This is a genomic window from Rhizobium cerradonense (assembly GCF_030182455.1).
Classification (GTDB): Bacteria; Pseudomonadota; Alphaproteobacteria; order Rhizobiales; family Rhizobiaceae; genus Rhizobium.
Genome location: NZ_JAQJCK010000008.1, coordinates 1 through 56,540, shown reverse-complemented (window position 1 = coordinate 56,540; position 56,540 = coordinate 1). Strand labels below are relative to the sequence as shown.

The 56,540-nt window shown below is 59.4% G+C and carries 54 protein-coding genes and 1 pseudogene (1 of these 55 running past the window's edge); 30 read left to right on the top strand and 25 right to left on the bottom strand.

All coding sequences use genetic code 11. The annotated features are described in order from the left end of the window. On the top strand, positions 1-1,588 hold the 3' portion of the coding sequence (locus PH547_RS19625) for an FGGY-family carbohydrate kinase (protein WP_285169135.1). It extends 47 nt beyond the left edge of the window; 1,588 of the gene's 1,635 nt are visible here — the last part of the coding sequence; the start codon falls outside the window, past its left edge; it ends in the stop codon at positions 1,586-1,588. Positions 1,589-1,630: 42 nt separating this feature from the next. Here PH547_RS19625 and PH547_RS19620 read toward each other — a convergent pair whose 3' ends face one another. From PH547_RS19620 to PH547_RS19585, 8 genes are read right to left on the bottom strand one after another with little or no spacing between them, the layout of a single operon-like run. Continuing rightward, entirely contained in the window at positions 1,631-2,563 is a 933-nt protein-coding gene (locus PH547_RS19620; RefSeq protein ID WP_260304954.1) for a dihydrodipicolinate synthase family protein, read from the bottom strand. 10 nt (positions 2,564-2,573) lie between these two features. Further along, positions 2,574-3,527 carry an ABC transporter ATP-binding protein gene (locus PH547_RS19615; protein ID WP_285169133.1) on the bottom strand — a complete coding sequence of 318 codons (954 nt, stop codon included), beginning with the start codon at positions 3,525-3,527 and terminating at the stop codon, positions 2,574-2,576. Beyond that, a complete protein-coding gene (locus PH547_RS19610; protein ID WP_285169132.1) occupies positions 3,528-4,544 on the bottom strand; it encodes an ABC transporter ATP-binding protein in 1,017 nt (338 codons plus the stop codon). A gap of 8 nt (positions 4,545-4,552) precedes the next feature. Beyond that, on the bottom strand, positions 4,553-5,470 hold the full coding sequence (locus PH547_RS19605; RefSeq protein WP_285169131.1) for a dihydrodipicolinate synthase family protein: 918 nt from the start codon (positions 5,468-5,470) through the stop codon (positions 4,553-4,555). A 19-nt stretch (positions 5,471-5,489) separates the two neighbouring features. After that, complete coding sequence (locus PH547_RS19600; protein WP_285169130.1) at positions 5,490-6,368, bottom strand: ABC transporter permease; 879 nt, start codon at positions 6,366-6,368, stop codon at positions 5,490-5,492. A 2-nt stretch (positions 6,369-6,370) separates the two neighbouring features. Then, complete coding sequence (locus tag PH547_RS19595) at positions 6,371-7,330, bottom strand: ABC transporter permease (protein ID WP_285169129.1); 960 nt, start codon at positions 7,328-7,330, stop codon at positions 6,371-6,373. A gap of 59 nt (positions 7,331-7,389) precedes the next feature. Next, positions 7,390-8,973, bottom strand: coding sequence for an ABC transporter substrate-binding protein (locus PH547_RS19590; RefSeq protein WP_285169128.1), 1,584 nt, complete (start codon positions 8,971-8,973; stop codon positions 7,390-7,392). Next, positions 8,957-9,700 (bottom strand): FadR/GntR family transcriptional regulator, encoded by a 744-nt coding sequence (locus tag PH547_RS19585; RefSeq protein WP_285169127.1) that lies wholly within the window; start codon positions 9,698-9,700, stop codon positions 8,957-8,959. Before PH547_RS19585 ends, PH547_RS19590 begins: the two co-directional genes overlap by 17 nt. A gap of 172 nt (positions 9,701-9,872) precedes the next feature. Here PH547_RS19585 and cobF point away from each other — a divergent pair, with 172 nt between their 5' ends. The 5 genes from cobF (at position 9,873) to PH547_RS19560 (ending at position 14,263) form a co-directional block, all read left to right on the top strand. Further along, positions 9,873-10,649 (top strand): precorrin-6A synthase (deacetylating), encoded by a 777-nt coding sequence (gene cobF, locus PH547_RS19580; protein ID WP_285169126.1) that lies wholly within the window; start codon positions 9,873-9,875, stop codon positions 10,647-10,649. 77 nt (positions 10,650-10,726) lie between these two features. Then, entirely contained in the window at positions 10,727-12,133 is a 1,407-nt protein-coding gene (cobG, locus tag PH547_RS19575; protein ID WP_285169125.1) for a precorrin-3B synthase, read from the top strand. Between the two features lie 2 nt (positions 12,134-12,135). Beyond that, a complete protein-coding gene (locus PH547_RS19570; protein ID WP_285169124.1) occupies positions 12,136-12,768 on the top strand; it encodes a precorrin-8X methylmutase in 633 nt (210 codons plus the stop codon). Further along, positions 12,765-13,502, top strand: coding sequence for a precorrin-2 C(20)-methyltransferase (locus PH547_RS19565; protein ID WP_285169123.1), 738 nt, complete (start codon positions 12,765-12,767; stop codon positions 13,500-13,502). The genes PH547_RS19570 and PH547_RS19565 overlap by 4 nt, the downstream gene beginning before the upstream one ends. Continuing rightward, positions 13,499-14,263 (top strand): precorrin-3B C(17)-methyltransferase, encoded by a 765-nt coding sequence (locus PH547_RS19560; protein ID WP_260304967.1) that lies wholly within the window; start codon positions 13,499-13,501, stop codon positions 14,261-14,263. Before PH547_RS19565 ends, PH547_RS19560 begins: the two co-directional genes overlap by 4 nt. Here the strand turns inward: PH547_RS19560 and PH547_RS19555 are convergent. Then, on the bottom strand, positions 14,227-14,997 hold the full coding sequence (locus PH547_RS19555; RefSeq protein WP_260304968.1) for a cobalt-precorrin-6A reductase: 771 nt from the start codon (positions 14,995-14,997) through the stop codon (positions 14,227-14,229). The two genes, PH547_RS19560 and PH547_RS19555, sit on opposite strands and share 37 nt — an antisense overlap. Here PH547_RS19555 and cbiE point away from each other — a divergent pair. Next, the gene (gene cbiE / locus PH547_RS19550; protein WP_285169122.1) at positions 14,996-16,222 is read left to right on the top strand and encodes a precorrin-6y C5,15-methyltransferase (decarboxylating) subunit CbiE; all 1,227 of its coding nucleotides are present in this window, start codon (positions 14,996-14,998) and stop codon (positions 16,220-16,222) included. The genes PH547_RS19555 and cbiE overlap by 2 nt on opposite strands. A gap of 22 nt (positions 16,223-16,244) precedes the next feature. Next, positions 16,245-17,003: a precorrin-4 C(11)-methyltransferase gene (gene cobM, locus PH547_RS19545; protein WP_283054213.1), complete on the top strand. Its 759-nt coding sequence runs from the start codon at positions 16,245-16,247 to the stop codon at positions 17,001-17,003. A 119-nt stretch (positions 17,004-17,122) separates the two neighbouring features. Here the strand turns inward: cobM and PH547_RS19540 are convergent, their stop codons facing one another. Further along, on the bottom strand, positions 17,123-17,935 hold the full coding sequence (locus PH547_RS19540) for a TIM barrel protein (RefSeq protein WP_283054212.1): 813 nt from the start codon (positions 17,933-17,935) through the stop codon (positions 17,123-17,125). Positions 17,936-18,103: 168 nt separating this feature from the next. Next, positions 18,104-19,132 (bottom strand): LacI family DNA-binding transcriptional regulator, encoded by a 1,029-nt coding sequence (locus PH547_RS19535; RefSeq protein WP_260304972.1) that lies wholly within the window; start codon positions 19,130-19,132, stop codon positions 18,104-18,106. A gap of 148 nt (positions 19,133-19,280) precedes the next feature. On the opposite strand from PH547_RS19535, the gene PH547_RS19530 reads away from it, so the two are divergent. From PH547_RS19530 to folD, 6 genes are read left to right on the top strand one after another with little or no spacing between them, the layout of a single operon-like run. Next, positions 19,281-20,366 (top strand): fatty acid desaturase family protein, encoded by a 1,086-nt coding sequence (locus PH547_RS19530; protein ID WP_285169120.1) that lies wholly within the window; start codon positions 19,281-19,283, stop codon positions 20,364-20,366. A 30-nt stretch (positions 20,367-20,396) separates the two neighbouring features. After that, a complete protein-coding gene (locus tag PH547_RS19525) occupies positions 20,397-20,711 on the top strand; it encodes a MocE family 2Fe-2S type ferredoxin (protein WP_260304974.1) in 315 nt (104 codons plus the stop codon). A gap of 10 nt (positions 20,712-20,721) precedes the next feature. Beyond that, a complete protein-coding gene (locus tag PH547_RS19520; RefSeq protein ID WP_285169119.1) occupies positions 20,722-21,948 on the top strand; it encodes an NAD(P)/FAD-dependent oxidoreductase in 1,227 nt (408 codons plus the stop codon). Between the two features lie 25 nt (positions 21,949-21,973). Then, complete coding sequence (locus tag PH547_RS19515; protein WP_285169118.1) at positions 21,974-22,780, top strand: 3-methyl-2-oxobutanoate hydroxymethyltransferase; 807 nt, start codon at positions 21,974-21,976, stop codon at positions 22,778-22,780. 46 nt (positions 22,781-22,826) lie between these two features. Next, entirely contained in the window at positions 22,827-23,711 is an 885-nt protein-coding gene (gene purU, locus PH547_RS19510) for a formyltetrahydrofolate deformylase (protein ID WP_285169117.1), read from the top strand. A 3-nt stretch (positions 23,712-23,714) separates the two neighbouring features. Beyond that, a complete protein-coding gene (gene folD / locus PH547_RS19505) occupies positions 23,715-24,614 on the top strand; it encodes a bifunctional methylenetetrahydrofolate dehydrogenase/methenyltetrahydrofolate cyclohydrolase FolD (RefSeq protein ID WP_285169116.1) in 900 nt (299 codons plus the stop codon). A gap of 21 nt (positions 24,615-24,635) precedes the next feature. Here folD and PH547_RS19500 read toward each other — a convergent pair. After that, positions 24,636-24,749: pseudogene (locus PH547_RS19500) on the bottom strand (transcriptional regulator); the annotation flags it as partial. A gap of 481 nt (positions 24,750-25,230) precedes the next feature. On the opposite strand from PH547_RS19500, the gene PH547_RS19495 reads away from it, so the two are divergent. After that, positions 25,231-26,322, top strand: a complete 1,092-nt coding sequence (locus tag PH547_RS19495; protein WP_104826553.1) for a porin — start codon at positions 25,231-25,233, stop codon at positions 26,320-26,322. A gap of 156 nt (positions 26,323-26,478) precedes the next feature. Here PH547_RS19495 and PH547_RS19490 read toward each other — a convergent pair whose 3' ends face one another. Further along, positions 26,479-27,090, bottom strand: a complete 612-nt coding sequence (locus PH547_RS19490; RefSeq protein ID WP_260304978.1) for a TetR family transcriptional regulator — start codon at positions 27,088-27,090, stop codon at positions 26,479-26,481. A 201-nt stretch (positions 27,091-27,291) separates the two neighbouring features. Then, positions 27,292-28,506 (bottom strand): ROK family protein, encoded by a 1,215-nt coding sequence (locus PH547_RS19485; protein ID WP_285169115.1) that lies wholly within the window; start codon positions 28,504-28,506, stop codon positions 27,292-27,294. Positions 28,507-28,699: 193 nt separating this feature from the next. On the opposite strand from PH547_RS19485, the gene PH547_RS19480 reads away from it, so the two are divergent. The 5 genes from PH547_RS19480 (at position 28,700) to PH547_RS19460 (ending at position 35,145) form a co-directional block, all read left to right on the top strand. After that, positions 28,700-29,974: an ABC transporter substrate-binding protein gene (locus tag PH547_RS19480; RefSeq protein WP_283054206.1), complete on the top strand. Its 1,275-nt coding sequence runs from the start codon at positions 28,700-28,702 to the stop codon at positions 29,972-29,974. 69 nt (positions 29,975-30,043) lie between these two features. Next, positions 30,044-30,928, top strand: a complete 885-nt coding sequence (locus PH547_RS19475; RefSeq protein WP_285169114.1) for a carbohydrate ABC transporter permease — start codon at positions 30,044-30,046, stop codon at positions 30,926-30,928. Further along, entirely contained in the window at positions 30,928-31,779 is an 852-nt protein-coding gene (locus PH547_RS19470) for a carbohydrate ABC transporter permease (protein ID WP_285169113.1), read from the top strand. The genes PH547_RS19475 and PH547_RS19470 overlap by 1 nt, the downstream gene beginning before the upstream one ends. 58 nt (positions 31,780-31,837) lie before the next feature. Continuing rightward, positions 31,838-32,983 carry an ABC transporter ATP-binding protein gene (locus tag PH547_RS19465; RefSeq protein WP_260304983.1) on the top strand — a complete coding sequence of 382 codons (1,146 nt, stop codon included), beginning with the start codon at positions 31,838-31,840 and terminating at the stop codon, positions 32,981-32,983. Between the two features lie 17 nt (positions 32,984-33,000). After that, complete coding sequence (locus tag PH547_RS19460; RefSeq protein ID WP_285169112.1) at positions 33,001-35,145, top strand: beta-galactosidase; 2,145 nt, start codon at positions 33,001-33,003, stop codon at positions 35,143-35,145. A 109-nt stretch (positions 35,146-35,254) separates the two neighbouring features. Here the strand turns inward: PH547_RS19460 and PH547_RS19455 are convergent, their stop codons facing one another. From PH547_RS19455 to PH547_RS19445, 3 genes are all read right to left on the bottom strand, one after another. Beyond that, the gene (locus tag PH547_RS19455; protein WP_260304985.1) at positions 35,255-36,271 is read right to left on the bottom strand and encodes a PAS domain S-box protein; all 1,017 of its coding nucleotides are present in this window, start codon (positions 36,269-36,271) and stop codon (positions 35,255-35,257) included. A gap of 437 nt (positions 36,272-36,708) precedes the next feature. Then, on the bottom strand, positions 36,709-37,119 hold the full coding sequence (locus PH547_RS19450) for a DUF4174 domain-containing protein (RefSeq protein WP_285169111.1): 411 nt from the start codon (positions 37,117-37,119) through the stop codon (positions 36,709-36,711). Positions 37,120-37,258: 139 nt separating this feature from the next. Beyond that, a complete protein-coding gene (locus PH547_RS19445) occupies positions 37,259-37,492 on the bottom strand; it encodes a hypothetical protein (protein ID WP_260304987.1) in 234 nt (77 codons plus the stop codon). 188 nt (positions 37,493-37,680) lie between these two features. Between PH547_RS19445 and PH547_RS19440 the strand changes: the two genes are divergently transcribed. From PH547_RS19440 to PH547_RS19420, 5 genes are all read left to right on the top strand, one after another. Further along, positions 37,681-37,944 carry a hypothetical protein gene (locus tag PH547_RS19440; protein WP_260304988.1) on the top strand — a complete coding sequence of 88 codons (264 nt, stop codon included), beginning with the start codon at positions 37,681-37,683 and terminating at the stop codon, positions 37,942-37,944. Between the two features lie 363 nt (positions 37,945-38,307). Beyond that, complete coding sequence (locus PH547_RS19435) at positions 38,308-38,772, top strand: YbhB/YbcL family Raf kinase inhibitor-like protein (RefSeq protein WP_260304989.1); 465 nt, start codon at positions 38,308-38,310, stop codon at positions 38,770-38,772. Between the two features lie 16 nt (positions 38,773-38,788). After that, entirely contained in the window at positions 38,789-39,121 is a 333-nt protein-coding gene (locus PH547_RS19430) for a four-helix bundle copper-binding protein (protein WP_260304990.1), read from the top strand. A 35-nt stretch (positions 39,122-39,156) separates the two neighbouring features. Beyond that, positions 39,157-39,324 (top strand): hypothetical protein, encoded by a 168-nt coding sequence (locus PH547_RS19425; RefSeq protein ID WP_260304991.1) that lies wholly within the window; start codon positions 39,157-39,159, stop codon positions 39,322-39,324. 229 nt (positions 39,325-39,553) lie between these two features. After that, positions 39,554-39,742: a DUF3008 family protein gene (locus PH547_RS19420; protein ID WP_260304992.1), complete on the top strand. Its 189-nt coding sequence runs from the start codon at positions 39,554-39,556 to the stop codon at positions 39,740-39,742. Between the two features lie 160 nt (positions 39,743-39,902). Here PH547_RS19420 and PH547_RS19415 read toward each other — a convergent pair whose 3' ends face one another. From PH547_RS19415 to treZ, 4 genes are all read right to left on the bottom strand, one after another. Then, positions 39,903-40,922 carry a DNA topoisomerase IB gene (locus PH547_RS19415; protein WP_260304993.1) on the bottom strand — a complete coding sequence of 340 codons (1,020 nt, stop codon included), beginning with the start codon at positions 40,920-40,922 and terminating at the stop codon, positions 39,903-39,905. A 142-nt stretch (positions 40,923-41,064) separates the two neighbouring features. Next, positions 41,065-41,268: a hypothetical protein gene (locus PH547_RS19410; RefSeq protein ID WP_260304994.1), complete on the bottom strand. Its 204-nt coding sequence runs from the start codon at positions 41,266-41,268 to the stop codon at positions 41,065-41,067. 174 nt (positions 41,269-41,442) lie between these two features. Further along, complete coding sequence (locus PH547_RS19405; protein ID WP_260304995.1) at positions 41,443-41,847, bottom strand: VOC family protein; 405 nt, start codon at positions 41,845-41,847, stop codon at positions 41,443-41,445. A gap of 150 nt (positions 41,848-41,997) precedes the next feature. Beyond that, positions 41,998-43,761, bottom strand: a complete 1,764-nt coding sequence (gene treZ / locus PH547_RS19400) for a malto-oligosyltrehalose trehalohydrolase (RefSeq protein WP_260304996.1) — start codon at positions 43,759-43,761, stop codon at positions 41,998-42,000. 131 nt (positions 43,762-43,892) lie between these two features. Here treZ and treY point away from each other — a divergent pair, with 131 nt between their 5' ends. Both treY and glgX read left to right on the top strand, forming a co-directional pair. Next, on the top strand, positions 43,893-46,379 hold the full coding sequence (gene treY / locus PH547_RS19395; RefSeq protein WP_260304997.1) for a malto-oligosyltrehalose synthase: 2,487 nt from the start codon (positions 43,893-43,895) through the stop codon (positions 46,377-46,379). 89 nt (positions 46,380-46,468) lie between these two features. Then, the gene (gene glgX, locus PH547_RS19390; protein WP_260304998.1) at positions 46,469-48,544 is read left to right on the top strand and encodes a glycogen debranching protein GlgX; all 2,076 of its coding nucleotides are present in this window, start codon (positions 46,469-46,471) and stop codon (positions 48,542-48,544) included. 80 nt (positions 48,545-48,624) lie between these two features. Here the strand turns inward: glgX and PH547_RS19385 are convergent, their stop codons facing one another. The 4 genes from PH547_RS19385 to PH547_RS19370 all read right to left on the bottom strand — a co-directional run bounded on the left by PH547_RS19385 (position 48,625) and on the right by PH547_RS19370 (position 52,793). Continuing rightward, a complete protein-coding gene (locus PH547_RS19385; RefSeq protein ID WP_104826581.1) occupies positions 48,625-49,047 on the bottom strand; it encodes a type II toxin-antitoxin system VapC family toxin in 423 nt (140 codons plus the stop codon). Further along, entirely contained in the window at positions 49,044-49,307 is a 264-nt protein-coding gene (locus PH547_RS19380) for a type II toxin-antitoxin system prevent-host-death family antitoxin (RefSeq protein ID WP_104826582.1), read from the bottom strand. The genes PH547_RS19385 and PH547_RS19380 overlap by 4 nt, the downstream gene beginning before the upstream one ends. A 112-nt stretch (positions 49,308-49,419) precedes the next feature. Further along, the gene (locus tag PH547_RS19375) at positions 49,420-50,520 is read right to left on the bottom strand and encodes a YihY/virulence factor BrkB family protein (RefSeq protein ID WP_483315555.1); all 1,101 of its coding nucleotides are present in this window, start codon (positions 50,518-50,520) and stop codon (positions 49,420-49,422) included. 110 nt (positions 50,521-50,630) lie between these two features. Further along, complete coding sequence (locus PH547_RS19370) at positions 50,631-52,793, bottom strand: cation:proton antiporter domain-containing protein (protein ID WP_350223740.1); 2,163 nt, start codon at positions 52,791-52,793, stop codon at positions 50,631-50,633. A gap of 710 nt (positions 52,794-53,503) precedes the next feature. Here PH547_RS19370 and PH547_RS19365 point away from each other — a divergent pair. The 3 genes from PH547_RS19365 to PH547_RS19355 form a co-directional block, all read left to right on the top strand. Then, the gene (locus tag PH547_RS19365; RefSeq protein WP_104826585.1) at positions 53,504-54,220 is read left to right on the top strand and encodes a GntR family transcriptional regulator; all 717 of its coding nucleotides are present in this window, start codon (positions 53,504-53,506) and stop codon (positions 54,218-54,220) included. Next, positions 54,217-55,128 carry a dihydrodipicolinate synthase family protein gene (locus PH547_RS19360; RefSeq protein ID WP_285169109.1) on the top strand — a complete coding sequence of 304 codons (912 nt, stop codon included), beginning with the start codon at positions 54,217-54,219 and terminating at the stop codon, positions 55,126-55,128. The genes PH547_RS19365 and PH547_RS19360 overlap by 4 nt, the downstream gene beginning before the upstream one ends. Next, the coding region (locus PH547_RS19355; RefSeq protein WP_285169108.1) for an aldehyde dehydrogenase at positions 55,121-56,540 on the top strand (1,420 nt) is incomplete at its 3' end. The genes PH547_RS19360 and PH547_RS19355, both read left to right, overlap by 8 nt.

Genomic DNA, 56,540 nt, shown 5'->3' with positions numbered 1-56,540 from the left:
GGCGGGTGTCTTCACGGAGAACGGTAGTCTGCTGGCTTCGGCAAAACGCCCGATCAGGATCTGGCATGAGGCCGGCAGCATTGTCGAGCAATCCAGCGAACAGATATGGCGAGCGGTTTGCGACAGCGTCAAGGAAGCCGTCGCCTCGGCCGGAATCCAGGCCACGGCCGTCGCCGGGCTGGGTTTCGACGCGACCTGCTCTCTCGTCGTCGTCAAGGTTGACGGCGCGCCGGTTGCCGTCGGGCCGTCCGGCGATCCGAATCGCAACATCATCGTCTGGATGGACCATCGCGCCGCCGGCGAAGCGGCCGAAATCAACAGCGGCAATCACGGGGTTCTGCGTTACGTTGGAGGCACTATCTCTCCGGAGATGGAAACCCCGAAGCTTCTCTGGCTGAAGCGCAATCTGCCGCAATCCTTTGCCGCTGCCGATCACTTCTTCGACCTCGCGGACTATCTGACCTGGCGTGCGACGGGCTCGCTCAGCCGATCGGTCTGCACCGTTACCTGTAAGTGGACCTATCTTGCCCATGAGAAGCGTTGGGATGCGGACTATTTCAAGGCTATCGGCCTGGCAGAGCTGGCAGCCGAAGGCTTTTCGAGACTCGGTACGGATATCGTCGAGCCTGGCGCGGCGCTGGCAAGCGGGCTGACAGAGATCGCAGGCTTGGATCTAGGATTGCCGATCGGAACCTCCGTCGGAGCGGCGCTGATCGATGCCCATGCGGGCGGCGTCGGCACGCTCGGAGGGGACGGCGCAGATGGCCAATCGAAAGTGCAAAACAGACTTGCCTATGTCTTCGGCACATCGGCCTGCTCGATGGCTTCGAGCGACAATCCCGTCTTTGTCGGGGGCGTATGGGGACCATATTACTCGGCAATGATACCGGGGCTCTGGCTGACCGAAGGCGGCCAGTCGGCAGCGGGAGCGGCGATCGACCATCTGGTTACGATGCATCCCGCATCTGCCGAGGCGCGCGCCAAGGCGGAAATGGAAAGCCTTTCGCTGGTTGCGTGGCTTGACCGTCAAGCGACCGAATTGTGCCCTGACCTGACGCGTGCCGTCGAGCTTGCAAAGTCTGTCCATGTGGTTCCGGAATTCCTCGGAAACCGGTCACCCCATGCCGATCCCGATGCCCGCGCGGTGATCGCGGGCGTTGGACTTGAGGTCGAAATCGCCGACCTGATTTCGCTCTATGTCGCCGGTCTCTGCGGTATCGGCTATGGCCTCAGGCAGCTTTTGGAGACGCTGTCAAAAGACGGCATCGACATTGGTACGATCGTTGCGAGCGGCGGCGCCGCGCAAAGCAATCTCGTGCGGCAGCTTCTGGCCGATACGACGAACACCCCGGTGGCGATCGCCAATACCGAGGAGCCGGTATTGCTTGGCGCGGCGATGCTGGGAGCCGTTTCCGCCGGACGCTATGTTTCGCTGCTGGAGGCGATGAAAGCAATGTCGAGCCTCTCGACAGTCTTCTCGCCTGCAGGCGGCACGATCGAGACGCTACACAGGAACCGTTATCGGGCTTTCGAGCTGTTGCAGTCGGCAGACCGGCAAATTCGTGGATTCGCCGCAGCGGGCGGATGAGCAGTGTCACTTGCATACTGCGGATATTCGCGGTGATTTTAATTACGCAAAAAGTTCGCTCAGCTCCGTCCGCGCGACATCGCGGAGCCTTTCTGCCTCGCTCATGTCGATCGAGCGGTACGGCCAGCGCAGGCGCGTGCCGACGGGTCCCCAGTTGCCGATGGCGCAGAGAAGCTTGTCGAGCGCTGCGTTCGAATAGCCTAATCGCTGGCGATAGGGGACGATGTGGGTTTCCATGAACTTGCAAATTCGGCGCTCCAAAGCGAGTGCGGCATGGATGTCGTCCTGCATGGATGCGGTCCACATCTGCGCGCCTCGGGGGCTTAGACAGGCGACATTGGAAAAGGATCCCGCCGCAATACCCTCCATAATACCGGTTGCAAGATGATGGCCGGGGACAAAGAGTGAGAGTTCCGAAAGGTGCTGGCGCGCGTCCGCGTACCATTGCTTGTCGCCATCAGCCACCTTGGCGCCGATGACGCCTGGTACCGCAGCGCAGATCCTGCCCAGTTCTTCCGGCGTCAGGACACGCTTGGCATGTGGTGGGTTATAGAGGATCAGCGGAATGCCGCTTCCGACATCGACAGCCCGGTTCAAAAAATCGATCGCTTCCCGATCCGTTACAGGCCACCAGTCGGGCAGGATAACTTGAATCGCCAGCGGTTTCAGGAGCGCCGAACGCCGAACCCGTTCCAGCATGATGCGAGCATCCGGTTGGCAAGCGCCGATGACGAAGTTCATGCCGGCCGCAGCGCATCGTTCGGCCAACATCGATTGAATGCGGTCGAATTCGTCTTCGGTCTGGCTGTGGAATTCCCCCGCCGTACCATTCGAATAGATGCCGTCGACACCGGCCGCGATCAGGATATCGATTTCCTCGCCGAGCTTTGCGAATTCGATGTCATCATCCACCCCGATCGGCAGAAGAAGGGTCGCCCAATTGCCGGCGATGGTATGCCGCCTTTTTGCCGTCATTGATTGCCCCTCAATTCAAATCGTCGCGAATGCAGGCCTTGAAATGACCCGGCGCGACCTCTCTCAGCTCCGGTATCGTCTTCCCGCAGGCGTCCAATGCGTGCGGACAGCGGGTGCGGAAGACACAGCCGGAGGGTGGATTGGCCGGGCTCGGTATGTCACCTCTGAGGATCTGGCGGTCGCGGCGGAGATTGGGATTGGTCGAGGGAATCGCGGAGAGCAGCGCGCTCGTATAGGGATGCTGTGGGCTGGCGTAGAGATCGGCACTCGGCGCAATTTCCATGATGCGGCCGAGATAGAGCACGATCACCCGGTCGCAAATATATTCGACGACGGCCAGATCATGCGAAATGAAGAGCATGGTCAGGCCGAGGCGCGTCTGCAATTCGCGCAGCAGATTGATGATCTGCGCCTGGATCGAGACGTCAAGTGCGGAGACCGGCTCGTCGGCGACGATGAATTCCGGCGACAGGGTCAAGGCGCGGGCGATGCCGATGCGCTGGCGCTGGCCGCCTGAAAATTCATGTGCATAGCGATTGATCGCATCGCCAGGCAGGTCGACCTGGGCGAGGGCGGAATGCGCCCGCTCGAGCCGTTCCTTGCCGGTTCCGATGCGCTGGATATTCAGCCCTTCCGTCAGGATTTCGCCGATCGTCATGCGCGGCGAGAGGCTGGCGAAGGGGTCCTGAAAAATATATTGCATGCGCGGCCGCGTGCGTCTTAGAGCGGAGGCGGAAAGCGTGGTCAGTTCCACGCCATCGAAGCGGACGCTGCCTGCCGAGGGTTCTACGAGGCGCAGCACCGAACGTCCGATCGTGGTTTTTCCGCTGCCGGATTCGCCAACAAGCCCGACGACCTCGCCTTTGGCGATATCGAAGGAGATATTCTGAAGAACATTCAGCTTCGTGCCTCGGGACGTATAGTGTTTCCCGAGATCGCGAACCGAGAGCAAAGGCTCGCTCATCTAGATCTCCTGCCATCTTATGCAGCGGCTGCGGTGCCCCGGACCGACCTCTTCGAGCGCCGGCACGGCGGCGCGGCAGGCATCGATCGCGTATTTGCAGCGCGGGGAAAATGCGCAGCCGGCCGGCATGTTCATCAGGCTGGGGACCACACCCGGAATGGCGGCGAGCTTCTCACCGGCCTGTTTCATCCGCGCCGCATCGCCAAGACGCGGCATGGAGGCGAGAAGGCCCATTGTATAGGGGTGGCGCGGATTGCCAAAGACCTTGCCGACCGGCCCCTCTTCGACGATCCGGCCCGCATACATGACCGCAACGCGATGGGCGATCTCCGCAACAACGCCGAGATTGTGCGTGATAAACAGCATGGCCATGCCGCGTTCGCGCTGCAGCCTCAGGAGCAGATCGAGAATTTGCGCCTGGATCGTCACATCCAGTGCTGTTGTCGGTTCATCGGCAATCAGCAATGTCGGATCACACGCCAGCGCCATGGCGATCGTCGCCCTCTGCCGCATGCCGCCGGAGAGTTCATGCGGATATTGTCCGGCACGCCGCTTCGCATCGGGAATACCGACGCTGTCGAGGAGTTGCACCGCCGCATTCATCGCGGCTTTCCGACCCGAGCCGCGATGAATGCGGATCGGTTCCGATATCTGGTCGCCGATCGTGAAGACGGGATTGAGGCTCGACATCGGCTCCTGAAACACCATGCCAATATCATCGCCCCTGATCCTGCGCATATCCTCATCGTCAAGAGAGACCAGATTGCGGACCGCGCCATTCTTGCGCTTCAGGTGGATAGTGCCCGCGGCGATCCGGCCGATATTGCGGGTGAGCAAACGCATGACGGAAAGGCTGGTCACCGATTTGCCGGACCCGGATTCGCCGACGAGCGCCAGGGTCTCACCGGCTGCAACGGTCAGATCGATATCGTTGACAGCCGTGATCTCGCTGCCGCGGATACGGAAGATCGTTCGCAGCCCCCTGATATCGAGAACGGGATCGGCGGCCGGCTCCATTACGCGCCTCAGTTCAGCAGACCGGTTGCGCGCAGGATTTCATCGATCCGTGCGGTTTCAGCCTCGTTCAGCGAAGCGCGGGGCCGCGGCATGATGGCGCTATCGATGATCCCGAGGCTGCGCATGGCGGCTTTGAAAGCGCCTATACCGGATGCACCGCCGCTAACGCGGCCCTGGGCGACCCAAACGATTTCGAAGAGACGGCAAAGGCGCTCCTGCTCTTTTCGAGCGGCGGCCCAATCGCCGCGCTGTGCGGCCTCCCACAGGCGCACATAGCCATGCGGGTCGACGTTGGCGATGCCCGGAACGACACCGTGAGCGCCCATCAGCAAGGCATTGTCGACGACGATCTCGGAGCCGGTCATCAGGAAGACATCCTCGTGGTCGGCGAGATCGAGCAGCGCATAGCGGAAATTGCCGTCGTCGCCGCTTGAATCCTTGAGGCCGATGATGGTGCCTTCCTTGGCGAGTGTCACGACGGTCTGCCGCTGCAGCTTCACATGGACGCAGACGGGAATGTCGTAGGCGACCAGCGGAACGTCCACCGCATCCCTGATATAGCGGAAATGATCGAGGATCTCGGATTGGCTGGTGACCGTATAGAAGGGTGCCGTGACCACTACCGCGTCGGCGCCTGCGGCCTTCGCGACCTTCGAGTGCGCGATGACGCGATCGGTCGTCGGATCGATGGCGCCGACGATGAGCGGCACGCGGCCGTTCACCACCTTTGCCGAATGCTCGATGATCTCACGCCGCGTCTTTTCGTCGTGAAAGACGACTTCGCTTGTCGAGCCGAGCACGAAGACGCCGTGGCAGCCGGCATCGATCAGATGTTCAAGAACCCGCGTATAGGACGGATAGTCGACAGTGAAATCCGGATTGAGCGGCGTTACGACAGGGGGGACGACACCCTTGAATTTGGTCATGTTTGCTTTCTTTCGGTTGTCAGTTCAGTTCGGCACGTGGATCGAAGGCATCTCTGAGGCCATCGCCGATGAAGTTGATTGCAAGCACGGCAAGGATCAGCGCTCCGCCGGGGAAGAGCCATTGCCAGGGATATTGTTCGAGCACGGCGGTCGACCGGGCGGCATTCAGCATGTTGCCCCAGCTTGCGGCAGGCGGGGCAATGCCGAGACCGAGGAAGGACAGACCGGCCTCCAGCAGGATGGCATTGGCGATCTGCAGCGTTGCGTAGACGACGAGGATGTCGATCGCGTTCGGCAGGCCATGGCGAAAAAGCAGGTGTCCAATGCCGGCGCCCATACCGCGCGAGGCCATGACGAAATCGCGCTCGCGCAGTTCCAGAAGCCGCGAGCGGACCATGCGCGCAAGAAGCGGCCAGGAGAGCAGCGAGATGACCAGCACCGTCGGCCAGATGCCAGTGCCGGCGATCGAGGCGAGCACCAGCAGGAAGATGACAGGCGGCAGGGTCATCACCAGATCGACGAAGCGCATGGAGACGGCATCAGCCCACCGGCCGGCGAGTGCCGAGACGGCGCCGAAGAGGAAGCCGATGATCGCGGAAAGGGCGGTCGATGCGGCGGCAACGAGCAGCGAAATCCGCCCGCCTTCCAGAACACGCGCAAACACGTCGCGGCCGACTCCATCGGTTCCGAACCAGTGCGTTGCCGTCGGGCCGCCGTTCATGGCCAGCAGATCGATATCGTTCGGCTGAAACTTCCACCACAGCGGATAGGAGAGGATCAGAAGCAACATTGGAATGGCGACGCAAATGCCGGCGACGGCGGCGTGGTTCAATAGAAAGCGTTCGAATGCGCGAGCGAGCGGCCCGGGGCTGCGGCGGGACGTGGAGCGAGCAAACATCGTCAGCCCACCTTGATGCGCGGATCGACAACCGCGTAGGTGATATCGGTCAGAAGATTAACGATGATGACGCAGATGCCGATGATGAGCGTCGCGCCCATGATGACGGGGTAGTCTCGCGTCTCCACTGCATTGACGAGAAGCAGGCCCATGCCCGGCCAGTTAAAGACGCTCTCGATGAAGATGGCGCCGCCGATCGCAAGCCCGATGGTCGAGCCGATGAGGGTTACGATGGGAAGGAGGGCATTGCGCAGCGCATGCTTGGTGATGACCCAGAACTCCTTCACTCCCTTGGCGCGAGCCGTGCGCACGTAATCCTGATTGAGGACTTCGAGCAGCGAAGCGCGCATATAGCGCGTGATCAATGCGGCCTGCGCGATGGACAGCAGCGCGGCGGGCAGGATCAGGTGATGAATAAGATCACTGATCGAAAATTCCTCGCCAGGCGTCAGCATGCCGCCGGAGGGCATCCAATGCAGGCGAACGGAGAAGACATAGAGGCCAATGAGGGCGCTGAGGAACGCAGGGCTGGAAATACCGGCAAGCGCGAACACCGAGAAGGACAGGTCGGCGAGCGAATTGCGGCGGACGGCGCTGAAAACGCCCACGGCAATGCCGGCAATAACGGCGATCACAAGCGCCGAACCCATGAGAAGCACCGTCGGTCCGATCCGTGACAGCACAAGACCGAGAACCGGCTGGTCGAGACGTTTGATCGAATAGCCGAGATTGCCCGTCAGCGCGTTCTGCAGCCATCCAAGGTATTGCAGCGGCAAGGGCTGGTCGAGCCCCAAACTCCTGCGCAGGTTCGCAAGGTCGGTCGGCGACATCGGGACATTCGGATCGATATAAGCATCGATCGGATCGCCGGGCGTCAGACGCAAGAGGAGGAAGATCAGCATGCTCAGGGCGATGAGCATGCCAGCCCCTATGGCCAGGCGTCGAAGGCTGTATCGAAGCATTGTAAATCCGTCCTGTCAGGGTGGCCGAGGCCGCCCTCAAGGCTTTGGAAGGAAACACCTTATTCGGCGATCGACCATTTCTGCGGATTGGCCTGATAAGGCCCGCCGCCAGGCGCCGGCGTCCAGACGAAATCCTTCACCTTGGACGAGACGATGCCATAGCGCTTTGCCACCCAGAGCGTTGCCCAGGGCAAGTTCGTATTCATGACCTTGCAGACGTCCTGATAGCGGCCGTCGCGTTTGGAACCGTCGGTCTCGGTCAGTGCGGCGTTGAGCGCGGCGCTCAGATCCGGCATGCGCGCTCGAACGACATTCGCTCCGGCTGGCGGAATCTGGCTTTCGTTCAGCCCGACATTGATGCTTCCGGCATCCGGTCCGTTCTGAAGTCCGGCGTAGACCATTTGGAACTGCGCGACATCCGGTTTCGCGTTGAGCACGATGCTGTTGTAAGTCGGCGCATCGACGGCGCGTGGGACGACATTGATGCCGACTTGGGCGAGCATCGCTTGGACGGCAGCCAGCACATTGGTCGCGAGCGGCGTCGTGTAATAGGTCAGCAGCGTGATCGGCTTGCTGCCGTTGATCTGATCCCATCCCGCTTCGGTCAGCAACTGCTTGGCTTTTGCCGGGTCGTAGGCATAGTCGTCGACGCCTTTTGGTATCAGTTGCTCGGCAACATAGGCGCAATTGGCAGGCTTGGCCGCGCCGCCATAGAGGCTCTTGATGATGGCATCGCGATTGATCGCGTACATCACCGCCTTGCGGACACGCGCATCCTTCCAGATCGGGGAATCCTGGTTGAAGCCGAGATAGTTGACGACGAAGGAATCTCCTTCGATGACCTTGAAATTCTTATCGTCCTTGAAAGTCGGCACGTCGTTGGAATCGACGTAGGTGAACTGGATTTCACCGGATCTCAGAGCCGCGATCGCCGCAGCCGGATTGGCGAAATAGCGGTTGATGATGCGTTCGAGTGCAGGCTTGCCGCCGCGATATTCGGTGTTGGCGGCGAGCTCGACATATTGATCGGATACGTATTTCGTGAACTTGAAAGGTCCGGTGCCGATCGGCGTGGTGGACCACCATGTACTCTTGGCCAACTGATCGGCCGGTATCGCGGACAGGGCATGTTCCGGCAGCATCATGACCTTGGTCATGGTGTCGAGAAAGCTGCCAGTCGGCGTGCTCAGCTTGACCACAACCGTGTGCTCGTCCGGCGTTTCGACGGATGAAATGCCCTGCAGCCGGGCGGCGAGTACCGAACCGGTCTTGGCGTTCATGGCGAGGCCGATGGTGAACTTGGCGTCCTTGGCCGTGAACGCTTGGCCGTCATGCCATTTGGCGTCCGTCAGCTTGAACGTGTAGGTCTTCTGATCCGGGCTCACCTCGTAGGAGCTAGCGAGTTCGCCGACGACTTTCTGCAGCTTCTCGTCATAGGCGACGAGCGGTTCGTAATAGATGCTGAGCCAGGTGAATCCCGCCGTTGCGGCAAGAGGATTGAAGTTGCCTTGGAAGCCGCCCGGACCGACATCGAAGCCGCCGGAAAGGGTCGCGGGCCGCGCCTGGCCGACAAGGGCCGGAATTGCGGTCGTCGACAGCATGGCTGCAAGGGCGATGACGGATAGTCTATATGCTCTCCTCATGTGTTCCTCCCACATATGAACTTGTCTTGTTGTTGGCAATCACCCGGGCAATGCCTTCGTAGTGCCGATCCAGGCGTCTGCGCGCCTCCTTCAGATCCTTTGCTTCCACTGCATCCACGATCGCGGCATGATCGCGCCAGGTCGCCATCGGATCGACGTTCTCCAGGTTCACGAAATCCGAAGCCTTGTAGAAAGCGAGCCAGAAGACATCGATCAGCCGCACGAGCGTTTCATTGTGCTGGCAGCGAAAGAGCAGCCGATGAAAGAGCTGATCGTCTTCGGCAAAGGTCTCTCCGCGCTCGGCATGGACGCGCATCCTGTTGACCGTGCTGCGCAGTTCGGCGATGTCTTCCTCGCCGATCATCTCGATCGTCTTGCTAATCAATCCCACTTCCAGCGTGCGGCGGATTTCGAGGACCTCCTCGATTTGCCGCAGCGCGCCACCGAGGCCATAGGCGAGATTGTCGAGCAACGGTTCGAAGGAAAAAGCCTTCACGAAGATGCCGACACCGCGCCGCGTCTCCAGCACACCGAGCGATTCCAGCGCCTTAATCCCCTCCCGCAGCGAATTCCGGCTGACGCCGAGCTGCGTCGCGAGCTCTCCTTCGGCCGGCAGAAGCGTGCCGGGCGCTAACCCGTTTTCATCGATATAGGCGCGCAAACTCTCCTGCACGGAAACATGCAGCAGGGGTGCGCGGGTCAGGGGCTTCATCGTCTTCAAGGCCATCTTCGGTTTCTTCCGCGCATAACGTAATAGAGATGAAGCTTACATATCCACTTGTAGGATATCTGTCAAATGGCGGCCTACCGATTGGCGCCGAGTGGCCAACTTGATCGCCCGCCACACTTGAAATGCCCCTCCGCTTCCGGCAAACAGCCGGAAGAACGAGGACGAGGAAATGAGGCACATCTATTTAGTCGGTATTGGAACGGGCAATCCCGAGCACCTGACCGTTCAGGCGATCAATGCGCTGAATAAGGTGGATGTCATTTTCATCCCCAGCAAAGGGGCGGCCAAGGCCGAGCTTGCCGATGTGCGGAAAGACATCTGCCAGCGTTATGTGACGAACAAGGCCATCCGCTTCGTCGACTATGCCGTGCCGGTACGCCAGACGGCGGACCGCAGCTACGTGCAAAGCGTCGATGACTGGCATGCCCAGATTTCGTCGACCTACGAGGGGTTGTTCCAGGATCATATGGCGGAACACGGGAGCGCTGCCTTCCTGGTCTGGGGCGATCCCAGTCTCTACGACAGCACGATCCGCATCATCGAGCGGGTCAAGGCGAGGGACCGCGTCGCCCTCGGCTATAGCGTCATACCGGGGATCACCAGCATCCAGGCTTTGACGGCAAGCCATCGCATTCCGCTCAATCTTGTCGGAAAGCCGGTGCAGATCACGACTGGGCGCCGACTGGCCGAGAGCTTTCCGGGTATGGTCGAGACAGCCGTCGTCATGCTCGACGGCGAGCTGGCTTTCAGCAAGATCGATGATCCCGATGCCTATATTTATTGGGGCGCCTACCTTGGCACCGAGGATGAAATCACCATTGCAGGCCGCCTTGCCGATGTGTCTGACTGTATCGTGGCGACCCGGTCGGAAGCGCGTGCGAAGCATGGGTGGATCATGGATATCTATCTGCTGCGAAAAGGCTCAGATTTCGACGATCAGGCATGAGGCACTGTGCCGCCGCCAAATTGTTTGCCCGCCGATGAGGATTATGTAAGGACATGCTCTTCGGGAAGGATGGTCCTATGGCGAAGGCCGACTTGATGGAAGAGCGCGATATTTCCTTGCGGAAGGATATCGATGCCATTGCCTGTGTTCCGGGCGCGTCATCGATGGCCCGCGGCGCCTGCCCGTCGCTCAGTGCCCCGATGATCACTGGTGACGGTCTACTCGTGCGGCTGCGTCCGACAACGCCGGGCCTGACGATCGGGCAATTCCGGGCGCTCGCCGAGGCGGCGGAGAGACGTGGCAACGGATTGATAGAGATCACCGCGCGCGGCAATCTTCAACTGCGCGGCATGACTACCGAAAGCATGAGCGGACTTGCCGCGGATATCGAACGAGCCGACATCGTCCCGGAAACCGGCGTCACGATTGAGATCCCGCCGTTCAGCGGACTGGACCCACTGGAGATCGCCGATGCCAGGGAGCTAGCCAGCCGGCTTCGTCAACAGATCGCCGCCCTCGATCCTAAGCCGATACTGGCACCCAAGCTGGCCATTATCATCGATGCCGGCGGGCGGCTGAGCCTCGATACGATCACCGCGGATATTCGGTTGAAGGCGGTGAGAACCGCCAATGGTTCGACGGCATGGGTTCTCGCAATCGGCGGTACGGCAAAAACGGCGAAGGTTCTTGCATCTTTGTCCACCGAACAATCCATATCGGCTGTCATCAGGCTGCTGAAAACGCTGGCGTTTCTCGGACCGCGCGCACGCGGCCGCGATCTGGATGTAAACAGCCTGCGCATAGAGTATCAGTCGCCGGCAGCCAGCGTACTCGGCACAGCCGACCCGCATGTTTCACCAATCGGCATCCATTCTCTCGGCGGCGATCGTCTCGCGCTCGGCCTGCGCCCATCCTTCGGGCAGATCCATGCGAGAGACATTCTCCGCTTTCTTGCCATCGCCGAGGCCGCTGGAGCAAGCGAAATCCGCACTGCGCCGGAGCACGCCATGGTGGTGCTGGGGCTGGGGCTCGAGGCGGCAAAGGCCGTTCAGTCGGCCGCAGCCGATTGCGGTTTTCGGACGCGTGCCGATGATCCGTCAAATCACCTGGAAGTCTGCGCCGGAGCAGGGGCTTGCGCTTCCGCTTTCTACGCGACGAAATCCGCGGCGGCGGATCTTCTGGACCTAGCCCCCGAACTGCTCGACGGCTCGCTCTCGGTGCATCTGTCCGGCTGCCGCAAAGGCTGTGCCCATCCGGGCAATAGTGCAGTCACCATTGTCGGTGCGCCAATGGGCTATGGGGTTGTCGTAAATGGGTCCGCATCGAGCGAGCCTGTGGCCTACATCGGGAAAGAAGAGTTAAAATCCGCTCTGGCAGAGATGAACAGGCTGGTGCGGAATAACAAAGTTGCTGGCGAATCGGCGGAGGAGTGTCTTACACGGCTCGGCACCGACGCGATCGTTACAGCACTACGACAGGGGTAGGAATGCCGGACTATGATTATATCCGCGATGGGAACGCGATCTACGAGCGCTCCTTCGCGATCATCCGCAGCGAGGCCGATCTGTCGCGCTTTTCGGAAGCTGAGGCCGACGTTGCGGTACGCATGATCCATGCCTGCGGCCTCGTCGAAGCCTCGGGACACTTCGTCTTCTCTCCCGATTTCGTTGCGACTGCCCGCGCGGCGCTTGCCAACGGCGCGCCGATCTTCTGCGATGCCGAAATGGTCGCCCATGGTGTCACGCGCGCACGCCTGCCGGCGGCCAATGAGGTGATTTGCACACTGCATGATCCCCGCACGTCGGAACTGGCGAAGACGACCGGCAACACCCGCTCGGCAGCCGCGATGCATCTCTGGGGCGATCGTCTGGCAGGCGCTGTCGTCGCCATCGGCAATGCGCCGACGGCGTTGTTCCATCTCCTCGAAATGCTGCGCGACGGAGCGCCGAAGCCGGCCGCTATCATCGGCATGCCCGTCGGATTCGTTGGCGCTGCTGAATCCAAGGACGCGTTGGCGGAAAATTCCTATGGCGTTCCCTATGCCATCGTTCGTGGCCGTCTTGGCGGCAGCGCCATCACCGCCGCCGCGATCAACGCATTGGCGAGGTCTGGCCTATGAGCGCGCAGTCTACTGGCCGGCTGATCGGCGTTGGCACCGGGCCTGGCGATCCGGAATTGCTGACGGTCAAGGCAGTCAAAGCCCTGGAGAAAGCCGAGATCGTCGCTTATTTCGCCAAGCAGGGTAAAAATGGCAATGGTCGCGGCGTCGTTGGGGATGTGCTCAGAACCGACGTGACGCTGCTGCCGCTCTACTATCCCGTGACGACGGAAATCGACAAGAACGAGGCGGAGTACAAGAGACAGATCACCGATTTCTACGATGCCTCCGCCGAGATGGTCGCTGCCTACCTAAAGGATGGCAAGACGGTAGCCGTGCTCAGCGAAGGCGATCCGCTGTTCTACGGTTCCTATATGCATCTGCATGTGCGGCTTGCCGACCGCTATCCGACAGAAGTCATTCCTGGCGTAACGGCGATGTCCGGCTGCTGGTCGCTGGCCGGCATGCCGATGGTGCAGGGGGATGATGTTCTTTCCGTGCTTCCGGGCACCATGGCGGAAGCCGAACTTGCCCGGCGCCTCGCCGACACCCAGGCGGCGGTGATCATGAAGGTCGGCCGCAACTTGCCGAAAATCCGCCGTGCCCTTGAAGCTGCAGGACGCCTTGACGAGGCAATCTATGTCGAGCGCGGAACGATGGCGAATGGCGCGGTCACACCCCTCACGAAGAGGGGGGATGCGGAAGCTCCCTATTTCTCGCTGATCCTTATTCCCGGTTGGAAAGACAAGCCATGAGCGGCCGTCTCTATGTCATCGGCACCGGTCCCGGCAATCCGGCGCAGATGACGCCGGAAGCGCTGGCGGCTGTGGCCGACTCGGCGGAATTTTTCGGTTATGGCCCGTATCTCGATCGCCTGTCGCTACGACCTGATCAGCTTCGCCACGCCTCCGACAACCGCGAGGAGCTGGATCGCGCCAAGACGGCGCTGGAGCGTGCGGTCGCCGGCGCCAATGTCTGCGTCGTTTCGGGTGGCGATCCCGGCGTTTTTGCCATGGCGGCAGCAGTCTGCGAGGCGATCGACAATGGACCGAGCGAATGGCGGGATGTCGATCTCGTCGTCGTGCCGGGTATCACCGCCATGCTCGCCGTCGCGGCTCGCATTGGGGCACCCTTGGGGCACGATTTCTGCGCCATCTCGCTATCAGACAATCTAAAGCCCTGGAATATAATAGAAAATAGACTGCGCCTGGTTGCGGAAGCAGGGCTTGTGATCGCCCTCTACAATCCCATCAGCAAAGCACGCCCCTGGCAGCTCGGCAAAGCCTTCGACATCTTGCGTGAGGTTCTGCCTGCCGACGTTCCTGTCATTTTCGGCCGCGCTGCGGGCCGGCCGGATGAACGCATGACAGTTGCAAGGTTGGCGGATGCGCAAGCGTCGAGCGCTGATATGGCGACCTGCGTCATCATCGGTTCGGCCGAGACTCGTGTCATTGCCCGAGAGACAAAACCCGATCTGGTTTATACGCCACGCTTCATCAAGGACGGGGCAAGATGATCGATATGGTGCAGCGCCGCCTCGACAGTCTCGACCGCCAGCATATCGGCAACGGGTGCGCGCTCGATCATGATCACTTCGATGCCGAGTTGCCGCGCCGCCTCGATCTTCGCGTAGGTCGCACTGCCGCCGCTGTTCTTCGTCACGATCACGTCGATACGATGGTGCCGCAACATGACCAGCTCGTCTGCCAGCCGGAACGGACCCTTGGAATGGATATAGGTGACGTTGGGCGCTGTCAGCGGCGGCTCGACCGGATCGACGCTGCGCACCCAATAATGATGGATGGGCGCGGCATTAGCGTAATGCGCCTCCTGTCGGCCGATCGCCAGGAAGACGTGACGAGGGGTCGGACCAAGCGCAGCAATTGCCTTCGAAACAGTTTGCACCGAGCGCCAACGATCGCCCTCGACGGGCAGCCAGGCCGGCCTGCGAAGTGCGAAGGCGGAGATGCCGCTCAGGGTAGCCGCTTCCGCGGCATTGGCGGAAATGCGGGCGGCGAAGGGATGGGTCGCGTCTATCAGCAGATCGATCGCCTCATCCACCAAATAGCGGGAAAGACCCTGAGCACCGCCGAACCCGCCGCTGCGCACGGGAACCGGCTGCGGAGCCGGATCGACGGTTCTGCCGGCCAGCGACAACACGACATCGAGATCAGCGCGCGCCGCCAGCGCCTCCGCCAATTGACGGGCTTCCGTCGTGCCGCCCAAGATCAGAATGCGGGTCTTGCCCATGTCTGAGATGCCTTCCACTCAACGCTGGCTCACTCTTATCGGCATCGGCGAGGACGGTCCAGCCGGGCTTGGCGACGATGCGAAACGTCTGATTGCTGCGGCGCCCGTCGTCTTCGGCGGCACGCGGCATATCGAACTGATGCAGGCGCTGATCAAGGGCGAAGCGCGGAGCTGGCTGAGCCCCTTCGAGAAATCCGTTGAAGCCGTGCTGGCTCGGCGCGGAATGCCGACCGTCGTTCTTGCCTCCGGCGATCCCTTCTTCTATGGCGCCGGCGCCACGCTCTCGCGGCATGTTCCGGCATCTGAGATGACCGTCATTCCGGCACCCTCTTCCTTCAGCCTTGCCGCCTCGCGCCTCGGCTGGCCTTTGCAGGACGTGACCGTTCTTTCCCTGCATGGCCGGCCGCTCGACCTCATCCGCCCGCATCTCCATCCCGGCCGCAAGATCCTGGCCCTGACGTCGGATGGTCAAGGTCCCGCGGATCTGGCGCGTCTGTTGCAGGAGACAGGATTTGGTCAATCGACGCTGACAGTTCTCGAAGCCCTGGGTGGACCCGATGAGCGGGTCTCGACGCAGCAGGTGGCGGATTTTACGCTTTCCGGCATCAATGATTTGAACCTTTGCGGCATCGAAGTTGCGGCAGTTGATGGCGCTCGCATCCTGCCGTTCAGCGCCGGACTGGATGACAGCCTGTTCGAACATGATGGCCAGATCACCAAACGGGAAATCCGGGCAATGACCTCGTCGGCGCTGGCGCCGCGCCACGGCGAGTTGTTGTGGGATATTGGCGCTGGCTCCGGTTCCATCGGCATTGAATGGATGCTGGCGCATCCTTCGATGCGCGCCGTCGCGGTCGAATCTTCCAGCGAACGCGCTGCTCGCATTCGCCGTAATGCGGCAAGCTTCGGCGTTCCGGGGCTTACCATCATCGAAGGACAGGCGCCGCAAGCGCTTGCCGGTCTGCCGGCACCGGATGCGATCTTCATCGGCGGGGGCGGCAGTGAAGCCGGCGTCATGGATGCGGCCATTGCCGGATTGAAAAGGGGAGGGCGGCTGGTCGCCAACGCGGTGACCACCGAGATGGAGGCTGTCCTGCTTGCCGAACACGCCCGTCGCGGCGGCTCGCTGATCCGTATCGATATCGCCCGCGCCGCACCCGTTGGCGCCATGACCGGCTGGCGGCCGGCCATGCCGGTGACGCAATGGTCCTGGGTCAAACCATAAAAATGAAAAACGAGGTAGCGGAATGACGGTGCATTTCATCGGAGCGGGGCCTGGAGCTGCGGACCTGATCACCGTGCGTGGGAGGGATCTGATCGGCAAGTGCCCGGTCTGTCTCTATGCAGGCTCGATCGTCTCGCCGGAACTCCTGCAATATTGCCCGCCCGGCGCCCGTATCATCGATACGGCGCCGATGTCGCTCGATGAGATCGAGGCCGAATATCTAAAGGCTGCCGCGTCCGGCGAGGATGTCGCCCGCCTGCATTCGGGTGACCTCTCCGTGTGGAGCGCCGTCGCCGAGCAGATCCGCCGTCTGGAAAGGCACGGCATCCCTTATACACTGACCCCCGGCGTTCCCGCTTTCGCAGCGGCGGCGTCTGCGCTCGGGCGCGAGCTGACCATACCTGCCGTCGCACAAAGCCTTGTCCTGACACGCGTTTCCGGCCGCGCTTCGCCGATGCCGAACAATGAAACACTGGAAAAATTCGGCGCCACGGGCGCGACGCTCGCCATCCATCTGGCAATCCACGCACTCGGGCAGGTGGTCGAGGAACTGACGCCGCTTTATGGCGCGGATTGCCCGGTTGCTATCGTTGTTAAAGCCTCCTGGCCGGACGAACGCGTCCTTCGCGGCACGCTAGGCACGATCGAGGCAAAGGTGGCGGCAGAACCGATCGAGCGTACGGCGTTGATTTTCGTCGGCCCATCGCTGGGCGCCAACGATTTTCGCGAAAGCTCGCTCTATGATCCCGCCTATCAGCGCCGTTTCCGAGGCAGGGAATAACGGCGGCGTGCGCTTCGGGAATTTGCATATCATTCCGTCAGCGTATGGCTTGCATAATCGTCGGCTGCACTTGCGCAATTGACCAACGAGACGCAGTGGTCTCGTTGGTCACGCCGCCATCAAACGTGTGCGGCCAGATATGCCATGCTTTCCTTCAAAGCTTCGACGGGCTCCTTCAGCGCATGCACATCCGGCGCAAAGGGCTCGAAGGAGAAGGGGCCGGCATAGCCGGCGGACAATAGCGCCCGCATCTGTCCGACATTGTCGAGACGATCGCTGGCATCGACCAGAACGCGATGCGGATCGCGCATATCGGCAACCGAGACGGCGGAATCGTTGACGCCGGAAATATGAACCAATCCGGTGAGATTGGGGAAAGTTGCTGCTTCGCCAGCGAGATGATGATGGAAGGTGTCGTGAACAAGACGGAAGATCGATTGCGCGCCGAGCTTTTCGATCGCAGCGGCGGCTTCGGTCTTCGAGCGCAATGAGCAGATCTCGAAGCCAAGCGGTTCCACCAGGCCAATGATCCCGGCGGCATCCAGCATCGGCTTCAGCGCCGTCAACGCCGTTTCGAGGTTCTGCCTGCGCGCCTCGGGCTCCCTGCCGCTACCGTCATTGACGGGAACGAGCACCAGCGCTTTTGCGCCGCAATCCCGCGCATAGCCGATGAGTTCCGCCGCTTCCGTGGCGCGCGCCTCGTTCCACTCGTTGAAACGCTGCAGCGCGTTGATCGAGATGATCGTCAGTCCATGACGCGCCGCGAGTTCCTTGACCGCTGCTGCCGGCGTTCCGTCCAGGATAGCATTGCCGGCCAAATCATTGCGGATTTCGACGCTATCGATGCCGAGTGTTTTCGCCGCGGAAAAGAACGATTCCAGGCTGAGGGACGGCGCACACATATGATTGAGCGCGAAACGAATGGAACTCATGGCAGGCATTCCTCCTCTTGGTCGCCGGCCCAACAGGACGTCGATCAGCCGTGCGTATTCCGCAAATGACTATCGACAATCACGCGGCCGATCCACAGGCAAGCACCGGCTTCTTCCATCATCCATGATAGAAATATTCTGCCCGATGATGGGATTCCATCACATTCGCTAGATATTTTCCGAGACGAAAATATCGAAGGGCAGGAAGGACTGCCCCGGCATTGCCGCTTCGCCGCGTTCGATGGCGCCGATCATCAAATCGATGAGCTCCTTGCAGAGTGAAGGGAGAGGGGTGCCGATGACCATGGTGACGACATCGTCGGCGAGTGCCGCCTTCGATTCCGGTGTCAGCTCGTTGACGACGACGATCAGCTTGCCGGCAAGCCCCTCCTCGTGAATGGCGGAAATCGCGCCTTCCATGCCGCCGCCACAGACGTAAAAGCCGATGAGATCGGGATGTTTTTGCAGCAGGTTGAGCGTTGCCTCATGGGTGATTTCCGCCGTGTCCAGATTGATCAGCGTATCCAGCACCTCGAAATCCGGGGCGTTCTCGCGAAAATAGGAGCGAAAGCCAATCTCGCGCAGTTCATGGCCGTGAAAGCGATGGCTTCCGACGAAGCAGGCGACCTTGCCTGGATGGCGAGCAGATCGGGCAATCGTCCAGGCGGCGGTGCGCCCGACCTTGCGGTTATCGACGCCAACATAGGTTTCGCGAACGCCTGTCGCGAAATCGGAGAGCAGCGAAAAGACCGGGATGCCTTTTTCCTTCAGCTCCTCTATTGCCGTCGTCACTGCAGGATAATCCGGCGCAACCAGGGCGATCGCCTGGCTCCGCGCTGCCATGGATTTCAGCTTCTCGACAATTGCCGTCGGGGTCGATGCGGCGACGAAATCGATATGTGCATGGACGCGCGCGGTTGCGAGTGCCTGTGCCGCCGCGCCGATCTCCTTGGCAAACGACTGGTAGAAGGGCTGGGACGGTTTTTGCAGCAAGAACCCCAATCGATATTGGGGCAGATCCTCAAAGACACGCTGCCGCAGCAAGCCCACGGCATGGTAGCCGATCGATTGCGCTGCCTCATAGACACGCTTGGCCGTCTCTTCCCGGACACGATGGCGTCCGTTCAGCACGCGGTCGATGGTTGCGACGCTGACGCCGGAAGCCTTAGCGAGATCAGCGATGGTTGGTCTGCGCATGGATGGTCCTGAGGTATTCCATCATGAATGAGATGGAGGATTGATGGAATATGATAGATTCCATCATCGTTGCATTGAGGCAAGCAAAAACTCGACCTATCATCCCAGTCATCAGGTGCGGCGCTGGTTTGCGACGCGGGAGGCAGGAATGAGCGAGACAGGAAAGCGTGATTACAGCCTGCTTGGTCCAAGCGGCCGGCTGGCGGTCGAAACCGGATTGGCGGCGGCGGAGTGGTATCATACCGAGATTGCCCGCAAGGAGATGAAGGCGCTGATGCAGCGCTCCGATGCAGCCGCCATCCGCGACACGATCATCTGGCTCGGCAGCATGGCGATCCTTGCCGGCCTCGGCATCTTTTTCTGGGGTTCCTGGCTTTGTGTGCCCTTTTTCCTGGCTTACGGCGTGCTTTACGGTTCGGCCTCTGATAGCCGCTGGCACGAATGTGGCCATGGCACGGCGTTCAAGACCCGCTGGATGAACGATGCGGTCTACGAGATCGCCTGCTTCATGATCATGCGCAATCCGGTGACCTGGCGCTGGAGCCATACCCGCCATCACACCGACACCGTCATCGTCGGCCGCGATCCGGAGATCGCCGTCATGCGGCCGCCGGATCTCGTGCGCCTGGTCCTGAACTTCTTCGGCATCGTCGATGTCTTCTATGCGATGCTCGACATGGTCCGCAATGCCTTCGGCATCATCAGCGCCACGGAGAAAACCTTCATTCCCGAGATGGAGCAGCCGAAGGCGATCCGCATCGCCCGCATCTGGAGCCTCATCTATATCGCCACCATTGCCGCCGCTATTGCCATGGGCTCGCTCCTGCCGCTGGTGCTGATCGGCCTGCCGCGGCTCTACGGCGCCTGGCATCATGTGCTGACCGGCCTGTTGCAGCATGGCGGGCTCGCCGACAATGTCATCGACCACCGGCTGAACAGCCGCACGGTGCTGATGAACCCGATAAGCCGCTTCATCTATTGGAACATGAACTACCATGTCGAACACCACATGTTCCCGATGGTGCCCTATCATGCGCTGCCGAAGCTGCATGCGATGATCAAACACGATCTGCCGCGGCCCAATCCGTCGATCTGGTCGGGCTACCGCGAGATGATCCCGGCCTTCCTGCGGCAGTTGCGCAACGAGGATTATTTCCTGAAGCGCGACCTGCCGCCGACGGCGAGGCCCTATCGCGAGGAATTCCACACCGGGCTGGCCGAAGCGGCCCAATAACCGACTGACATGCAAAACAGGGAGGCAGGAATGAGCGGCAACTGGATTAAGGTCTGTGCGGCGGATGCGATCGACGAGGAGGACGTCATGCGCTTCGACCATGGCGGCAAGACCTTCGCGATCTATCGCAGCCCGGAAGACGACTATTTTGCCACCGACGGCCTGTGCACGCACGAGCAGGTCCATCTTGCCGACGGGCTGGTGATGGACAACATCATCGAATGTCCCAAGCACAACGGCCGCTTCGACTACCGCACCGGCGAGGCCAAGGGCGCCCCCGTCTGCGTCAACCTCAAAACCTATCCCGTCAAGGTCGAAAACGGTGCCGTTTTTATTGCGCTATAAGGGGAAAGCCATGCTGCATTTCGTCATTATCGGGGCTGGAGAGTGCGGCGCCCGCGCCGCCTTTGCGCTCAGGGAAAAGGGCTTTGACGGTGACATCACACTGATCGGCGCCGAGCCGGTTGCGCCCTATGAACGTCCGCCACTGTCGAAGGAGGGACTTGTCCTCGCGCATGAGCCGAAGTTCGTGGCCACCTTGGAACGCTATGCCGACCAGCGCATCGACCTTCGGCTCGCCACGCATGCGACCGACATCGATCCGATCGGCAAGGTGGTCACACTCTCGGACGGAGAGCAACTTAGCTACGACAAACTGCTGCTGGCGACCGGTGCATCTGCGCGCAGCTTTCCCGGCATTGTGGGAACCGGCGAGCGCATTCGCATGCTCCGCACCCATGCCGATGCCACGGGGCTGCGGCCGGCGCTTCTCCCCGGCCGCCATATCGCCATCATCGGCGGCGGTTTTATCGGTCTCGAGCTGGCGGCGACGGCGCGCAAGCTTGGCGCCGATGTCACCGTGATCGAAGGCCTGCCGCGCGTCCTGAAGCGGGGCGTGCCGGAAGCGGTTGCCGAGGTGATAACGCAACGTCATCGGGACGAAGGCGTCGATATCCGCTGCGGTGAGACCATTGCGGCAGTGGAGGAAGGTGCGACCGGTGCGATTGTTCGCTTGGGCGACGGCCAGGAACTCTCCGCCGATCTCGTGCTCATCGGCATCGGTGCTCAACCGAATGTCGCGCTCGCCGAGAAAGCGGGTCTTGCGGTCGATAACGGCATTGCCGTCAACGAGCGGCTGGAAACCTCTGCAGCCGATATCTACGCCGCAGGCGATTGCTGCTCCTTTCCGCTCGCACTTTATGGCGGGCGACGGGTTCGCCTGGAATCCTGGCGCAACGCGCAGGAACAGGGAACTTTGGCTGCGGCCAATTTGCTGGGCGCGGGAGACAGCATCTCGGCCGTGCCGTGGTTCTGGTCCGATCAATATGATCTGACGCTGCAAATTGCCGGCCTTGCCGATGGCGCGACGACGATGCTGAGGCGTGACCTTGGCGAAGGAGCCTTCATCCTCTTCCATCTCGATGAGACCGGCCGGCTGCTGGCGGCCAGCGGCATCGGTCGCGGCAATGCAGTCGCCCGCGATATTCGTCTCGCCGAAATGCTGATTGCCGCCCGCGCTCGTCCCGATCCGGAAGCGCTGACGGCGAGCCATGTCAAACTCAAATCACTTCTTGCCGCGTGAAGAGCCCTTACCCCAGGAGTTTCCAATGAAGAAACATAATCGTGCAACGGTCGCCGACCTGCTGGCGCTCAAAGGACAGCGGCAGCTCACCATGTTGCGCGTCACCTCGCTGGAGGAAGCCGAAGCGGCGGAGAAGGCCGGGATTGATATGCTTTCCGTACCGCCGGCACTGCTTGGCCCCGTATTCCGCGAGGCTGCTCCGAGCCCCTTTGCTGTTCCTGGCCTCGAATATGGCGATTACGTCTCGGCGGAAGAGTACATGCGGGAGGCGTTCAGGGCGCTGAAGGCCGGTGGCGACGCCGTTTATTGCGCCGCCGGGCTGCAAACGATTCGGCGGATGCGCGAAGAGGGCATTCCGGTCTGCGGCCATGTCGGCCTCATTCCGTCTAAGGCGACCTGGACGGGTGGCTTTCGCGCCGTCGGCAAGACCGCGGCAAGCGCTTTCGAGATCTGGCGCCAAACCAAGGCACTGGAAGAGGCGGGCGCCTTTGCGGCGGAGATTGAAGTCGTGCCTGGCGATGTCGCTTCCGCGATCAGCGCGAACACATCGATGCTGATGATTTCCATGGGTGCCGGAAGCGGATGCGATGCCCAATATCTCTTTGCCGACGATGTGCTTGGCAGTAATCGCGGTCATAGGCCGCGTCACGCCAAGGTGTATCGCGATTTTGCGGCCGAATATGACCGGCTGCAGAATGAACGCACCGCCGCTTTCAAGGAATTTGCCGAGGACGTTCGCTCGGGCGCCTATCCGGCAAAAGGGCATCTCGTCGCAATCGACGAAGGGGAGCTACAGGCGTTTCTCCGGCTGCTTTCCGAAGGCTGTCGATAACGCCACAGGTGGCGTTTCATGATTTTTTCCAATCGGACGACATAAGATGAAAAATTTCGTACTGACCGTATCCTGCAAATCGACGCGTGGGATCGTTGCGGCGATAGCGAATTATCTGGCCGACCAGGGCTGCAATATCGTCGACTCCAGCCAATTCGACGATCTCGATACCGGCAAGTTCTTCATGCGGGTCTCCTTCATCTCCGAGGAAGGCGTCAAGCAGGAGGCATTGGTCGAAGGTTTCAAGCCGGTCGCCGAGAAATTCGAGATGGATGCCGAGATCTATGATACCCAGAAGCGCATGAAGGTGCTGCTGATGGTGTCGCGCTTCGGCCATTGCCTCAACGACCTGCTGTATCGCTGGAAGATCGGCGCGCTGCCGATCGACATCGTCGGCGTCGTCTCCAACCATTTCGATTACCAGAAGGTGGTCGTCAACCACGACATCCCCTTCCACCACATCAAGGTGACGAAGGACAACAAGCCGCAGGCCGAAGCGCAACTGCTGGACCTCGTCGAGCAGACCGGCACCGAACTCATCGTGCTGGCCCGCTACATGCAGGTGCTGTCGGACGCCATGTGCAAGAAGATGTCGGGCAAGATCATCAACATCCACCATTCCTTCCTGCCGAGCTTCAAGGGCGCCAACCCGTACAAGCAGGCCTATGAGCGCGGCGTCAAGCTGATCGGGGCGACGGCACATTACGTCACCGGCGATCTCGACGAAGGTCCGATCATCGAGCAGGACACGGCCCGCATCACGCATGCGCAGTCGGCGGAAGACTATGTCTCGATCGGCCGCGATGTCGAAAGCCAGGTGCTGGCGCGGGCCATCCATGCCCACATCCACTACCGCACCTTCCTCAACGGCAACCGCACCATCGTCTTCCCGGCAAGCCCCGGAAGCTATGCTTCGGAGCGGATGGGGTAGGCGATGGCTGACATCATCGATGGCAAGCAGGTGGCTGCTTCGGTAATTGATGCGGTGAAGACGGCGACCGCAGCACTGGAAAAAGAGACGGGTGTGAAGACCGGCCTTGCCGTCGTCATCGTCGGCGATGATCCGGCGAGCCACACCTATGTCGGCGCCAAGGGCCGCATGGCCAAGGAATGCGGTTTTACCTCCATCCAGCATACGCTGCCGGCCGAGACGACACAGGACGAGCTGGCAAGGCTCGTCCAGTCCCTCAACGAGGATGCCGCCATTCACGGCATCCTGGTGCAACTGCCGCTGCCGAAACATCTAAATGCCGAAGCGATCATCCAGTCGATCCGGCCGGACAAGGATGTCGATGGCCTGCATGTCGTCAATGCCGGCAAGCTGGCGACCGGCGATCTTGCCACCGGGCTGATCTCCTGCACGCCGGCCGGCGCCATGCTGCTGGTGCGCCGCATCCATGGCGAGGACCTGTCGGGATTGAATGCCGTCGTCATCGGCCGCTCGAACCTGTTCGGCAAGCCGATGGCGCAACTGCTGCTCAATGCCAATGCGACGGTGACGACGGCCCATTCCCGCACCAAGGACCTGCCGGCGGTTGCCCGCAGTGCCGATATCCTGGTGGCGGCGGTCGGCCGGCCGGAAATGGTCAAGGCGGATTGGGTAAAGCCGGGAGCGACGGTGATCGATGTCGGCATCAACCGCATTGCCGCACCGGAACGCGGCGAGGGCAAGAGCCGGCTGGTCGGCGATGTCGCCTTTGCCGAGGCGGCGGAAGTGGCCGCCGCCATCACCCCGGTTCCGGGCGGTGTCGGGCCGATGACCATCGCCATGCTGATGGCCAATACGGTGATCGCCGCCCATCGTGCTGCCGGCAAGCCGGCGCCGCGGTTCTGAGATCACGCCACCTAAATCATATCAATCGGCCGGCGCCACGCCGGTCGAGGCACGCACGATCAGCTCGGTCTTCCAAAGCTCCTGCTCGGGAAATGTCTCGAGCTGCTTGATCTCGCCGATCAGTCGTTCGGCGATCGTCTTTTATAATGGTGCAGACAGAATGCGACAGACGCCGAATCACGCGTCTGGATCGTTCTGCGCCGATTTGAAATTCGTAAGCGCCGACACAAAATGCCGTTGAATAAAATGAGCTACCCGCCGCGGCACCTGACGACCCAGGTGGCAGCGTGAAGCTGATAGTTGCATATTGGTCACAGCGCCCGAAGCTTGTAGTAAGGGGACCTTCATATAATTGACAAACATACCGTTGGTTTGTAAACAAAGCTCAGGACATGAATATGTCTTGCGGTCGAAGCATCGGCCGCATCGGTAGGGTATTTCAGGGCCGTGTCGCGGGGCTGATTGGGCGGAACAAGAGGGACTCAAGCCAGCATCAAGCAGGGCAATCGCAGATCTGTTCGATCGCGTTGATGCGAGGTGAATTCTGCATGGGGTTGGTAGTGAACCTCCATGCGTGCGGAATCTCTGAAATGCATATTGCAACCAGGAGTTTAAAATGAATTTGAAAAGCCTTCTGATCAGCTCTGCTGCTTCGCTCGCAGCAGTTTCCGGGGCCCATGCCGCGGACGCTATTGTCGCTGCCGAGCCGGAGCCTCTTCAGTACGTTCGCATTTGCGACGCTTATGGTGCTGGCTACTTCTTCATTCCGGGTACCGAGACTTGCTTGAAGATCGGCGGCCAAGTTCGTACCGAAGGTGAATGGTACGATGCCTACAGCCCGACGAACAAGACCGGAACGTTGTGGCACACCCGCGCCGAGCTGAGCCTCGACACCGCAACCGACACCGAATACGGCCCTCTGAAGACCAACACGGTTCTCCGTTGGGACTGGAGTGAAGGCAATTCGACAAGCACCAAGCTGCTGTTTGCCAATATCAGCCTCGGCGGATTCACTGTCGGTAAGGCAGACTCCCAGTACAACTCGTACATCGGTTACGCCGGCGACGTCATCAACGACGACGTGATCTACGACGGCCCGTATGAACTCAACCAGTTGACCTACAACTATGACGCCGGCAACGGCTTCACGGCTGTGATCTCGGTCGAAGATAGCTACTCCAGCGGCTCGGATGCATCCTATGGAGCGAGCTGGTGGGGTGACGACAAGGCGGATCACTACGCTCCTGACGTCGTTGCCGGTGCTGGGTTCAAGTCCGGCATCTGGGGTGTCAAGGTCGTCGGCGGTTACGATTCGATCGTCGAAGAAGGTGCCGTCAAGGCTCGCGTCGACGCCGACTTCGGCGCTTTCTCTGCCTTCTTGATGGGTGGCTGGAACACGGACGGCGACAAGCTGAACAAGTACGCCGGTACGAACCTGGATCGTTCCGCTTGCCCGGCAGGCCGTCCTGATCTTTGCGGCTGGGGTGACTGGGCTGTCTGGGGTGGCGTTGGCGTTCCGATCAACGACAAGCTGAAGTGGAACCTGCAGCTCGCTTACACCGACTCCAAGATCTTCGCCGCCACGACGAACATCAAGTGGAATCCGGTCAAGAACCTGCTGATCGAACCCGAAGTCTCCTACACCGATTGGGATTCGGTCAATCAGGACCAGTGGGCCGGTATCCTGCGCTTCCAGCGTAGCTTCTAATCTGAAATTATCCGGCCCCCTTTGCCGGGTAAGAGAAGCCTGCGGTTTCCAATCCCGCGGGCTTCTCACACTGATCGGTTGACCTCCGATCAAATACGGGAAGGGTTCGGCTTTCCCTGCCGAACCCTTTTCACTGGGCGCTCCGCTGTCGCCTACCTAATGCGTCGGAAACCATGTGGTCAGGATCATTTTGATAAGAGCTTGCCCACAGGGAACCAATTCAAAATCGCCCTTATCGAGAGCCCATTCGGCGACCAATCCTCCAATGACCGCAGTCAAAGCGGAAGCGGCGGTATCTGCTGACCATGGCGGAGGCAACGGCTTGTCGGCATCCATGGAGTGGAAAATTCTCGCAAAGTGCTCCTGCATATCGTGCCGGAATGAGTCCGTGCTGTCCGCCGCGTCATCACAAAATGCCATGTCGAGATACATGATGACTTTCAGTAGCCCACGTTTGCGCGGCTCCTGCTGAATCTCTGCGAATGTCGCCGAAATCGTGTCTATGAGCAGCTCAAGCGGATTGGGCGGATGTCCTTCGGCAATTCGCTCCGCAAGTTCCTGGAAGGGCTGCTGCGCCTTGTCGCGGATCGAAAACAAGAGACCTTGCTTGTTCTTGAAATGCCAATGAACTGCGCCGCGGGTAACACCGGCCGCCGAGGCTATTTCGTCCAGCGTGACATTTTCATAGCCGTTGTCGAGAAACAGCGCCTCCGCCGAGCGTAATATCTCACGTCTGGTTTCAGCCGCTTCCTCCTTTGTGCGTCTCATTCATTCCCCTCCAATTTCCGCGCCGCGCCCCTTCAGCTCTGTCACAATAGTCATAACGTCGATTATTGTGCTTACAACACCGTTACCTTGCGCGATGTTTTCCCCGGTTATTCTACGGCTGTTGCGGCGCGCGGTCACCGACAACCGCGAAGGCGGCCCTCGTTCGAGCAAAGCCGCTCCTTCTTGGGGCGGCAAGCCCGGCTACCTGGCGGATTTCTGCGTGCTGCCAGTATATGTCCGGCTAATGTCGGTAAAGCCGCTCGATGATTCAAAATCAAACATTCTTTGGGTTACCAGAGCGGCCGCGCCGCGGGCCCAAGAATTATCTTCCCAGTCCGGAAGCAGGGGAGGTGCTGTCCTGAAGGTCCTGGCGGTCAGGGCTTCCCGAAGTGGCCCGAGAAAATGTTCGCCAAGCGAGACGGCTTCGCCGCCGGCAACGATGACTTCCGGATCCGTGACATTGACGAGATTGGCGAGCGCCGTTCCTATGCTTTTGCCGGAATGTTCGACAAGCGCGACTGCCGTCGGATCGCCGGCAGCCAAAGCGCTTCGCAGTTCAGGAAGGCCTCGATCCCCGCCATGTCCGGTTGCCTCGCGCCAGCGTCTCAAGATCGACGCTTCGGAATGATATGCCATGAGACAGCCGCGTTTGCCGCATTCGCATATCCGGCCATTTTCTTCATAAAGCGTATGCCCGAACTTGCCGGCCGCACCATTTGCGCCGCGATAGAGCTTTCCCTCGATGACGAGCGCGCAGCTTATGCCGACGCCGACAGCGAGAACGGCCATATTGCGATGTTGTCGCCCCAAGCCAAAAAGTTGCTGGGCGATGGCATAGGCGTTGGTGTCGTCTTCCAGCCAGACCGGCACGTTGGCACGATTCGCCACGAGTGAGGCGAGGGGAATATTGTCCCAATTGAAGCGATGACTGCGGACGCATGCGGTCTGTTCATCATTGATAACGCCGGGCATGGAGATGCCGATCCCTGCAAGCTTGGCATGCGGTCGTCCGGCGAGCTTGACCATTTCGGGAACAGTGCTGGCCAGCAGGTCGGCAACGTAGTCCGGCTGGTGACCGGCAAGGGGGATCCGCATGGCCGCCACGGGATTGGTCGCAAGGTCTGTTGCGACGCATTCCACGGAATCCACCATCAACTTGAACCCGACCACGAGCCCGTGCTCATAATTGATCTGTACCGGGATCGGGCGCCTGCCGGTGAGGCCGGTTACGGCTTGGCCTTCCACAACGATGCCTTCCTCACAGAGATCGCCGACAACGAAGGTCACGGCTGCAGGGCTTAGCCCTGTAATTGTTGCGATATCGGCGCGACTTCGCGGCCCCTCCATGCGCAAAAGATTGAGGATCAGGCGTCGATTTAGCGCCCTTGCCGTGCTCTGGTCGCCCTTCAGCTTCACTTTTAGTTCCTTAATTTTGTAAATTAATTATTGCAGGCTCTATCGATCTATGCATAACTCCACCCGCCGATCAACTCCGGATGCGGTTTCCGCCCTGAGAATAAGCGACAAAATCGGCGCGTTAAATGCCTGACATGCATCTCGAGGGGAGGGCTTGCCAGGACGTGTTGATCGATCAACTGGGAGGAACTCCATGGTGCATTTCAAGCAAATTTTTCCGTCCACTCGCCGCAACTTCCTGAAAGGCGCAGGTGCCGTATCGGCGGCAGCTCTGGCGGGCGGCCTGTCCGCGCCCGCAATTGCCCAGGCGCAGAAAGTCACGGTGATCTCGGCGGAGAACAATGCGGAGGCGCTTGCAGCGCTGAAGAAAATCGCCGAGGCTTTCGGAAAGGAAGCCGGGGTCAGCGTCGTCATCAACAACATGGATCACGAGGCCCACAAGACAGCCATTCGCAACTACCTTGTTGCAGGGGCGCCCGACATTTGCACATGGTTTTCGGGCAATCGCATGCGTGCTTTCGTAAAGCGCGGCCTGTTCGACGATATTTCCGATCTGTTCGAGAAGGAAAAATACAAGGATGTGCTCGGTGCGACGACGGGAACGGTCACGGTCGATGGCAAGCAATATGGCCTGCCGACCGGCGGCACCCTTTGGGGGATGTTCTACCGTAAGGATGTCTTCGATCAGCATGGCCTGACTGTGCCGACGACGGCCGAGGAATTTGTGGCTTACGGCGACAAGTGCAAGGCCGCCGGTCTCACGCCGATCGCCATGGGAACCAAGGAGCTTTGGCCGGCTGCCGGCTGGTTCGATCAAATGAACCTGCGCATCAATGGCCTCGACAAGCACATGGCGCTGATGAACGGCGAGATGAGCTATCTCGACCCATCCCTGAAGCCGGTTTTCGATCAATGGGAAGGGATGATCAACAAGGAGTTCTTCACCGCCAATCATACATCGTTCGGCTGGCAGGAGGCCGCAGCGCTGCTTGCCCAGAAGAAGGCCGGCATGATGAATCTCGGCGCCTTTTTGAAGTCCGCCTTCACCGCCGAGGATCTGCCGCAACTGTCCTATGCCACTTTCCCGGTTATGGACCCGAAGGTCGGTCACTTCGAAGAATTCTCGGTCAATTCGATCCATATTCCCGCAAACGCGAAGAACAAGCAGGGCGCTCGCGAATTCCTTGCCTATTTCTATAAACCGGAAAATCTCGCGGCCTATCTGGAGCCCGGCGGAAACGTACCACCGCGCAACGATCTTCCGCCCAGCAAGGACCCACTCGTCAACGTGGCGGTAGAGACCTTGAAGAAGCTGCAGGGAGCTTCTCAGTATTACGATCGCGACAGCGACCCCGATATGGCCCAGGCCGGCCTTGTCGGCTTCCAGGAGTTCATGGCGAAGCCCGATCGGCGCGACTCTATTCTTCAGCGCCTCGAAGGTACCCGCAAGCGCATCTACAAACTCTAGTTCTCCTCCCGGCGGCCGGGGAGCGGAAGCGCGCTTCCGCTCCCTCATAACTCCAATGAGGCTCTGGATATGTTGATGATTTGGCGCCGCCAGCGTTGGTGGCTCACCCCCACTTTGCTTATTGCCCCCGCGATCCTGCTCTTTTTCACGGTGATCCTGCTGTCGGCCGTGCGGAGCGTCTGGATCAGTTTTCATGAGTGGGACGGCTTCGGCCCGATGAACTGGATCGGTTTCGGGAACTACGTCGAACTCTACAATGATCCGCAATTTTACGTTTCGCTGAAGAACAATCTCATCTGGCTGATCATGTTCATGGCCGCGCCGCCGCTCGGGCTAGCCATAGCATTGCTGGTCAATCAGAAAATAAGGGGCATGCGCTTCCTGAAGTCACTGTTCTTCATCCCGCTGGTGCTGGCTTCAGTCACAGTCGGGGTCGTGTTCACATGGGTCTATACGCCGGAGTTCGGACTTCTTGCCCTGATCTTCAAGGCATTTGGCGCGACCGCCCCAGCCGTTCTTTCAGACGAGCATTTCGTGACGTTTGCGATCGTCATCGCAGCACTTTGGCCGCAGGTCACGTTCTGCATGGTTCTCTATCTCGCGGGGCTGAACAATCTGAGCGAGGAGCTCATAGGTGCTGGCCGCGTGGACGGGGCGAGGGGATGGAACATGCTTTGGCACATCGTCCTGCCTCAACTGACGCAGGTGACCTTCATCGCCATCGCGGTGACGGTGGTCGGCGCGCTTCGATCCTTTGACATGATCTCCGTCATGACGGCCGGCGGCCCGTTCGGATCGTCTTCCGTGCTGGCCTATCAGATGTACGAGCAATCGATCTTCTCCTATCGCTTCGGCTACGGAGCGGCGATCGCATCCGTTCTCTTCGTGATCATGGCCGCATTCATCGCCTGGTACCTGTCACGCATCATTCGCACAGAAGAGAGAGGTGGCTGATGTATCCTCGCCCTATTCCGGAAACAGCCATCTGGCAGCGACGGTTTTATGTGCTGGCGGTGCTGCTTGTTCTCCTGCTTTGGCTCTGCCCTCTGTTTGCGATCATCCTGACGTCGTTCCGTTCGACGATCGATGTCATGAGTGGCAATCTGTGGGGGTGGCCGACCGAGCTTGGTCTGATCGACAATTATACCGCGGTCTTCACCCAGACCCCGATGGCCCAGTATTTCCTGAACAGCCTAACGATTACCATTCCTTCGGTAATCGGCGTCCTGGTTCTGAGCACGCTCGCGGGCTTTGTTCTCTCCCGCTACCGCTTTCCGGGCAATATGCTGATCTTTGCGCTCTTCGTCGGCGGCAATTTCCTGCCGCACCAGATCATGATGATCCCCGTGCGCGATCTTATGGTGCGGCTGAATCTGATCGATACGACGGCGGCGCTGATCATCTTCCACGTTGCCTTCCAGACAGGATTTGCGACGCTTTTCATGCGGAATTTCATCGCGGCCTTGCCCGATGAACTCTTTCAGGCTGCCCGCGCTGAAGGCGCGACACCTTTCCAGACGCTGATACATGTTGCCGTGCCGCTAGTCCGGCCGGCTCTCGCGGCGTTGGCCATTCTGATCTTTACGTTCATCTGGAACGACTACTTCTGGGCGGTGGTGCTGACGGTCAGCGACTCCGTGAAGCCCGTGACTGCCGGTCTGGCCAATCTGCGCGGGGAATGGGTTTCGGCATGGAACCTCATCTCGGCAGGCACGATCGTCGTCGCGGTGCCGCCTGTCGTCATGTTCTTCCTCATGCAGCGCCATTTCATCGCCGGTCTGACCATGGGGGCCGTCAAAGGATGAGCGAGACGGCATTTCCTTTCCCAGAACTCAAGAACCCAACAGCAGAGAGCCAGGAAACATGACCAGCCTCGAACTGCGACAGATCAACAAGAACTATGGTGCATATCATGCATTGCGCGGGATCGACCTTGCCGTCGAGCAGGGCGAGTTCATCGTCATGGTCGGACCTTCCGGTTGCGGCAAGTCGACCCTCCTCAAGACGATCGCCGGTCTGGAAGGGATTTCGTCCGGCCAGATCCTGATCAATGGCCGCGACGTCAGCAAGGAAGAGCCGGGGGATCGTGGCATCGCCATGGTTTTCCAGTCCTATGCCCTTTACCCGCATATGACCGTGGCGGAGAACATGGGGTTTGGCCTGCGCATGGCCAAGCGGCCGAAGCCAGAAATCGATGCCGCCGTCGCGCGCGCCGCCAAGATCCTGCGCATTACCGATCAGCTTGAGAAGCGGCCCAAGCAATTATCCGGCGGCCAGCGGCAGCGCGTTGCCATCGGCCGTGCCATTACCCGTTCTCCCGACGTGTTCCTCTTCGATGAACCACTCTCGAATCTCGACGCGGCGCTGAGGACGCAGATGCGCGTCGAATTGAGCAGTCTGCATACGGAACTCGGCGCGACCATGGTCTACGTAACCCACGATCAGGTGGAGGCCATGACCATGGCGAGCCGGATCGTGGTGTTGAACCAGGGTGTGATCGAACAGGTAGGCTCACCGCTGGAGCTCTACAGAAATCCCGAAAATCTCTTCGTGGCGGGTTTTCTTGGAGCCCCGAGAATGAACTTCCTTGCCGTGACCGTGGACGAAGTCTCCGGCCGACAGGTCCGGGTTTCGGCTCCCGGCATCGTCCCATTGACCGTCGAATTGTCCGATGGAGTGGCGCTGCAAAAGGGCGCCGATCTGACGCTGGGTGTCCGGCCGGAAAACATATCGATCGTCACGGACGTCGCGCATGGTGGCGCGATCGAAGGGCAGGTGCAACTGGTTGAGCACCTCGGTCGCGAGACCATCCTCTATGTCGATGCCGGCAGCCTGCGTACCATCGCCTCGGAAAGCGGCACCGGAAATATCACCGTCCAGCTTAGCTATGTCGCGCCGTTCACATCTGGCCAGGCTGTGGCTCTGAAGCTCGACGCCAGGGAGCTTTATCTCTTCTCATCGAACGGCGGACGCACGATCAGCGCTCGCAAAACCATCATCGACAAATGAATTCGGGAAATAAGACCGTGTCTGACAAGAACATTGCTGCGACGCCATCCGCTTGGAATACCGTTAAGACCGACCGCTTTCTCGTCGGCGCCCCCCATTACCCCGAGCATGTCGACGAAAGCTACTGGGAGCGCGATGCCGAGCGCATGGCGAAGGCGGGCTTCAATGTGGTGAGAATGGCGGAATTCGCCTGGCATATCCTCGAGCCCAGGCTTGGCACCTTTGATTTTGATCTGTTCGACCGCGCCATAGCCATGCTCGGGCGGTACGGGATCGATACGATTATGTGCACGCCGACGGCCACGCCGCCGCGCTGGCTGACCGTTGCCCATCCGGAGATCCTGCGCGTGGATGGCAAAGGCCGTCCGATGAGCCATGGATCGCGTCAGCATTGCGATACGGCAAGCCCTGTGTTCCGCGAACACAGCCGGCGCATCACCAAGGCGATGGCTGAACACTATCGGGACAATCGGTATGTTGTCGGCTGGCAGACCGACAATGAGCTAAACACGAGCATGCCGGAGAGCTATTCAAAGGCGACATTGAGCGAATTTCAAATCTTTCTCGCCGAGAAGTACGGCGATATCGGCAAGCTGAACGCTGCATGGGGCGGTGACTTCTGGGCAACTGCCTATGACAGTTTTGACCAGGTCGTGCTTCCGATCGAATTCGGCCCGACCTTCCCCAGTCCCGGCCATGTGCAGGATTACCACCGCTTCCTCGCATTTGCGACCGCACGGTTTCAGCACGATCAGGTCGAGATTCTGCGGGCCACGAACCCGTCGTGGTTCGTCTTCCACAATCTCGGCGGCTTGCGGGATATCGACTTCCGCGGTCAGTTCACCACGGATCTCGATTTCGTCGGCTACGACATCTATCCGATGCTCTACGATGAGTTTCAGCGCATCGGAAATCACGCAAAGGTTCAGGCACTGCACCTGGATATATGCCGCGGCTTTTCGGGGAACTACATCGTGCCGGAGCAACAGTCCGGCTTCGGCAGCCAGCCGGGCTTCTGCACGCTGACGCCAGAGCCGGGCGAGCTTCGGCGCATGGCCATGTCATCGGTCGCGCATGGTGCTGACGGGCTGATGTTCTTCCGCTGGCGTCCGGCCCATTTCGGCGCCGAGATCTACTGGATGGGCATCATCGACCACGACGACGTCGGCCGCCATCGCTATGACGAAGCCAAGCAGTTTGCGACCGAAATGACGGCGCTGAAGGACAAGATCCTTGGCACCTACGTGCGTATGGATGTGGGCATTGCCGGCTCGGACTTTGACAATCAGGAAGCCCATAAGACCTACGCAATCGGACTGCCAAGCCCGCAAGACGATGCGGTTCTGCTGCACCAGTATTGCTACGACCGCGGCATCGCTTGCGGCTTCATCCATCCCGAGGATGATCTGTCGAAGCTGAAGCTGTTCTACGTTCCGCATTGGGTGATGTGGAAGGATGAATGGACTGAAAAACTCAAAGCTTTTGCGGAGCAGGGCGGCACGGTCGTTATCGGCGCACGCACCGGAACGCGGAATGAGGACAATCACGTCATCCGGCAGACGGCCCCGGGCACGTCTCTTTCCAACCTCACCGGCGTACGGGTCGAAGACTTCGGTCGTCTCGCTGCGCCGGGCGCCAACGGACTGTTCGACGTGATGGAGCGATCCGGGGGCCTGGTGGTGCCGCCAAACAAGCCCGCTGAATCCCATCGCAGGACGCGCCGTTTCAAGATCGGCAACCAGGAACTGCCCGCCGGACACTTCTACGAAAACCTCTTGGTCGACCCGGATGTCGAGGTCGTCTCCGCCTGGTCCAATCGCTATGCGGACGGTCTGCCCATGGCGACGTCGCGCAAGGTTGGCAAGGGTCAGGTCGTCTATGTCGGCACCTATCTCACGCCCGAGCTGACGGCTGCACTGGCCGAACGGCTGTTCCCGGCGGCAGGTGTGCAGCCGCTGGTGGACGATCTTCCTGATGGCGTCGAGGTCACCATGCGCATGAATGACGAGCGCAGGCTGCTGTTCATCCAGAACTACACCGATCAGCCCGCTAGCCTCACCGCCGTGGCGCCCGGCAAGAACCTTCTCGATAATGGAAAGGCTGTCGCCGGCGGGCTCGATCTGGATGGCTATGACTGCGCCATCATTGAATTGGAGCGCTGAGCCCATTTGCAGGACCCGGCCGGACCGCCGCCGATTTTTTGCCGACACACAGCAATCGGTTGGCGGTCGTGTCGAGGCAATCGGCGCGCGCTTCGTGCGCCGAGCGAGATCAGCGCGTCAGGTTCTCAATCGGAACGCGCAAATGAATTCGAAGCCCTTCCGGCCTCCATTCCCGTGTGATCGATCCGTTGAGCGAACCTTCGACGGTCACCCGCTCAAGTTGGGATCCGAAGCCTGAGCTCGGCCCAGGCGCTGTAACAGCCGGGCCGCCGGTTTCAGTCCAGATGAGGCTGAGCTCGCCGTCCGTCGCTAGGTCGATTCTGATTTGTCCCTCCGGGAGGGAAAGCGCCCCGTATTTGATCGCGTTGGTGGCGAATTCATGTAACAGCAATGCCAAGGATGTCAGCGCGGAGCCCCCAACCGGCGCATCCGATCCATGAATCTGTATCCTCTGCCGGTCATCCTCCCGATGAACGGCAAGAACCGCGTCAAAGAGGGAAAAGAGAGTCGTCGACGATCGAGCGGCTACATCTCCGGAAAGATCCGGCAATGTCAGATCATGAGCGCGAGCCAAGGAGACGATCCGTTTGCGCAGATTGTCGGCGAGATCCTGCGCACTCGTGGCCGAACGCTGGCTCATCGTGATCAATGCATTGGTGATTGCGAACAGATTCTTGATGCGATGGTTCATCTCCCGCAGCAGCAGCGTCTGGCGTTCGTGTTCACGTTTGCGCTCGGAAATGTCCCGCGCGATTTTCGACGCTCCGATGATCGAGCCGTCCTGATTGCGGATCGGCGACACGGTGAGGGAGACATCGACCAGGCTGCCACCCTTGCGTCGGCGCACCGTCTCATAGTGATCGACCCGTTCGCCTCGGCGGATTCGGCCGATGATCGTTGTTTCCTCGTGAAGTCGCTCATCCGGGATCAGAATGGTAATCGGCTGGCCGATCATTTCTGCCGCCGTAAATCCGAACAGGCGTTCGGCGCCCCGGTTCCAGCTTGTGATGATGCCGCCAAGGGTCTTGCTGATGATCGCGTCATCGGAATTTTCAACGATGGCGACCAGCCAGGCATCCGCCGAAGGTGCCTGCGGTCCAAATTGCTGGGTGAGATTCTCGCTCAAGCTTCTACTCGGAGTAGGTTCGTCTTCGTTCGCTGCCCCCTCGGAATCTGATGCTGACACGGAGACCAAAGAAACCGTTTCGTCAGCCGCCATCGCCTTTCCTTTCCCCATCATCATCTCCCGGACGGTAGAGGTCGCATGGGCCCCACCCTATCCACACGCCAAGGTAGCCACAACCAATATTATCGCCGCTCTATGGTCCAACGCCGCTGTTGCCGTGTCTTGATATCGAGGCTGCGTGTATTCGGCGCGTCACCTGCGATCGACCGCTGATTATACCCCTTCGGCAATCGCAGTCACGTGATTGGCGGAGCGATGGGAAGGGCTTTGGGAACAACCGGTTTCCGCAGATGTTCGATACACGCTCCAACCGCATGCTCGGATCGCCAAATGTCCTATTCAGGGACGCGGACCATGCCGGCTCTCGCCGCTTCGAACTATGATATCGATGGCGGGAGTGCATCGAGGACGTCCAGAATGACGACTGTCGGCAGAGGTGCATAGGATCTGAGTTTGGTCATGCCATCCGTTCCGACCAATACCATTTCGAATTCGTCGTTTTCCGGACCTTGCAGATCGCGGCGTATATCGTCGGCATTGAGTTCGTACGGTTCCTCGAAGAGCTGAAAGACTCCGCCGCCGGCGACCCTCAGCACGGTCACGTTACGATCGGTCAGGTTCTTTTCATGATGTAGAAGCTCCTCCTCCTGCCTGATCGGCCGGTCGTCGTTGGAGTCCTCGAAGATCACGAGGACATTGCACCTGTTCCGAAACGATGCGAGGCTGGGACAGGGATCATCTAATTTGCCACCCGCCCCGGCGAATTCTCTGAACAGAGACCTGAGCATCGGAAATTCTCCTTGTGGAAGTGCAGCCCAGTGTTGCTGGGTGAAAATCAAGCCATGAGGCGTCAGGAATATAAATCCATCAGCAGCTCGTCTTGTTCCCGCCCGTTCGTCTCTTGGATCGTGCCCGGCCTCGGTCACTTCATGCCTCACAAAAAATCTGTCCCTGAAGGTTGAGGCTGCCTCGCATGCGCGCAACGCGCCGCTCGGCGTCGGCTATGTCATATGCCCAAAAGCTGACGCTGAAGATCCTGCCGTCGAACTCATAGTCGGCGAGGAAGCAAAACATATGCAGCCCGAAGTCGTCGACGGTGCGAAACTCGGCCTCCGGATTGCTCTCCTCCCGCCAAGCCTTCGAAAACTTGATAACGGTCATCACCGAAACTCCTGTTCTATTCGGTTTATTCGACCAAACCCCTCAGGGGGGCGTTTGTTGCCTATAGAAGCGGCAGGCATAGGGCCCGCGACTTCGGTTGTATGGATCGCAATCAAAATGCCGAGGGGCGGGAACAATGGCGGGCTTGCCAGCTTAGACCGGGTAGTCACGACAAAGAGGAGGCTGAGATGAGCGCATCTCAAACGACGACGGAACACGACAAAATCCGTAATTGGGTGAAAGCCAGGAATGGCCGCCCAGCCCGGGTCAAAGGTGCGAAGAAGGGCGGAATTTTGCGGATTGATTTCGGCAGGCCTGAAGAGACGCTCGAAGAGATTTCCTGGGAGGAGTTTTTCCGGATCTTCGACGAGAACGAACTCGCCTTTCTCTACCAGGAGAAGACGGAAAGCGGCGACAAAAGCTGGTTCACGAAATTCATCAGCCGCCATTGATAGGCGAGGTGGAATGGATTTTGTCTGGGGAAGGGAGCCGGCACTTACACATAAGGCGCGTATTGGTCGCCGCAGCCTCGGCTGCGGCGGATAATAATGATTGGGAGGATTTGTTCGGCTTATTGCGACGCAACTCTCGCAAAAGCGGAATGTTCCCACGGCCGCGCGGAAATATGATTGATGCCATTAAGATTGGAACTTCGCGCAGAAACGCTCCTCCGGAATTGCAGGGGAACAATGAGAACGCGCAGGGGTTCGACTATGAAGCCGATATTCGACGCGGCCGCAGATCTTTGCCGCAATGAGCAGGTGAAGAAAGCCTGTCGAAAGAACGGCTATCCCCAACAGTAAAAGGAGAATGTCATGGCTTTGACATTGATCAGCAAAGCGTTTGTGCAGGATCAGCCGATCCCCCGGAAATATGCGCGAGCGGGCGAGAACCTTTTTCCGCCGCTTGCCTGGAGCGGCGCTCCAAATGGAACCAGGAGTTTCGCTCTGATCGTCGAAGATCCGGACGCTCCGAGCGGCACCTTTCACCACTGCGGCATCGCCAACATCCCGGCGCAATGGACCGATCTCACCGAAAGCGCCGATACGGCGCCGGATCGGGCGACGCGGTTCTACAGGAATGATTTCGGCAATGCTCGCTACGACGGCCCGCAACCGCCGCCCGGCGATCGTCCTCATCACTACATTTTTCGTCTTGTCGCCCTCGACGTCCCGAGGCTTTCGATTCCCGATGCTGCCGGCATAGGTGCGATGTGGGCTGAGGCGAAGAAGCATGTGCTCGCGGAAGCGAGCGTCACAGGCACGTACCAGACGCAATAGCCCAAAGGAGACGACAATGCATTTGGATAGCAAGATGCAGCAATGTGTCGAAAACTGCCTGCGCTGCTACAGCGTTTGTTTGTCCACGGCGATGAACCATTGCCTGGAAGCCGGTGGCGAGCATACCGAGCCGCAGCATTTCAGGTTGATGATGGCTTGTGCGGAGATATGCCGCACGTCGGCACATTTCATGCTGATCGCTTCAAGGCACCATCCGCATGTTTGCCGCGAATGCGCGGAGATCTGCGGCGAATGTGCTGCCGATTGTGAACGGATCGGCGATATGGCGGAGTGTGCTGACGCCTGCCGTAAGTGCGCCGAGACCTGCCGGCAGATGGCGGGCACGTAAGATCGCGGCTTCGCCGGAACACAGGTAAGGCAAAAATGAATGACGATAAGAAGACAGACCAGAAGCGAGCGGAACCTCTGACATTCGCGGCTCAGGATGTCCGGCAGGGCGAGATCATTCTGAAGCGCCGTTGGCAGCGTCTGGTTTTCATCGGTGGCCTGGTGGCCGTGGTTCTCGTCATCCTGCTGCGATTTGCCGGGTGAGGAGAAAGGTAATGGCGCGTGCAGGGAAGAAAGACTTCGCACGCGGAGCGCAGGGCAAAGGCGGTGCCTCAGGCGCGCGCTTGCCGTGCTTTCTAATGCGCCATGCGTTCATTTGAACGTGTAAAAGATCGCTTTAGTCTCTTGAATCTCAAGCGCCTTATCCGTTTTCAGATGATCCGAAGACGGGATGCTCTGCTGCCGGAGGACTATTAATCGAAGGAGGTCCACGATGCCTGCAAAATCGAAGTCTCAACAGAAGGCCGCCGGTGCGGCCCTCGCTGCCAAACGCGGCGAAAAGAAAAAGAGCGAATTGAAAGGCGCTTCCAAGAGCATGGTCGATTCCATGAGCGAGAAGGAACTTCACGACATGGCGTCCACCAAGCGGAAGGGAAAGCCGGAGCACGCCTCAAAGTCCTGAGCCGGATAACGCAGCTCAAGGGCGCGCTGCGGTGAAGCCTTATTGGTTCGCAAGAAAATAGACGACAAGCTGGTCACCGACGGATGTTTCCAAGAAGTGATGGCTGACGCCATGATGACCGTATATTGCTTACCGCCGACTTGGTGCCGCCCCCCTGCAGTCACTCCAGCTCTTCCAGCCAGCGCAGCACCGCCACCTCGTCTTCATCCAGCCATTTCAGAATGCTGGAATTCTTCCTCACTTTCGTCTCGGCGATTTTCGCCAGGCTGCCATTCTCGAAACCGTCGAACACGCCTGGATGTATGTAGGATCCGCGGCAGACGGCGCGCGTGTTCACAAGCTTCCCTGCCACTGCATCGATGATTTCGTTGATCTGCCTTGCCCGCACTGCGGCGCTGCTGCCGGGTTCGATGATCGCCAGTGCCGAAGCTGCCATCCGCGTGGCGCCCCAGATCCGGAATTGCCGTGAGCTGAAGTTGCCAGCCGCGGCCTCGCGAATATAGGCATTGACGTCTTGCGAGCGGATCGGGTGGAGAACACCGTTCTCATCGACATATTGGAACAGATGCTGGCCCGGCAGTTCCTGCAGCATGCGTATGGCGCGTATGATGCGGCGGTCGGTGTAGCTCAATCGCCATTCCTTGCCGGATTTGCCCTTGAAGCGAAACTGCAGGCGCGATCCAACCAGTTTGACATGCCTGCTGCGCAAGGTGGTCAGCCCATAGGAGCCATTTTCCATCGCATAGGCCTCGTTGCCGATGCGGATGAAAAGCTTGTCCATCAGCCAGACGACGGTGGCGAGCGCCTTCGCCAATCCGGGCTTCCTGCGGCGGAGATCGATATCGATCCGTTTGCGGATATCAGGCAATGCCCGAGCGAACTCCACCAGTTGCGCGAATTTTTCCCGATCGCGATCCGCAATCCAATTCGGATGATAACGATATTGTTTCCGCCCCCTGGCATCGCGGCCGACGGCTTGCAAATGCGATCTCGGATCGGGCGAAATAATGACGTCGGTATAGGCGGGAGGAATGACGAGTGCGGCAAAGCGCTGGAGTTCCGCCTCATCGTTGATCCGGTTTCCCCGCTGATCGTAATAGAGAAAGCCTTTTTTGCCCTTCCTGCGGGTAATCCCGCTATCCAACGCCGCGAGGTAAACGACTTCAGATTCGTCTCCCATTGTTGATGGGGCTTTCGAACCGGTTGCCTCGGGTGGGGTAGGGCCAGCAGCGATCGGCAATTGCCCTGATGCTAGCGCGGCTCCGGCGCATGCTGCGCCGGTATCGACGGCACTTGGTTCCTGTCCCAATTGCAGGCCGCTCTCAGTCATCGCCTTTTTGCTTCAGCGCATCGGAGACCTTCCGCTTGCGTGGATGATTGACGTTCTCGTCATTGGCGTCACGCGTTGCTTCCCCGCCATCCTTGGCAGGAAGGTAACCTGCGGGCTTGGAGCCTGCCGGGCCTTCCCATCTCGGGGACTGGTCGGTCGTTCCCGGCGCGCCGTCACGTGGTTGCTGATGTTTCATCGCTGGTCTCCTATGGAACTGGCGTTCCGGCATTTCGCCGGTCTCACCGCCGGGAGGTGAGCAGCGCTCTTCGATCCCGCCATGGTGAATGTAACCCACGGCCGGAACACATTGTTCCATCGACGATGAAGGAGAGCGTGCGGCGGTAACCCGCCCTATCTCGGATCGCGCCGCCTACGGCGCTCCATTGACCTCCACAATATTCAAATCAGGATCGCGAAGGTAGAGCTGCGGGAAATCAGCATGGCCGGTGCGAAAGATCAGCAGGCACTTTGGATCGCCTTGAGGCAGGTCCTCTCGAAAGCCGAGGGTTTTCAGCCGTTCGACAACACCCTCGAAGTCATCCGTACGAAAGGCGAAATGCCAATCATTGCGGTCGATCGCGGGATTCTTGCGAAACGTGCCTTCGGGATTGACGATGAGATGGATCTGCAGGCTGCCACAGGCAAGCCAAGCTCCATCCACCGGAAAATTCGGCCGCGGAATTTGAACAAGCTCGAACACCTTGCAATAGAAAGGCAGCGACTTTTCCAGATCGGTGGTGACGATCGATACATGATGCAAGGCAAGCAGAGACATCACTCTTCCTCCTCAACCAAGTCGCGATGACCATAACAGCGGGGGCACTTAAAGTGTAGCCGTCTTGCGAAATCGGAGCGGCCTAACGTCGGCCATGGGGCCAAGCATATCTGGTGAGTGGCCTCTCCGATGCTCGACTGAATCGGGATATTAAGACGACAGGCCCCAGGCGACTGTCCAAGGGCCGATTTGAGCGCTGGCAATATTGCCCGATGTAAAGAGCGTCTGTGCATCGGCAGGGATTGTGGCGGCAACGGCCTGGTCCGACAAATTGGCAATAAGACCGAGCTTTGCCTGGCCCAGTCGCCAGGTGACGCGCACCAGTGAGCCGCTTTTGTCGTGGACGGCCGAGTGACCTTGGGCGTGTGGGAGAAGTGGCACGATCTTTTCGCGCCGGAGCGTTATCAGCCGCTCGTAATAGGCGTTGAGTGCCTTGTCCTGCTCCGCCTCGTCCCAACGCAGCTTTGCGCTGCGAAAAGTGGCCTCTGAGGTCGGATCGGGCGCATCCTCTGCATCGAAGCCAGGTAGGCGTGATAGTTCCTCCTTTCGGCCGAGCCTCACCTTGCTATTCAGTTCCTCGTCGAAATCGCAAAAGAAGGGAAAAGGTGTGATGGCACCCCATTCCTCGCCCATGAACAGCATCGGGATTTGCGGTGAGAGCAGATAGACGGCCGCGATTGCTTTTATGGCTTCAATCGAATGGGAAGTGACCATACGGTCGCCCATGGCCCTGTTGCCGATCTGGTCGTGGTTCTGCATGAAGGAAATAAAGGCCGTTGGCGGCAGACCGGCGCTGGGCGATCCTCGGGATCGCCCTCGATACCCCATGTGTTCCCCTTGAAATACGAAGCCCTCGGCAAGCGCCCGGCCTATGTGCGATCGATAATCGACATAGTCGCGGTAGTAGCCGAAGGTCTCGCCGGTCGCTGCCACGTGGAGGGCATGGTGGATATCGTCGTTCCATTGGGCCGTGAAGTGAGACGGCTTGCCATGAGGATCGCGAGCCAAAAGACCTGAATTGTTGTCCTCATTCTCAAGGATGAGATGGATGTGGCGATCGGGGAGCGCCTGTCTGACGCTGTCGGCCAGCTCGTTCAGGACATGCGGATCGCTGTCGTCCTTGATTGCATGAACGGCATCGAGCCGCAGACCATCCATGCGAAACACGCTTAACCAGTAGATGGCGTTCTGGATGACAAAATCGCGTACGAAGCGGCTGCCCTCGCCATCATAGTTGAGACCATTGCCCCAGGGGCTTTTGTGCCGGTTGCTGAAGATCGGTGCGTAAGTGGACAGGTAATTTCCGTCCGGGCCGAAGTGGTTATAGACGACGTCCAGGAAAACGCAGATGCCACGCTCATGTGCTGCGTGGACAAGCATTTTCAGATCTTCGGGACGACCATAGCTGCTGTCCGGCGCATAGGGCAGGACGCCGTCATAGCCCCAGCCATATCGCCCCGAAAAATCACTGAGCGGCATGAGCTGGATCGCCGTGATGCCGAGCCGTTGCAGATGATCGAGCTTCTCGATGGCGGACAGGAAGGTGCCGGTTTCCGTAAACGCTCCGACATGCAGTTCGTAGATGACGATTTCCTCCCAAGGCCGGCCTTTCCAACGCTCCATGCGCCACTCGAACGTCTGATCGATTAGTTCGCTTGGGCCATGAACATCGTTTGGCTGGAAACGCGATGCCGGATCCGGCACTTCCAGACCGTCGGAGAGCACGAACTTGTAAAGATCTCCCGGGCGTGCCTGCGATACATCAGCGATATGCCATCCGTCCTGCTGCCGGCGCATCTCCCATTCCCCGTCCTGCTCGATCCTGACCTTCACACGGTCCTGCAGCGGTGCCCAGAGGCGGAACGTGACGGAATGCGCCTTGATATCAGGCCCGAATGTGAAGCTGTTTTGCATGTCCTCTCCGCCCGTGTCGTCGCTTTGAATTCTGCACGTCGTCCAACGCATCCTGTCGGCGAGTGTTCCTCAGCCGGAACAGATCTTGTTTGGCTCCGTTGATAAAAGCCATTCTTATGTAGGGGAAAGCTATGCGTGCTCCGACCTCCACCTACCGCCTGCAATGTCGCGGCGACGTCACTTTCGACCGGGCGTGCGAGCTTGTTCCTTATCTGCAAGACCTCGGCATCAGCCACCTCTACCTCTCGCCAATCTTCACGGCTACGAAAGGGTCGACGCATGGCTACGACATCACCGATCCAAACGGGATCGACCCGGCGATAGGCGGTCGCAAGGGGTTCGACATGCTGACGGCAAGTTTGCAAAGAGCCGGACTCGGCCTCATCGTCGATATCGTTCCGAACCATATGGCTGCCTCGCTCGAAAACGGCTGGTGGCGCGACGTGCTACGACATGGGCCGAAAAGCATTTATGCCGGCCATTTCGACATCGATTGGAGCGAGAAGTTGACATTGCCGTGGCTTGGTAAGCCTCTTGAAGAAGCCCTCGCGGCCGGCGAGCTTCAGCTCCGTTACGATCCCACCGTAGGTCCTTTGCAATTGGCTCATTTCGACAATTGCTTTCCGCTCTCCGAAGGCAGCGCCCAATTTATGATGGCGCAGACAGGCGGGGATACCGAGCGATTGCAGGCTTTCTCACGGGATGCCGCGAAAATGAAAGAGCTGATCCAAAAGCAGCACTGGCAATTGCTCTTTTGGAAAGATGCCGCACGGCACCTCAACTACCGCCGCTTCTTCGAGGTTGCGGGACTGGTCGGCATAAGGGTGGAAGACGAGCGAGTCTTTGAAGACACGCATCGGCTGACGATAGAACTGGTCCGGTCCGGTCAAGTACAGGGTTTGCGCATCGATCATATCGACGGGCTTGCGGATCCGAAAACCTATCTTGAACGCTTGCGGCGGGCGGTCGGTGCCGACACGTTCATCGTGGTTGAGAAAATCCTTGGCCGCGGCGAGAACCTGCCGACGGGCTGGCCCGTGTCGGGCACCACCGGATACGAATTCATCTCCGCCATGGCGGACCTCTTCGTTGCAGACGAGGGCTTACAAAAAATCGAGGCAGCATACGCGACCGTCGACAATGAGCATTCCGACTTTGCCACTGGTTTGCGCAACGCGAAGCTGCTGATGGTCGAGCGCAATTTCGCCGGCGAGATGGCGCGCCTGACCAGGTTGGGCAAGTCGATTTTTCCTAGAGTCAGCGGAGCGGAAGTGTTGTCGGCGCTTCGGGAGCTGTTGGTCGCCTTTCCGGTCTATCGTACTTATGGTTACCGGGGAGCTCTGTCTGCGGCGGATGATGCGGTCCTTTGTATGGCGATAGAAAAGGCGCGAGCCAGATTGCCAGCGGTGGACGCTTTGGACGCGATCGGCAGCCTGTTGCGCGGAGAAAACGCGGATGACCGGGTTGTGGAGTTTCGAGCCAGATTTCAGCAACTCAGCGGTCCGGTCATGGCAAAGGCCGTCGAAGATACGCTGTTTTATCGGTACAATCGCCTGATCGCGATGAATGAGGTCGGTGGCGAACCCGCAAAGCCGCCGCGTGGCGTTGCCGCCTTTCACCAAGCGATGGCGGATCGACTTCAGCGCCAGCCGTATGGGCTTTCCGCGACGTCGACGCATGACACGAAACGCGGAGAAGACGCGCGTGCGCGTCTCTACAGCCTTTCACTGCATCCTGACGTCTGGATCGACGGTGTCGCGCGGTGGCGCGCGTTGAATGCAACCTTTCGCACCGATCTTGCGGACGGGCCGGCGCCGGAGCCCAATATCGAATGGATGTTGTATCAGACACTGGCAGGAATCTGGCCTGACGATATCGGGCAAAGCGATACGGATGAGCTGAAAGACCGGTTTTCGGCCTTTGTGTTGAAGGCGATACGCGAGGCGAAGTTGCGAACGGATTGGATGGAGGAAAAGCCCGAATATGAAAAGGCAGTTTTGGATTACACCGCCGCTTTGCTTTCGCCTCAAAACCACGATTTCCTGAGCGACTTCAGAAAGACACTGCAACCATTTATTAAGCTTGGTTATTTGAACGGCCTGTCTCAGTTGCTGATCAAGCTCACCGCCCCTGGCATCCCCGATATCTACCAGGGGGCTGAGGGTCTCGATTTCAGTATGGTCGACCCGGATAACCGAAGGCCAATCGATTATCGTGCAGCCGGCGCGGTGCAAGTCCTATCTCCCTTCGAAAAGCCGTGGGCCACATCCCTGAAACGGCAGATCATCCGAAGCGTCTTGCGCCATCGCAACAATCATCCTCAACTCTTTCTCGAGGGTAGCTATCATCCCCTTGAGGTCAAGGGACAGCGGTCGGACAACCTCGTCGCTTTTGCCCGAGTTCATCACCAGGAGGCGGCAATCACGATCGTCCCGAGGCTGGTGGATGCTGCCGGTACCGGAGCTGATTTCTGGGAGAACACGGCGGTGTCGATACCGCCGCGACTTGGCGGGCAAATGCGTGACCTGCTGACTGGTCAGTTACTGGTTGCGGGCAATATTTCCGCGGCGCAATTGTTTGAGGAACTTCCCGTCTCCTTCCTTGTCACATCCAACTAACTATTTTGTCGGCCAATCCACAGCCGTCGGTGTGCCGGAACAAAACGTGTCGTTGCGGGGTTTGTGGGTGCATCAAAGAAGAGGCCTGCATGACACAAGACGGAAAGCGATATTCGATCGAGCCAGGCGATTTCACGCGTCTCGGAGCAAATTACGACGGGCAGGGCGTCAACTTCGGGCTCTTCAGCGCCTATGCGGAAAAGGTGGAACTCTGTCTCTTCGATGAGACCGGAACTCGGGAGATCGAGCGGATTGTTTTGCCGGAATTCACCAATGAGATCTGGCATGGCTATATTCCGGACCTGAAACCCGGCGGTCTATACGGTTACCGTGTTCATGGGCCGTTTGATCCGGATGGGGGTCATCGCTTCAACCCGAACAAGCTGCTGATCGACCCCTACGCCCGCGAATTGGTGGGCAATGTCGAATGGTCGCAAGCGCAATTCGGCTACATTCTGGACGACGAGCTGAAAGATCTGTCTTTCGACGAGACGGATAGTGCGCCCTTCATGCCGAAGTGCCGCGTCATCGATCTCAATGGCAGAGATAAAACTCCCTACCCAAAGCCGTCCGTTCCATGGTCGCAAACGATTTTCTATGAATCTCACGTCAAGGGATTGACGATGCTGCATCCGGCAATTCCAGGGGAACTGCGCGGCACGTTTGACGGGCTCGGCCAGAAAGCGATCGTCGACTATGTCAAAAGCCTTGGCGTCACCTCGATCGAGCTGCTTCCGATCCACTCATTTCCGGATGACGGTCATCTGCTCGACAATGGCGTCAGCAACTACTGGGGCTACAATACGCTCGCCTTCTTTGCACCGGCTTCGCGCTACTACGGTCCGAAAGGCTTCGCGGGCTTCCGTGAAATGGTGCGCGCCTTCCATGACGGCGGCATCGAGGTAATCCTGGACGTCGTCTACAATCATACGGCCGAAGGCAACGAGCTTGGCCCGACCCTCTCGTTCAAAGGCATCGACAATTTTTCATATTATCGCACTCTGCCCGACACGCCACGCTACTACATCAACGACACGGGCACCGGTAACACCATCAATACGTCTCACCCACGCGTACTGCAGATGGTGACGGACTCGCTTCGCTATTGGGCTGAGGAGATGGAGGTTGATGGCTTCCGCTTCGATCTCGGCACAATTCTCGGCCGGGAACCGCAAGGCTTCGACCAGCGCAGCGGCTTTTTTGATGCGGTTGGCCAAGATCCGGTGCTCTCCAAAATCAAGCTTGTAGGCGAGCCGTGGGATATCGGCCCCGGCGGGTATCATGTGGGCGGCTTTCCGCCGGGCTGGGCAGAATGGAACGACAAATATCGCGATACGATCCGCGACTACTGGAACGGCACCCCGGGCACGACGAGAGATTTCGCCGCGCGCATCCTCGGCTCGGGCGACGTCTATGATCTGCGCGGGCGCCGACCATGGGCGAGCGTCAACTTCTTTGCGGCCCACGACGGCTTTACCCTCAACGATCTCGTCTCTTACAACGACAAGCACAACGAGGCCAATGGCGAGGACAACGAGGACGGCCACAACGACAACCGCAGTTTCAACTACGGTGCCGAAGGGCCAACGGAAGACGAGGGCATCAACACGACGCGAGATCGTCAGAAGCGGAATTTCATGGCGACCTTGTTCCTGTCGCATGGGACGCCGATGTTGCTCGCCGGCGACGAGTTCGGCCGCAGCCAGATGGGCAACAATAACGGCTATTGCCAGGATAACGAGCTTAGCTGGCTACATTGGGAGGTACCCTATGAGAGTGCCGAAGCCCTGCGCACCTTCACCAAACGTCTGATAGTTTTACGACAGGATCATTCGATCTTCAGGCGGGAGAATTGGCGCGATGGCTTGATCGTCATCTGGCTCAATCCCGGCGGTGGCGAGCATGCCGAAGAACATTGGGAAGATGAGGCAAGCACGACCATCGGACTGCGTCTGTCACGCAAGCACCCCTTCGAGGAAGGGTGGGACGACGTGCTGCTCCTGTTCAATCCTCAGGATGAAAATGTCGACTTCAGCCTGCCCGATGACAAAAGCTGGGTTTTGGAACTCACCACATCGGATCCGATGGCGAGGGGCGTAGAAGCAATCGCCGAGCAAAGCCTGCAGCTCGAAGCCCGAAGCTTAGCGGTTCTGCGGCCGATCTGAATTGGCGCATTCGAGGCGGCGGCCATGCTTGCCATATTCCGGCATGCGCGAGCTTCCAGCGTTGCCGTCCACTATGGATGTCATACCACCCACGGATCGACCAGCTCAATCCCAAAGCCTTCGAAATCTCTTATGTTGCGCGTTGCAAGGGTAAGATCATGGGCAATCGCCGTGGCAGCGATCAGGCCGTCCATGGACGACAGGCCGCGGCCGTTCCGCTTTGCGAGGCCCATCAGATCGCCCCAGGCCACGGCAACCGGTTCGTTCACAGGGAGGACACGATGCTCGAAGCGTTGCGGCAGGTCCTGGGCAAGCCATTCAGTCAGCGCGTCGCGCTTCCGCCCGCTATCCATCAATGCAACCCCGCGCCGGATCTCCGCGATCGATACGACACTGATGAAGGAGCGATCCTCGTCGAGACCATCTAGCCATTTCAAAACATGCGCATCAGGGCGCGGTCTTGTCACCTCAGACAGGACATTGGTGTCTAGCAGCAGTCTCACAGCGAAAGATCACGCGGGTCGTCGCGCTGACGTTCGAGGTCCAGATCGGCGCCGCGCAGGGGTGACCCCATCAGAAATTCTGCAAGCGTGCCTTTGCGCGCAGTCTTCCGATGCCACTCTTCGGCAGAGACGACGACGACACTTGGCTTGCCGTTTCGCGTAATTGTCTGCGGCGCGGATTGCGCGCATTCGATGACCTCGGAAAGTTTCGCCTTTGCGCTGGCGACAGTCCAATTTTGCTCGCTTGGTGTTGGTCGCATTGCTCGTTTCTTTCTGACCATTGTGACTATAATGACTATATAAGACCAGGATCGTCGAGTGGCAAGCGGCCAGACATTTTGACCGCAACATCATCGAATGTTTCACTGCCGCTCAGGTGAAGGATTTCCCGATCGTATCGGCAACGTGAGCGCCGCGACTGCCCATGGGAAGGGCGGGGCCGATGGTTGTGTCAACCGCCGTCTGGTGCTCCAGTTCCGCGTTGACTTCCGCCCCGACCAGCAAGATCACCACGGACAGCCAGATCCAGATCAGAAAGCCGATCAGAGCGCCAAGCGTGCCATAGGTGGCATCGTAGTTGGCAAAGTTCTTGAGGTAGATAGAGAACAGCAGGGACATGGCGATCCAGCCGGCGGTCGCCAGTGCGGCTCCCCAGGTGAGCCATCGCACCTTCGCCGGTTCCCGGCTTGGACCGAACCGGTAGATTGCCGTCACTGCAATAATCATGAGAACCAACAGAATTGGCCAGCGCAGGATCAGCACGAGGTTCTCCTTCCACTGGTCGAGCCAAAGCAAAGACAGAGCCAGCGGCATGATGGCGACCGATCCAATGACCAATATGGCCGCCAATATTGCACATAGCGTAAAACAGAGCGCGATGAGATTGAGGCGGACTAGCCCGCGCTTTTCGGCTTCTTCATAAGCAACATTCATCGCATCGAAGAGCGCCAATGTTCCACTATGCGTGCTCCACAAGGCGACCCCCAAACCGAGAAACAACGCCACGCTCAGCGTCTCGCTCCGCCGCTCGACGAGATCCTTCAGCCGCTCGGCGATCATATCAAAGGAGCCGGGGGGAAGGAGAAGGGCAAGTGAACGGAGATGATCACTGATGCTCGCGGGATCGGCAACGAAGCCATAGAGCGAAACGAGTGCTGCAAGTGCGGGAAAGAGCGCAAGCAGAAGATAAAAGGTCACGCCTGCGGCAACGAGCGTAATGCGATCGTCGCTGACCTCGTGGATGACGCGCCAGAACACATCACGCAAGCCGCGGGCCGGTATTTGCTCCGGAACGGCTGCAAATCGCCCGAGCTCCTGATGGAGCGCGTGGTCTCCAGCCTTGGCAGGCCCGGCTTCGATATGTTCTCGCTTCACGAATGCACGAGCCACGAGCAAGGCGAGGATCGCAATACTAGTTGTTTGAAATAGGGAAGCCGTACTTTGTGGACGACCATGGCGGACACGCTTTCTCATCAGGTTACTCCATCAGACAGCCCATCGCTTTGCGGTAACGCTTAACCTGACGAAAAGATGCGCCGGACGCCGTGCGGAACGACGCGCGGTACCCGCGGGCCATCCGGATGCTATTTTTCAGCTTCGATAACGACGATCGATCTGTCAGCGGCGTCGATCAGTGAATTGGCAATTCCTCCGTAGGAAAGCCTTTTGCCCGCTTGCCTGCTGACGCCCAGCACTATCAGATTTGCGCGGCGGCGCCTGGCGTTTCGTAATATAGCCAGCTCCGGCGATGTCCCTCGTTCAACGGTTTTCTGAATGTCGAGGCCATAATTTGCCGCGATTTCGTCGACCCGTTTGAAGGCTTCTTCATGAAGATCGCTCATATCGCTGAGGCGGGGCCGCCGAAGGAGTTGCTGCGGATCGGTGACGTATACGACGGCGATTTCACAACCGGCAGCTTTTGCGATTGCCGAAGCGAATTCGACGGCGCGGGTGGAGCGCTCCGTCCCTGAGACTGGAACGAGGATGCGGAGTCTACTATCCTCTTCGGGTAGCCGCCCTCTGCTGAAGGTAATTGCCACAGTTCCCTGAAACGAGGACGTCATCTTTGTAAAACGCTCGTCCAGCCCCCCGGCGTCGGCGATGGCTGGTTCGGCCCCGATTATCATCAGGTCGTGTCCTTGCTCAGCGCTTTCGGAAAGTGCTTGCTCCAGATCGCCGCCTTTCTTTCTGCCGGTGACGTGGACGTCCGAGGGTGTGGCAGAATCGGCATCGGATTGCGCCACCGATTTCGTTGCGGTTGCCTTGACGCGATCTACAAATGTTGCGACGCCGTCTGCGTCCGACCGCTGCTCGCTCGTCTCACTCTTTGCCTCGTCGTCAATACGCAGCACAGTCACCGGCATCTGCCTGATCGCGGCCAGGAACCCTGAGATTCTAGAGGCCAGGTTGCCATTTTTAGACAGATCGACCGCCAGCAATATGCGTTCAAATTTGCCGAGGTAGCTCGCCTTTTCGAACTCCTCGCTCTCCAGCCGGTTCTGCTCCTCTGCCCGAACCGGCAACCGCGCAAGCGCCCATCGCAAAGTCGGCGGCATGAGCATTGTTGTGACGACGGCCATTGCTACAATGATGGAAAACAACCGCTGATCCAGGACGCCGACGGAAAGTCCGATGGAAGCAACGATCACCTCGGTAGAACCCCTCGCGTTCATGCCGCAGCCGAGCGCAATAGCTTCCGAATTCGAGAAACCGCCAAAACGGCCACCGAGAAATGCGCCACCGAACTTTCCTATGCTGGCGATGACGATCAAGCCGCTTGCCAGCCACAGGATTGCCGGATCCCGAAGGACCGTTAGATCTGTCTGAAGCCCGGTGAGACCAAAGAACACCGGCATAAACAGAGCCGTCGTCAGCGCTCGAAGCTGTGTGTCTATTTGACGTGTCAGGATGGGCGACTGTCCGACGAGGATGCCTGCCACAAACGCGCCCAAGACCGTATGAACGCCAATTAAATCGGTGATGATCGCCATGACGCCCATGATCGCGACAATGGCACTGAGGACGGGAAGGTCGCTTTTGAAGCGGTCGTTCGTCCAACGGATTATCTCGAAGACGACACGTCGTCCAATCGTAAAACTCACTCCCATGAACAGAAGCGTGCCGATCACGCTCTTTGCGAGCGTCGGCAGCTCAACTCCTCCTTTTTCCGCAAGGGAGAAGGTAACCGAGATGATGACCCAGCCAACCGTGTCGTCGATGATGGCGGAGGCAACGATCAACTGACCGATATTTCTCCTCATGAAGTCCATCTCGCGAACGACGGAGGCGACGATTTTCACCGACGAGATGGAAAGCGCCGTGCCCAGGAACAGCGAGGCCACAAGTCTTTTCTCGGGGTCGGGAAGCAAGCCCGCCGGAAGGAATTCGCCAAGCGCAAAACCCGCCGCGAAGGGGACGACGATGCCCGTGAACGAGACACCTAATGCCGCGCGCCGCATTCGTCGCGCCAAGCCGAGGTCGGTCTCCATTCCCGCCAACAGAAGTAGAAAAAGTATGCCTAGCTGCGCCACCGAGTTGATCATGCTTTTTTGCGCATCGTCGGCGGGAAACACTATGGTCTGAAAATCAGGCAGGATCGCGCCGAGAACGGACGGACCAAGCAATACCCCACCGATGATTTGGCCCATGATCGATGGTTGCCCGATGCGCACCATAAGTTCCCCGAGCAATCGCCCGACGATAACCAGGATAACAATTTGAATAAGGAAAAGTCCTTCGGAGGGCACGGCGGTATGGCCTCCATTCGCGGCGAAAGCCGATGTCGCAATGCCTGCATAAAGTAGCAGGCCGATCAAAATCGGACCTGAGTATCGCTTTCCGAGGTTCATTGATCTCATGAGGGCCTTGCTCACCGCCGAGAATCTGACGCGAACGAGTGTCGATAGTGAAGGGGCTAGCAGGCGGGGTATTTAGCTCGCTTGACGAAGCGCTCAGATGTCGTTTCGACTGGGAAACCTCTCAATGCATTCAACGTCTTGCGCCGATGTCCTGCTCATTTGTGGCTTGCTATATCTGATCGCCATGGGCTCTTTCTTGTTCAAGAGGCATGCTGGCGAGTTAACGCGGCCCTCAAGATGGAGTTCCTTCGATTGCGCCGCTCCAGACCGACGCCGCTTAAGAGGTCCTGACATCAAAGGGCCACCGAAGACTTTGGCGGCTTGCTCGCCGGCCTCTCCGTGACCTCAATTCGCCCATCATTGGATCCGGCTCCCTTGGCTTCGCAGTGGCCGAATACCTGCCTTTGCTACGCGGTTGCTGGATGAATTTGCCTGACGCATCGGACTTCACTCTCGGGAAGATGGCTTCCCGGCGGCTTGCACTTTCATAATTGTATTCTTACTAAACACTCATTGTGTACAACAAGTACACAATTATTGACACGAGCGGCTAGGCGTGCAATGATCCCCTCATCAGGAAAGAGAAGCGGAGTTTTCCCATGGCGAAGACCGTTAAGAGCAGCCTCTATGAGGATTTGAAGCGCCAGATCCTGACGATGGAGCTGGATCCTGACGCCGATCTTGATGAGGTGAGCCTCAGCGTGCGTTACGGTCTTTCGCGCACCCCGGTTCGCGACATCTTCCGGCGGCTGGCGGGGGAGGGCTATATCGATATTCGCGAGAACCGCGGGGCTCGGGTCATTCCGATGAACCATGCGACACTCAGGAACTTCTTTCTGGTTGCGCCGATGATTTACGCGGCGATCGGCCGCCTCGCGGTACAGAACTTCAAGCCGGCCCAGCTTGCCGATCTGAAGGAGACGCAGGAGCGGTTTCGCCAGGCCAGCGTGGACATGGACGCGTTTACGATGGTTCTCGAGAACAATCGTTTCCACGAAATCTTCGGCGAGATGTCGGCCAACGTCTATCTGCAGCCGAGCCTCGGCCGGCTCCTGATCGACCATGCGCGCATCGGGCACACCTTCTTCCGTCCGAGAAATCAGGACATGCGGCGCCGCCTGCAGGTGGCGGTCGAGCACCATGACAGCTTCATCGAGGCCTTGAGCGCTCACGACGAAGACGCCGTCGTCGACCTGGTCTTCGAGCATTGGGAACTGTCCCGCGAGAACATGGAAATGTTCATCGCGCCACAAGGACTTAAGTCGGACGCCATGATCGGCGGTCCGAGCGTGCAATCATTGGAGAAACTGCCGTGAAGTTTGAAGGTATCTACACGCCTGCGATCACGCCGCTGAGCTCGGACGGGCAGATCGACCGGGCCGGGTTTGCTGCGGTCCTGGAATCCCTGATCGATGCCGGCGTGCATGGCATCATCGTCGGCGGATCGACGGGCGAATATTATGCCCAGAGCAGCCAGGAGCGTTTCGAGCTCGGCGCCTACGCCAAGGAGGTGATCGGCAACCGGTTGCCGCTGATCATCGGCACCGGCGCGACGCGCACCGAAGACTCCGTCGAATACGCCAAGGCGGCCAAGGACATCGGCGCCGATGCCATCCTGGTGTCGTCGCCTCCTTATGCCCTGCCGACCGAGCGCGAAAACGCCGTTCATGCGCTGACCGTCGACCGCGCCGCCAACCTGCCGATCATGCTCTACAACTATCCCGCCCGCATGGGTGTGATGATGGGCGAGGAGTATTTCTCCCGCGTCGGCAAATCCAAGAACGTGGTGGCGATCAAGGAAAGCTCCGGCGACATGGGCAACCTGCATCGGCTCGCCCGGAAGTTCCCTCATATCGCGCTGTCCTGCGGCTGGGATGACCAGGCGCTCGAATTCTTCGCCTGGGGCGCCAGGAGCTGGGTCTGCGCCGGCTCCAACTTCCTGCCGCGCGAGCATGTCGCGCTCTACGAGGCCTGTGTCATCGAGAAGAACTTCGACAAGGGCCGGGCGATCATGGCGGCGATGCTGCCGCTGATGGATTTCCTCGAATGCGGCAAATTCGTGCAGTCGATCAAACATGGCTGCGAGATCATCGGCCTGAAAGCCGGTCCGGTCCGCGCGCCGCTGCGCGGACTGAACTCCGAAGAGAAAAGAACCCTTGAGACCGTTGTGTCCACCTTGAAGCGCACGGTCGCCCAGATCACCTCGGGAGCCAATCATGCATGAACCCTTGACCGCAGCCGAATACAAGGCAATCGCCGCCGGCCTTCAGTTCCCGACCAATGCCTTCATCGATGGCAGCTTCCGTCCGGCCAATTCCGGCAAGACGTTCAAGACGACGAACCCGGCGACCGGCGAACTTCTGGCGGACGTTGCCGCCTGTGATGAAAGCGATGTCGATTACGCCGTCCTCAAGGCAAGAGAGGCGTTCGAGGATGGCCGCTGGCGGCAACTGTCGCCTGGCGAGCGCAAGGCGACGCTGATCAAGTTCGCCAAGCTGCTGGAAGACAACCGCCATGAACTGGCGGTGATGGAAAGCCTCGACAGCGGCAAGCCGGTTCGCGAATGCCAGACCGTCGACGTGCCCGATACCATCCACACCCTTCGCTGGCACGCCGAGGCAATCGACAAGCTCTATGACAACACCAATCCGGTCGGCCCGAATGCGCTGGCGATGGTGGTGCGCGAGCCGATCGGTGTCGTCGGCTGCGTCCTGCCCTGGAACTTCCCGCTGCTGATGCTCGCCTGGAAGATCGGCCCGGCATTGGCGGCCGGTTGCTCGGTCGTCGTCAAGCCGGCACAGGAGACGACGCTGACGACGCTGCGGGTTGCCGAACTTGCGCATGAAGCCGGCATCCCGGCCGGTGTCTTCAATGTCGTCACCGGCAGCGGCCGGGAGGTCGGCGAGCCGCTCGGCCTGCACATGGATGTCGACATGGTGGCCTTCACCGGCTCGACGCCGACCGGCCGGCGCTTCCTGCATTATTCCGCCGATTCCAACCTGAAGAAGGTCGTGCTCGAATGCGGCGGCAAGAACCCGGCCGTGGTGCTGGAGGATGCAGAGGATCTCGATCTCGTCGCCGAGCAGGTGGTGAATGGCGCCTTCTGGAACATGGGCGAAAACTGCAGCGCCAGTTCCCGCCTCATCGTCCATGCCAAGATCAAGGACGAGCTCTTGAAGCGCATCGGTGCCTATATGCGCGAGTGGAAGACGGGCGATCCGCTCGATCCGGAAAACCGCGTCGGTGCTCTCGTCAGCAAGAACCACTATGAGAAGGTCACCTCCTTCCTCGACGACGTCAAAAGCGAGAAGCTGACGATCGCCCATGGCGGCGAAACACATGGCGGCATCTTCGTCGAGCCGACGGTGGTCGACGGCGTCACCTCCTCCAGCCGGCTGTTCAAGGAAGAAATCTTCGGGCCGATCCTGTCGGTGACGACCTTCAACACGCTGGCCGAGGCGGTCGCCCTTGCCAACGACACCAATTATGGCCTGACGGCATCGGTCTATACCGGCAGCCTGAAGCATGCGATCCGCCTGTCGCGCGACATCCGGGCCGGCCTCGTCACGGTCAACTGCTTCGGCGAAGGCGACGCGACGACCCCGTTCGGCGGCTACAAGGAATCCGGCTTCGGCG

Excerpts from the sequence above, each read along its gene's own strand:
- cobM (WP_283054213.1), top strand. The coding sequence starts at position 16,245 with ATGACGGTGCATTTCATCGGAGCGGGGCCTGGAGCTGCGGACCTGATC.
- PH547_RS19620 (WP_260304954.1), bottom strand. The coding sequence starts at position 2,563 with ATGACGGCAAAAAGGCGGCATACCATCGCCGGCAATTGGGCGACCCTT.
- PH547_RS19450 (WP_285169111.1), bottom strand. The coding sequence starts at position 37,119 with ATGCTCAGGTCTCTGTTCAGAGAATTCGCCGGGGCGGGTGGCAAATTA.
- PH547_RS19555 (WP_260304968.1), bottom strand. The coding sequence starts at position 14,997 with ATGGGCAAGACCCGCATTCTGATCTTGGGCGGCACGACGGAAGCCCGT.
- glgX (WP_260304998.1), top strand. The coding sequence starts at position 46,469 with ATGACACAAGACGGAAAGCGATATTCGATCGAGCCAGGCGATTTCACG.
- PH547_RS19615 (WP_285169133.1), bottom strand. The coding sequence starts at position 3,527 with ATGAGCGAGCCTTTGCTCTCGGTTCGCGATCTCGGGAAACACTATACG.
- PH547_RS19605 (WP_285169131.1), bottom strand. The coding sequence starts at position 5,470 with ATGACCAAATTCAAGGGTGTCGTCCCCCCTGTCGTAACGCCGCTCAAT.
- PH547_RS19495 (WP_104826553.1), top strand. The coding sequence starts at position 25,231 with ATGAATTTGAAAAGCCTTCTGATCAGCTCTGCTGCTTCGCTCGCAGCA.
- folD (WP_285169116.1), top strand. The coding sequence starts at position 23,715 with ATGGCTGACATCATCGATGGCAAGCAGGTGGCTGCTTCGGTAATTGAT.
- PH547_RS19570 (WP_285169124.1), top strand. The coding sequence starts at position 12,136 with ATGCCGGACTATGATTATATCCGCGATGGGAACGCGATCTACGAGCGC.
- PH547_RS19405 (WP_260304995.1), bottom strand. The coding sequence starts at position 41,847 with ATGTCTCTGCTTGCCTTGCATCATGTATCGATCGTCACCACCGATCTG.
- cobG (WP_285169125.1), top strand. The coding sequence starts at position 10,727 with ATGGCGAAGGCCGACTTGATGGAAGAGCGCGATATTTCCTTGCGGAAG.
- PH547_RS19445 (WP_260304987.1), bottom strand. The coding sequence starts at position 37,492 with ATGACCGTTATCAAGTTTTCGAAGGCTTGGCGGGAGGAGAGCAATCCG.
- PH547_RS19465 (WP_260304983.1), top strand. The coding sequence starts at position 31,838 with ATGACCAGCCTCGAACTGCGACAGATCAACAAGAACTATGGTGCATAT.
- PH547_RS19425 (WP_260304991.1), top strand. The coding sequence starts at position 39,157 with ATGAATGACGATAAGAAGACAGACCAGAAGCGAGCGGAACCTCTGACA.
- PH547_RS19610 (WP_285169132.1), bottom strand. The coding sequence starts at position 4,544 with ATGGAGCCGGCCGCCGATCCCGTTCTCGATATCAGGGGGCTGCGAACG.
- PH547_RS19490 (WP_260304978.1), bottom strand. The coding sequence starts at position 27,090 with ATGAGACGCACAAAGGAGGAAGCGGCTGAAACCAGACGTGAGATATTA.
- PH547_RS19430 (WP_260304990.1), top strand. The coding sequence starts at position 38,789 with ATGCATTTGGATAGCAAGATGCAGCAATGTGTCGAAAACTGCCTGCGC.
- PH547_RS19475 (WP_285169114.1), top strand. The coding sequence starts at position 30,044 with ATGTTGATGATTTGGCGCCGCCAGCGTTGGTGGCTCACCCCCACTTTG.
- purU (WP_285169117.1), top strand. The coding sequence starts at position 22,827 with ATGAAAAATTTCGTACTGACCGTATCCTGCAAATCGACGCGTGGGATC.
- treZ (WP_260304996.1), bottom strand. The coding sequence starts at position 43,761 with ATGCAAAACAGCTTCACATTCGGGCCTGATATCAAGGCGCATTCCGTC.
- treY (WP_260304997.1), top strand. The coding sequence starts at position 43,893 with ATGCGTGCTCCGACCTCCACCTACCGCCTGCAATGTCGCGGCGACGTC.
- PH547_RS19595 (WP_285169129.1), bottom strand. The coding sequence starts at position 7,330 with ATGCTTCGATACAGCCTTCGACGCCTGGCCATAGGGGCTGGCATGCTC.
- PH547_RS19600 (WP_285169130.1), bottom strand. The coding sequence starts at position 6,368 with ATGTTTGCTCGCTCCACGTCCCGCCGCAGCCCCGGGCCGCTCGCTCGC.
- PH547_RS19565 (WP_285169123.1), top strand. The coding sequence starts at position 12,765 with ATGAGCGCGCAGTCTACTGGCCGGCTGATCGGCGTTGGCACCGGGCCT.
- PH547_RS19480 (WP_283054206.1), top strand. The coding sequence starts at position 28,700 with ATGGTGCATTTCAAGCAAATTTTTCCGTCCACTCGCCGCAACTTCCTG.
- PH547_RS19560 (WP_260304967.1), top strand. The coding sequence starts at position 13,499 with ATGAGCGGCCGTCTCTATGTCATCGGCACCGGTCCCGGCAATCCGGCG.
- PH547_RS19375 (WP_483315555.1), bottom strand. The coding sequence starts at position 50,520 with ATGAGAAAGCGTGTCCGCCATGGTCGTCCACAAAGTACGGCTTCCCTA.
- PH547_RS19585 (WP_285169127.1), bottom strand. The coding sequence starts at position 9,700 with ATGGCCTTGAAGACGATGAAGCCCCTGACCCGCGCACCCCTGCTGCAT.
- PH547_RS19380 (WP_104826582.1), bottom strand. The coding sequence starts at position 49,307 with ATGCGACCAACACCAAGCGAGCAAAATTGGACTGTCGCCAGCGCAAAG.
- PH547_RS19590 (WP_285169128.1), bottom strand. The coding sequence starts at position 8,973 with ATGAGGAGAGCATATAGACTATCCGTCATCGCCCTTGCAGCCATGCTG.
- PH547_RS19435 (WP_260304989.1), top strand. The coding sequence starts at position 38,308 with ATGGCTTTGACATTGATCAGCAAAGCGTTTGTGCAGGATCAGCCGATC.
- cbiE (WP_285169122.1), top strand. The coding sequence starts at position 14,996 with ATGTCTGAGATGCCTTCCACTCAACGCTGGCTCACTCTTATCGGCATC.
- PH547_RS19530 (WP_285169120.1), top strand. The coding sequence starts at position 19,281 with ATGAGCGAGACAGGAAAGCGTGATTACAGCCTGCTTGGTCCAAGCGGC.
- PH547_RS19520 (WP_285169119.1), top strand. The coding sequence starts at position 20,722 with ATGCTGCATTTCGTCATTATCGGGGCTGGAGAGTGCGGCGCCCGCGCC.
- cobF (WP_285169126.1), top strand. The coding sequence starts at position 9,873 with ATGAGGCACATCTATTTAGTCGGTATTGGAACGGGCAATCCCGAGCAC.
- PH547_RS19440 (WP_260304988.1), top strand. The coding sequence starts at position 37,681 with ATGAGCGCATCTCAAACGACGACGGAACACGACAAAATCCGTAATTGG.
- PH547_RS19525 (WP_260304974.1), top strand. The coding sequence starts at position 20,397 with ATGAGCGGCAACTGGATTAAGGTCTGTGCGGCGGATGCGATCGACGAG.
- PH547_RS19535 (WP_260304972.1), bottom strand. The coding sequence starts at position 19,132 with ATGCGCAGACCAACCATCGCTGATCTCGCTAAGGCTTCCGGCGTCAGC.
- PH547_RS19410 (WP_260304994.1), bottom strand. The coding sequence starts at position 41,268 with ATGAAACATCAGCAACCACGTGACGGCGCGCCGGGAACGACCGACCAG.
- PH547_RS19420 (WP_260304992.1), top strand. The coding sequence starts at position 39,554 with ATGCCTGCAAAATCGAAGTCTCAACAGAAGGCCGCCGGTGCGGCCCTC.
- PH547_RS19515 (WP_285169118.1), top strand. The coding sequence starts at position 21,974 with ATGAAGAAACATAATCGTGCAACGGTCGCCGACCTGCTGGCGCTCAAA.
- PH547_RS19470 (WP_285169113.1), top strand. The coding sequence starts at position 30,928 with ATGTATCCTCGCCCTATTCCGGAAACAGCCATCTGGCAGCGACGGTTT.
- PH547_RS19365 (WP_104826585.1), top strand. The coding sequence starts at position 53,504 with ATGGCGAAGACCGTTAAGAGCAGCCTCTATGAGGATTTGAAGCGCCAG.
- PH547_RS19540 (WP_283054212.1), bottom strand. The coding sequence starts at position 17,935 with ATGAGTTCCATTCGTTTCGCGCTCAATCATATGTGTGCGCCGTCCCTC.
- PH547_RS19415 (WP_260304993.1), bottom strand. The coding sequence starts at position 40,922 with ATGGGAGACGAATCTGAAGTCGTTTACCTCGCGGCGTTGGATAGCGGG.